Annotated in this window: 29 protein-coding genes (1 of these 29 only partly in view); 15 read left to right on the top strand and 14 right to left on the bottom strand. The window is 63.3% G+C overall.

Annotation, left to right across the window (positions count from 1 at the left end; genetic code table 11):
- Nucleotides 1-292: 292 nt before the first annotated feature.
- The 5 genes from Pla123a_RS09715 to Pla123a_RS09695 all read left to right on the top strand — a co-directional run bounded on the left by Pla123a_RS09715 (nucleotide 293) and on the right by Pla123a_RS09695 (nucleotide 24,513).
- Entirely contained in the window at nucleotides 293-21,199 is a 20,907-nt protein-coding gene (locus Pla123a_RS09715) for a choice-of-anchor Q domain-containing protein (protein ID WP_146586333.1), read from the top strand.
- A gap of 66 nt (nucleotides 21,200-21,265) precedes the next feature.
- A complete protein-coding gene (locus Pla123a_RS09710) occupies nucleotides 21,266-22,372 on the top strand; it encodes a polymorphic toxin-type HINT domain-containing protein (protein WP_146586331.1) in 1,107 nt (368 codons plus the stop codon).
- Nucleotides 22,369-23,076, top strand: a complete 708-nt coding sequence (locus Pla123a_RS09705) for a hypothetical protein (protein WP_146586329.1) — start codon at nucleotides 22,369-22,371, stop codon at nucleotides 23,074-23,076. The genes Pla123a_RS09710 and Pla123a_RS09705 overlap by 4 nt, the downstream gene beginning before the upstream one ends.
- Before the next feature lie 36 nt (nucleotides 23,077-23,112).
- Nucleotides 23,113-24,153, top strand: a complete 1,041-nt coding sequence (locus Pla123a_RS09700; RefSeq protein ID WP_146586327.1) for a polymorphic toxin-type HINT domain-containing protein — start codon at nucleotides 23,113-23,115, stop codon at nucleotides 24,151-24,153.
- Nucleotides 24,154-24,180: 27 nt separating this feature from the next.
- The gene (locus Pla123a_RS09695; protein WP_146586325.1) at nucleotides 24,181-24,513 is read left to right on the top strand and encodes a hypothetical protein; all 333 of its coding nucleotides are present in this window, start codon (nucleotides 24,181-24,183) and stop codon (nucleotides 24,511-24,513) included.
- Between the two features lie 372 nt (nucleotides 24,514-24,885).
- Here the strand turns inward: Pla123a_RS09695 and Pla123a_RS24555 are convergent, their stop codons facing one another.
- A complete protein-coding gene (locus Pla123a_RS24555) occupies nucleotides 24,886-25,194 on the bottom strand; it encodes a hypothetical protein (protein WP_197527835.1) in 309 nt (102 codons plus the stop codon).
- A 12-nt stretch (nucleotides 25,195-25,206) separates the two neighbouring features.
- On the opposite strand from Pla123a_RS24555, the gene Pla123a_RS09685 reads away from it, so the two are divergent.
- Both Pla123a_RS09685 and Pla123a_RS25265 read left to right on the top strand, forming a co-directional pair.
- Entirely contained in the window at nucleotides 25,207-27,015 is a 1,809-nt protein-coding gene (locus Pla123a_RS09685; protein ID WP_146586321.1) for a Hint domain-containing protein, read from the top strand.
- A gap of 19 nt (nucleotides 27,016-27,034) precedes the next feature.
- A complete protein-coding gene (locus tag Pla123a_RS25265) occupies nucleotides 27,035-27,610 on the top strand; it encodes an SMI1/KNR4 family protein (RefSeq protein ID WP_197527834.1) in 576 nt (191 codons plus the stop codon).
- Between the two features lie 599 nt (nucleotides 27,611-28,209).
- Here Pla123a_RS25265 and Pla123a_RS09675 read toward each other — a convergent pair.
- The 7 genes from Pla123a_RS09675 to Pla123a_RS09645 all read right to left on the bottom strand — a co-directional run bounded on the left by Pla123a_RS09675 (nucleotide 28,210) and on the right by Pla123a_RS09645 (nucleotide 39,868).
- Nucleotides 28,210-29,229 carry an integrase core domain-containing protein gene (locus tag Pla123a_RS09675; protein ID WP_146586319.1) on the bottom strand — a complete coding sequence of 340 codons (1,020 nt, stop codon included), beginning with the start codon at nucleotides 29,227-29,229 and terminating at the stop codon, nucleotides 28,210-28,212.
- 6 nt (nucleotides 29,230-29,235) lie between these two features.
- A complete protein-coding gene (locus tag Pla123a_RS09670) occupies nucleotides 29,236-29,736 on the bottom strand; it encodes a GNAT family N-acetyltransferase (RefSeq protein ID WP_146586317.1) in 501 nt (166 codons plus the stop codon).
- Nucleotides 29,733-30,017 (bottom strand): type II toxin-antitoxin system TacA family antitoxin, encoded by a 285-nt coding sequence (locus Pla123a_RS09665; RefSeq protein WP_197527833.1) that lies wholly within the window; start codon nucleotides 30,015-30,017, stop codon nucleotides 29,733-29,735. Before Pla123a_RS09665 ends, Pla123a_RS09670 begins: the two co-directional genes overlap by 4 nt.
- 358 nt (nucleotides 30,018-30,375) lie before the next feature.
- The gene (locus Pla123a_RS09660) at nucleotides 30,376-34,521 is read right to left on the bottom strand and encodes a sulfatase-like hydrolase/transferase (RefSeq protein WP_146586315.1); all 4,146 of its coding nucleotides are present in this window, start codon (nucleotides 34,519-34,521) and stop codon (nucleotides 30,376-30,378) included.
- A gap of 75 nt (nucleotides 34,522-34,596) precedes the next feature.
- Nucleotides 34,597-35,424 carry a PEP-CTERM sorting domain-containing protein gene (locus Pla123a_RS09655; protein ID WP_146586313.1) on the bottom strand — a complete coding sequence of 276 codons (828 nt, stop codon included), beginning with the start codon at nucleotides 35,422-35,424 and terminating at the stop codon, nucleotides 34,597-34,599.
- Between the two features lie 62 nt (nucleotides 35,425-35,486).
- The gene (locus Pla123a_RS09650; protein ID WP_146586312.1) at nucleotides 35,487-38,684 is read right to left on the bottom strand and encodes a beta strand repeat-containing protein; all 3,198 of its coding nucleotides are present in this window, start codon (nucleotides 38,682-38,684) and stop codon (nucleotides 35,487-35,489) included.
- A 125-nt stretch (nucleotides 38,685-38,809) separates the two neighbouring features.
- Nucleotides 38,810-39,868: a DUF1559 domain-containing protein gene (locus Pla123a_RS09645; RefSeq protein ID WP_146586840.1), complete on the bottom strand. Its 1,059-nt coding sequence runs from the start codon at nucleotides 39,866-39,868 to the stop codon at nucleotides 38,810-38,812.
- Between the two features lie 472 nt (nucleotides 39,869-40,340).
- Here Pla123a_RS09645 and Pla123a_RS09640 point away from each other — a divergent pair, with 472 nt between their 5' ends.
- Nucleotides 40,341-40,904 (top strand): sigma-70 family RNA polymerase sigma factor, encoded by a 564-nt coding sequence (locus Pla123a_RS09640; RefSeq protein ID WP_146586310.1) that lies wholly within the window; start codon nucleotides 40,341-40,343, stop codon nucleotides 40,902-40,904.
- Nucleotides 40,905-40,948: 44 nt separating this feature from the next.
- Entirely contained in the window at nucleotides 40,949-42,631 is a 1,683-nt protein-coding gene (locus Pla123a_RS09635; RefSeq protein WP_146586308.1) for a LamG-like jellyroll fold domain-containing protein, read from the top strand.
- 125 nt (nucleotides 42,632-42,756) lie between these two features.
- Here Pla123a_RS09635 and Pla123a_RS09630 read toward each other — a convergent pair whose 3' ends face one another.
- From Pla123a_RS09630 to Pla123a_RS09605, 6 genes are all read right to left on the bottom strand, one after another.
- Nucleotides 42,757-44,685 (bottom strand): M61 family metallopeptidase, encoded by a 1,929-nt coding sequence (locus Pla123a_RS09630; RefSeq protein ID WP_146586306.1) that lies wholly within the window; start codon nucleotides 44,683-44,685, stop codon nucleotides 42,757-42,759.
- Nucleotides 44,682-45,977, bottom strand: a complete 1,296-nt coding sequence (locus Pla123a_RS09625; protein WP_146586304.1) for a hypothetical protein — start codon at nucleotides 45,975-45,977, stop codon at nucleotides 44,682-44,684. Before Pla123a_RS09625 ends, Pla123a_RS09630 begins: the two co-directional genes overlap by 4 nt.
- 72 nt (nucleotides 45,978-46,049) lie before the next feature.
- Entirely contained in the window at nucleotides 46,050-46,412 is a 363-nt protein-coding gene (locus tag Pla123a_RS09620) for a hypothetical protein (RefSeq protein WP_146586302.1), read from the bottom strand.
- Entirely contained in the window at nucleotides 46,409-47,470 is a 1,062-nt protein-coding gene (locus Pla123a_RS09615) for a DUF1559 domain-containing protein (protein WP_146586838.1), read from the bottom strand. The genes Pla123a_RS09620 and Pla123a_RS09615 overlap by 4 nt, the downstream gene beginning before the upstream one ends.
- 4 nt (nucleotides 47,471-47,474) lie before the next feature.
- Nucleotides 47,475-48,896 (bottom strand): PEP-CTERM sorting domain-containing protein, encoded by a 1,422-nt coding sequence (locus tag Pla123a_RS09610; protein ID WP_197527832.1) that lies wholly within the window; start codon nucleotides 48,894-48,896, stop codon nucleotides 47,475-47,477.
- Nucleotides 48,897-49,020: 124 nt separating this feature from the next.
- Nucleotides 49,021-50,184, bottom strand: coding sequence for a hypothetical protein (locus Pla123a_RS09605; RefSeq protein WP_146586298.1), 1,164 nt, complete (start codon nucleotides 50,182-50,184; stop codon nucleotides 49,021-49,023).
- Nucleotides 50,185-50,584: 400 nt separating this feature from the next.
- On the opposite strand from Pla123a_RS09605, the gene Pla123a_RS09600 reads away from it, so the two are divergent.
- From Pla123a_RS09600 to Pla123a_RS09575, 6 genes are all read left to right on the top strand, one after another.
- Nucleotides 50,585-50,977 (top strand): BlaI/MecI/CopY family transcriptional regulator, encoded by a 393-nt coding sequence (locus Pla123a_RS09600; RefSeq protein WP_197527831.1) that lies wholly within the window; start codon nucleotides 50,585-50,587, stop codon nucleotides 50,975-50,977.
- 6 nt (nucleotides 50,978-50,983) lie between these two features.
- Complete coding sequence (locus Pla123a_RS09595; RefSeq protein ID WP_146586294.1) at nucleotides 50,984-52,561, top strand: M56 family metallopeptidase; 1,578 nt, start codon at nucleotides 50,984-50,986, stop codon at nucleotides 52,559-52,561.
- Between the two features lie 440 nt (nucleotides 52,562-53,001).
- A complete protein-coding gene (locus tag Pla123a_RS09590) occupies nucleotides 53,002-54,201 on the top strand; it encodes an ABC transporter substrate-binding protein (RefSeq protein WP_231956377.1) in 1,200 nt (399 codons plus the stop codon).
- Nucleotides 54,198-56,672, top strand: coding sequence for a PAS domain-containing sensor histidine kinase (locus Pla123a_RS09585; RefSeq protein ID WP_146586293.1), 2,475 nt, complete (start codon nucleotides 54,198-54,200; stop codon nucleotides 56,670-56,672). The genes Pla123a_RS09590 and Pla123a_RS09585 overlap by 4 nt, the downstream gene beginning before the upstream one ends.
- An 18-nt stretch (nucleotides 56,673-56,690) precedes the next feature.
- Nucleotides 56,691-57,077, top strand: coding sequence for a response regulator (locus Pla123a_RS09580; protein WP_146586291.1), 387 nt, complete (start codon nucleotides 56,691-56,693; stop codon nucleotides 57,075-57,077).
- A gap of 223 nt (nucleotides 57,078-57,300) precedes the next feature.
- On the top strand, nucleotides 57,301-57,671 hold the 5' portion of the coding sequence (locus Pla123a_RS09575; RefSeq protein ID WP_146586289.1) for a hypothetical protein. Its footprint extends 157 nt past the window's final position; 371 of the gene's 528 nt are visible here — the first part of the coding sequence; the start codon lies at nucleotides 57,301-57,303; its stop codon lies beyond the right edge, outside the window.

Genomic DNA, 57,671 nt, shown 5'->3' with positions numbered 1-57,671 from the left:
CACCTGTTATCTAAAGTCATTGGGGAAGTGACTCGCGCCCGAGGCCGGGTTCTCTAGGAGAATCCAATGCCGCGTGTCGTATTGGCCCAGCACGCAAGAGGTAATCGGTTCATCTACTGTGAGCCCTGTGAGGTACCGTCCCCATTCTTTACCCATCTTTTCAATTAGGACAATCTGCGCTGATTTACTAGAAGTTATTTGTTTTCTCGCGGGGCACCGCTATGGTGCGGTCTGCCACACCCCCTCCAAACTGGGGGACGCAGCTCATTCCTGACACCGCTGAGCAAGCACGATGCGCCGATTCCCCTCGTCGTGGACTACTACCCTCGCCACCCTCGGCTTTAAGCGGAAACACCGCAGCAAGAAGGACCTCCGCCACCGCCAATCGCGGATCGAGTCGCTTGAGGTCCGGGCGATGCTCTCGACAACGCCCTACGACCCGTATCCGGGTGTCTCAACACACCCGGACTACGTTGTCACGACTGACGACGCGCTGGCGCTCTCAGCGGTTCAGCTTCTACCAAAGTTCAGCTTTGCAGAAGAAGTTGATGAGTCGACGCGCGACATCTTCGAGCTGAGGACCCGATACGTGGATGGGCGCCAAGCCCAGGCTGTGGTGACGCTACGCGGCGATGAGGCGCCCGTTGACGCCAAGCTCTACGAGCTGCAGCTGGAGCTGAAGGTCGGCGATTGGGTGATGGAGCGGCACGAAGTGCTGATCGACATTGCTGACGAGCTGTTCATCGAGGACTTCTATTCTGAACGCGTGGTTGGCGTCGAGTCGGATGCGGTCGCAGAGCAGACGGCCGACGACTGGCTCCGAGGGGTCGACGCATCGGGACGGTTTGCGGACCTGTCCGGCAAGCGTTCTGAGATTGGAGAGGCCCAGTTCCAAAGGGAGTCTGTGGGCCGCTTGACGGCAATCGCTAAGCAGGCCGGCCTTGACGACGTAGACCCGGACGCACCGGGACTGCTCAGGTCGCCCACTGATCGGGCGCAGTACTACCGCGCGCTGAAAGCCTCGTCGAACGAATTGCGAGCGAGCCAATCGCTGAGCTCCCAGGACGCCCTGAATCTAAAGAAGAACCTGGGCGAGGCGGCCCTGGTAGCCGCGCGAGCGCTCAGGGACGACCTCAAAAGCCCCGATCCCAGTATGCAAGCAGCAGCGCGCGGGCTGCGCGACGAGTTGCTGGCGAGTGTCGACTCGTACTACACGCTCTTCACCGGCCTCGGCAAGAATCAGACCCTCCGCCAGGACCGTGACTGGTCCGGACGCGCCGCATCGACGCTCTCGACCGTTGAGGACACGACAATCACGCTGCACGACCGCGTGCAGGTCCATCTGCAGGGCCGTAGTGGAATGGTCGAGGTAAACTCGACCTGGGGGATCTCTGGATCGGGGGGTGGCTTCTCTCAGGGCGAGGCGGCCCACGCCCTTTTCCCCGCTGTTGACGATGCCTACGTCGATGAAGGCGACCAAAGCACAGTGTTCAACGGAACCTCACTTGAGGTCGGAAGCAATGGCTCTGGCGGCGGGCGCAAGACGTCGCTGCTCAATTTTGATCTCAGCCAGTATGGCTCCAATGTGCCGACCAACGCGGCGTTGACCGTAACAGCTTCCGGCTATCCGACCGATCCGACTAATCTCATCCTGTCAGCGCACAGCGACCTTTGGTCCCTGAACACCACCAGTTCATGGAACGAGTCGACGCTCACCTGGAGCGACTACACTTCGAACCTGCAGGCGGGCTTTGGAGCCGCGATCGGCCAAGAGCTCGTAGAGCAGGCCGGCCCGGTCACCTTTGACGTCACGGAGACGGTTCAGCGCGCGTTGGTGCTGGGCGACTCCAACCTAAGCGGCGGACTCGACTTCGTGGGCGTCAAAGGCGACATCGAGGCGTTCTACCTGGCGGCGGTCGACTTTGCTGAGTACACTTCGCGCTATGGCGCGCTCGAGCTGGCGGCCATGCCCAACGGGCTTCTCTACCGCAATGACGCGAACCTCGACAACGCCGTAACCTCCGCGGACGCGCCGCTGTTCTTTAAGCGGATGGGCGTCGAGCAGGGTGACTTCAACCTCGACGGCGTGACCGACATCCGCGACTACAGCGTGTGGGCGGACCACTACGGCGGTCCAGCCGACTCCTTCGGGGCCGGCGACGGCAACGTCGACGGCGTGGTTAACACGCTCGACTACCTGCTGTGGAGCGACTCGGAAGGCGAGGTTAACCAGGCGCCGACTTCTCCGGACGTGACGTTCCAGCTCAGCACCGACTCCGACGCCGAGGCCGCGTTCTACTCGTCCGAATCGGCGACGTCACCGCCCGAGCTCGCGGTGGACTTTGCACCGGCCATCAGCATCTCCGATTTCAGCGCTGAGGGCGGCGACCTGCAGATTACCTACGGTGTGGATTTCACCAATGCATCCGACGTGTCTGTTGACATCTACCAGGTGTCCAATGGCGTCGAGACTCTCCTCGCTTCGCAAGCCAGCCTGGCTGGAACAGCGGGCCCCGATCATTCCGTGTCGGTAGCCCCAACATTCACAATTGCGAATCCACAGAATCCATTCGAGCTGGTGGCAGAGGTCTCGAGCTCGAATGGGCTGAGTACGCGTCGTTCATTCGATGTGGGCGCCTTCCAAGATGCGGCGAACGCTTGGTATGTCTTCGGGGATGACCAGGGAGATACCCTTTACTACTCGGCCCCCTACATCTACCTGTCGTCGAATTCGTTACTCCTCGATCTCAGTACTTCGGGAGCGAGCAGCATCCACCTCTTCGGCGGCGATGGGATTGACAGCCTCAACCTGACGCCCGATGCGTCGGTGCCGGCGACCTTGTCTGGTGGTGGTGGTGATGACACCTTCGTTTTGAACACCTCTGCAGCCGTAGGGGCCAATGTGTCGATCGTCGACGAGTCAGGTATTGACTACCTCAACCTGGGCGCATGGGGCGACGGCTTATCCGTCGCGACGCCACTGGATCTCTCCTCGACCGCCCCCCAGCCGCTCTCTACGCAGGGTGGAGGAAGCCTCTCACTAGCCTTTGCGGGCCTACACTCAATTGACGTCGTGACCAACGCAGCGGGCGACTACATTTTGGGCCCTGGGTACAGCGAGCCGATCACGGTAACGACACTATACGACTTTGAGGACGGCGACCACAGCCGAGGACAGCTGAGCCTCCGCGAGGCGCTCGCTATCGCCAAGGCGATCACCAACTCGACCGAGGCCGAGACCATCGACTTCGATGACGAGCTTTTTGACTTCGGACCTGGGGTGATCGACCTCGCCGCGGCAGGCCCTGTATTGGGGCAAGGTCAGCTCGACATTGACATGAGCGTGTCAATCGTCGGACCCGGCGCTGATCGACTTACCATCAGCGCCGGGGGGGAATCCCGCGTCATGTACCCGCACGCTGGCTTCGAAGTGAATATCAGCGGAGTTACGCTCGCAGACGGCTACGTCGTAGGTAGCGGAGCCGGCATCGTAAACCGGGCCGACCTCACGCTCGACCGAGTCCATCTGCGCGACAACACAGCGGTTGAGGCGTCGAACTTTAACGGGGGTCAAGGCGGCGGGCTCCAGAACTACCAGGGCGATCTGACCGTTACCGATAGCACGGTAGAAGGGAACCGAGCACGCTTGGGAGCCGGATTTTGGCTCGACATGGGGCATGCCAACATCCAGGAAATCACGGTTTCTGGATCGGCCTTCCTTAACAATGAGAGCGTCGATCTCCGAGCCGGGTCAACCTACACGGTTGGCGGCGGGCTCGTCGCGCAGAACTCAGCGGGCGCTGTACTGGTCGCCAACAGCACGTTTAACGGGAACACGGCTGCATCGGGCGGCGCGCTGCGAGCGCACAACGGCGCGACCCTCGACATTGTCAACACAACGATCACCGACAACCACGCCTCCAATCAGGGAGGTGGGATCATTGGGGTCAACAGCTCCAAGGTCACTGTGCAGAACTCGATCGTGTACGGCAACACGGCGGTCAACGGGCACCACGACGTGTCATGGCAATCGGGAGTGCTGCAAACGGCGACGAGCACCAACAACTTCGTGGGGGTCAACACCTATGGATACTTCGACCCAGCAAGTAACACGATTGGAGTTGACCCCCTGCTTGCCCCGCTAGCAGACAACGGCGGCCCAACCCAGACGCACGCGCTGCTGCAAGGCAGCCCCGCCATTGACGGGGGCGATGACTCGCTCGCAGTCGGGGCGAAAGATCAGAGAGGCCACGTCCGGGTCATCGACCTCAACGACGACGGCTCCACCAGCAACATCGACATCGGCGCCTTCGAGGTACAGCCCCCGCCGATTGAGATCGTTGACTTCCGCACCGAGAACGAGCAGCTGGTGGTCGACTACATCGTTCACGGCGTGGGTGCGCGGCCGCTGGTGGTGAACCTGATCGCCGTGCAAACGGATGGCGATACGCCCCTGGAGACTGACCTGGAAATCACCGATCCGCTGATGTGGGCCGAAGGCGCCACACACTCCTTTGCCTTCACGCCCGACTTCTCCAGCTCGGACTTCGACGAGGACTATCACCTTGCGGTTGGCATCTCCTACACGGCAGACACGCTTACGAATTCGGACGCCGACATCCTTGAGCCGGGTTTATTCGTCGAACTTGATGGCACGATCCACTTGCACGGCACCGACGCGGAAGATGATGTCAGCGTGAACGCCACACAAGTCGCCGCCCCCGGCCTGCTGGCGACGCCGTTCGCCTACGCAGCGGGCGCCGCAGTCGAGGTGCGGACGCACGAAGGGAACGATACGCTCGCTATCCAGTCGATTGGCGCCGCATCGGCTAGAGCATTCGGCGGCGACGACGATGACACGCTTACGACTACACAGAGCTCTGCAGTGATGCTCGGCGGGGGCGGTGGCAACGACACCCTCACCGCAGACAGCACAGCTGAGCCTCTAGTCGGCGGCGACGGCGAGGACTCGATTATCGTAATTGCGGCAGGGGCTCAATCGCCCGTAACGATTAAGGGTAGCAATGGCAGCGACACGTACCGATTTGAAGGGGACGGCAACACCGAGTTCGGCTCTATTACCATCGAGGAGCCTCTAGTCTTCCTTGATGTCGCCGACGCGGGCCGATTTTCTGGAGTCGACACGCTTGACTTCTCGCAGCTCAACTACGGAAGCGGCGTCAATGTCAACCTAGGAAACACCACAGGTTCGCAACCTATCTTGGGAGGAAGCGGCAGCGCTGTTTACCTGAGCCTTTTCTTGAAAGGCGGTGGCGTCGAGAACGTCGTTGGAACAGTCTATTCGGATGTTCTCTTTGGGGATGCACGCGGTAACCGGCTGGATGGCCAGGGCAGCTACGACTGGCTCTACGGAGGAGGTGGCAACGACACCTACGTGTTCGATAACTCGCATGATCGCTCCGCGTATTACGATATAAGCGACTCGGATGGCTACACGTTCCTAGACTTTAGCGCATGGACGGGGGAACTCTTTGATTTCGTCTCTAATCCCTTCTTCGCTCAACTCGATTCGACCGGCAAGCAGCACATCATTCTGGACGATGATCTCGCGATGGAAGCGATCGTCGGTCTCGATAGGGTTGAGGTTGTAGGTTCCAACCCGGCGCTTGCCGGCTTTGGAGAGCATTTAATTGTCACATCATTGGATGATGGAACCGTCACGGCTCCGCAGGAAGCCGGACCGATCCTTGGAGTGGACTTGACGCTCAGGGAAGCAATCGAACTAGCCAACGCGGACGCTGGGCCGAATACGATTTCTTTTTCGCCGGATGCGATCAATGCAGTCGGTGGGGTGCTCGATCTTGATCACGGATCACTGGCCATCTACGGCGAAGACCTGTCGATTGACGGGCCGGGGGCTCAAGAGCTAACCGTCCGCAATGCAGCAGCTTCACGGGTGTTCGAATCTGCAGCCGGATTGGAGGCGACCATCTCCGGCTTGACGATAGCCGACGGGGTGGCGACCCAAGGCGGGAATGTGCTCGTTGCAGGCAGGCTAACCCTTGATCAGGTTGTGATTGAAGGAGGTCAAGCCACCGATGGCGGCGGCATCTACGCCGCTACCGGATCCGTTGTTTACGTTGCGGGCAGCGAGATCGAAGGAAACGCAGCCTCAGGTGAAGGCGGCGGTGTCTACGTCGTCGATGGGTCGGTCACGGTCGATCAGTCGACGCTCGTGGCAAACATCGCCGCCATGGGCGCAGCGATCAGCGTGCAGTCAACCTTCAGCCGACGTGAATACACAGGCGAACCTAAGGCGGACGCAAAGATCTACAATTCGACGATTTCAGGGAACACGGCGCTCATTGTCGCTGCGGTGCATGGAGATCAGTTCGCGGTATTTGACATCGTTAACAGCACCATCGTACGCAATGAGAACCAGGATCTCGGCGCGGCTGGGATCGACGCTGCCGCAGATTCGGTACTGATGTACAACTCCATTCTTGCCGAAAACCACCTGCGAATCGGGGAACAAGAGACTCCGCTCGACATCGCCAACGGAGCACTGAGCGTCCTAAGCGTTGGCAACCTAGTTGGTTTTGGATCCGCTTTCCTGGAGCCTGATGAAGCGGCGCATAATCTCTTGGGGGTCACAGCCGCCGAACTCGATCTGCTCCCCCTCAATTTCTACGGCGGGCCCACGAAGACGCACGCACTTGGATTGCAGAGTGTCGCAATCGACGCAGGTGATGCCGGATTCGCGGTGGACTCACAAGATCAGCGCGGGCATGCACGGCTAAGGCGCAACTCGATTGACGCGGGAGCCTACGAAACGGCGCTTTGGCGAGAGCTGGATGCGGACGGAGTAGACTCTCTTGTAGTCTTGGGAAGCAGCGATGACGACGAGATCGTCGTCACCCCAACGGCTCTCTACCTGCAGGGAGCCGACGGTGAAGGAATTCCCTTTGATTCCTTGGGACTCAGGGTTTACGTGCACGGTGGGAAGGGAAACGACACGATCACTCTGTTGCCGGGAATCCCAGATGTCCGTGTGCACGGCGATGAAGGAGACGACGTGCTTTTCGGTTCATCCGGAAGGGACATTCTCTACGGCGGCGCGGGTGATGACCGACTGTTTGGGCGGGGCGGCGACGACTCCCTCGACGGCGGCGCAGGCAATGACACGCTTCAGGGCGGGGATGGCGTCGACCTGCTAAGCGGCGGGGATGGAGCTGACAAGCTGTACGGCGGCAGCGGGACGGACACCTTGTGGGGCGATGACGGCGATGACGTTCTTGATGGCGGCGACGGAGGCGATTCGCTACGCGGCGGAGAGGGTAACGACACGCTTATCAGCGGCGAATCCGTCAATCTCGGGCAGGACGACTTGTACGGCGATGGCGGCAATGACACCTATTTGCTCTCACCTTCGCCTGGGGCCAAGGTGCTGCATGCCAACGTAGCCGATCCGGGAATCGATACGATCGACCTCTCCGCCTGGCCGGTCGGCGTGAACATCGACCTAGACGCGGCAGGCGGCGCTCAGCCACTCGATCTAGTTGGGCAGGCGAGCGCAGCCAGCGTCATCTTGCAGGGAAGTTTTTCACAGTTGATCGGCACTCAATTTAACGATCAGCTAAGCGGAAACTCATTGCCCAACATGCTCGACGGCCGTGGCGGAAGTGATGTGATTGTTGGTATCGGCCCTGATGACACGCTTCTCGGCGGGGCGGGGGAGGACGAATTATATATTGGCTACGGCGCGTCCATCGTAGACGGAGGTCAGGGAGACGACACGTTCTATATCACCGACTCGGAGCATCAAGATACGGAAGTCATCTTGCGTGACGCGGGCGGTAAGGACTGGCTCAAGACCTTCAACTGGAGTGGAGCATCGGGGATCACAGTCGATCTCGGGATCGCCGCCCCACAGGTCGTGGCAGACGAGTTTGCCACGATCTCGATTCAGATGCCGACGGGCGACACAATTGAGAACGTCACTGGGAGCCCGGTTGAAGACTACCTCAGAGGTAACGAGTCGCCCAATCGTATTGAGGGAGGGGGGGGCGATGATGTGATTCTGGGGGACGCCAATGACGTACTCCTCGGAGGAGGCGGGCTCGATAATATTGAGGCGCGCGGTGGCTCCGATGTGGCCCCTTTGGGCGGCGCAGCGATTGCGTTATCTCCCACGGTAAGCGGCTTCAACGGGGAGCAGAAGGTGCTCACGTCCGGCTCAGTAGAGTGGACGTTCACATCGCTCCCCGCAGGTGAATATCGACTGTACGCAACGTGGGATCCCGCGGGGCTTCCATCCACCGGTACGCCGCTGGCTAAATATGGGCTGTCTGTAGACGCGGGGACCACTCTGGTTTCCACCGAATCAGGAATCGATCAGTCGCTAGCTCCTGTAGGATCAGAGAACGCCGGCCGCAGCTGGATTCCACTGGGGAATTCGGTAAGGCTCGAGTCATCCGGTTCCGTGCAAGTCACTGCGGGAATTGACAGCGGTGGCACGCTCGCGCTGGTAGATGCCGTTCGAATCGAGAGGGTGGGCTACGCCATCGACGCCGAGGCGCAGATCAATGGCCAGCCCAGTAACGTCTGGGACGGTTCCGCACCGTTCGAGGTGGTGGCGCGGCGAAATGGTGAGATTGTGCCCCTACTTCAGCCCGTCGTAAGAGGTCCCCTAAAGGACCACATTAGTGTCACGTATAGCGGTGGCGATTGGAATGTCTCTACTCTTTCCACCTTGGAGGGGGTCGCCCCAGGGACCTATCCAATTGTCATTGAGGTGGCGGATGGAGTCGAAGGATCTGGTTCCAGTAACGAGCCATGGGGAGGCGTAGGCGCCGTGTCGGTGCTGCTGCACCACGGAGCCGCAAATGCCGCCCCGGAAATCGCCTATACATCCCAGCCTGTGAATGGAGTAGTTACCGGCTCGGAAGGACAGTTGTTGTCAGTTGGATTCACGGTGCAAGACGCTGACAGCAGCCACACCGAGCTGATGTTCAATCTCGTCGGAGACGTCCCACAGAGTCTTCTTGAGGCCTTCACTGACTCGCCAACCAACGTCTTCAAGTATGCGGGATCAGCGGCTGGACTGCACTCCTTCAACTTCGAATGGACGCCCCAGGAGGCAGACGACGGCGACCATGTGTTCTGGCTGGAGGTGACGGACCAAGGGGCCACTCCAATGCGGCACCGAAAGCAGATCGCGCTGAGCATCGCGGAAGTCGACAGCGTGCCCACCGTCGCAAACGGCGGCTCCGTTGCGTTCGTGTACAACGCGACCAACTCAGCCACGAGCGAACGGGTGGACCCAACGGTTCGTTTTACTGTCGAGAACGACGGAGCGTTCGAGGGCGTCCGAGTCGCTATCGACTGGACTTACGATGGCGCGACCTTTAATAGCAATCAGTACGTTTACGGAAAGGTCACGAGTGGAGCAGAAGGAGAGTGGGAGGTTACGGTAACGCCAGATTCCCACACCTATTTTGCGGAGTACCTCGCCACCACGAATCCCTCCCCGACATCGGTAGCGGTCCGCATTGAAGAACTGCAGCTCACCAACAGCTCGCCGGGGCCTAGCCTGCAGTACGTGCCTTCTTCCATCGCGACTTCACCTACCTATATGCCGATCGATGAGTTTGGCGGTCCTGGAGTTATCCCGCTAAACCTAGCGTTTTCCCAGTTCGAGTTGCTCGACGACAGCGGGATCCTCGGCGACAACGCGTCAACGGATCTGACGCTACGAGGAACTGTGACCAACCCAGACGGCCCGGTAGAAGGCCTAGAACTCAATTTCTTCCGTGTTGTGGGCGGGGGAAGCCCGGACGAGTGGCTAGGGGTGCGCGCGCTAGACGTCAACGGCGAGTTTGAGTTCGCGCCACGCGGCGCCGTCGACCTGGCGGACCTTACCGGGCCGCAATCAGGCATTATCATCCGCGCAGAGGTTTACGACCCGATACGGACAATTGCTAAGCTCCCACCGGGCAAAGCCGAGAATGTGCTCTCGACCCAGAAGACGCTCTCGCTCACCGTGCCGGAGGCGCCTGCGGTTTCTAACCTCGTCTACTCTGACGCGCCGGTGCTCAGTGGCCCAGCGTTCACCCGTCAGCCGATGGTTACTGGTCAACTTGTCCCTTCCCCCTCTCATGTGGAGATTGCTGGGGTCACGGTCCTCTTCGACCACGACGGCGACGGCGATGCGGATGGGGCCACGGTCACCGACGACGTGGGGGGATTTGTCTACTACCCGGCCGCTTCCACCGGCGGCGGCTATGTCGAGCTCGCTGGCAGCTACTCCGATTTCCGCGCATGGGCCGTCTATTGGGATCCATTCCGGCGACTGGAGGTTTCAGGCCAGTATGAGTCGGAGTTGTTTGAAACGTTGGCGTTCACTGTTGGAGGCTCTGCGGCGGCGGCTCCCGCCATCGCCGGCTTCGGTCTTCTCAACGGTTCGGGCGGACCCCTATTTGATCCGACTGTCATCGGCACGGTCCCGGGTCACGCAGGAGTCGTTGTCGAAGTATCTGTCGTCCGCGACGGCGACACGCCGTTTGCCCATATCGATGGGCTTGCGATTACTGATGGCGAGGGGAAGTTTGACTACACGCCCTACGACCTGGAGGTTGGCCAGACATATCAGATCCACGCGCGTGTGACGGGATGGGACCACGGGGCGACACCTGCTGGACCGGTCCACGGCGTCCCCGTTGGCACTCCCAGCTTCGTCTACGGCGGTTCACCGTCGGCTCCTGTCGTGGCAAGCCTTGCACCAGCCTACGACACGGGCCTCATTACCGACGATGGAGAAACTACCGATCCGACGGTCCTGGGGCAGGTTGTTTACGAGGGAGATATCTCCGATGTTGAAGTAGATATCGACGTCAATGGCGATGGCGTCGCCGACGAAACGGTTTTAACCGACAAGGATGGCTTCTTCACCTACACCCCCGAAGGATTGCAGGAAGGGGTACCTGTGAGCATCACGGCATGGGCGCGAGTGCCCGACTTTGACGTTGATTCCCACGGTCTGGATGCCGCTTTTATAGAACAGTTGAATCTCGGCGCCACAGTAGTCGCTGGTGAGCTGGTGTGGGAGGGCGCAGACGCAGGCGACTTCGCCGAGGACTCTGCTGAGGCATGGCTAGATGAGCTGTTTCGGGCGGACGAGACCTTCGGGGGCGATTGGTACGAGGCCGATTTCGAGCCCGACTGGAATGATGAATTGCAGTCGGACCCACTTTCGACGACGGTCACGCTTTCCTACGAGTCCGACCTGACCTACCTTGCTGAACGGATGTCGGTCGATGGACTGCAGCGGGTTTCTCCAACCGGGCTCGATCCCACGCTCGCTGGCGCGGTGACCAGCGACGCCGCCGTGGGTGGGCTGCTGTTGGAGTTCTACTTCCTGCATTCTGGAATAGAGGTCCTCGACGGTGAGGCGACGACTAAGGATGACGGAACCTTCTCATACACTCCAAAGCATCATTCTGTTGGCGTAAACGACCTTCGGATCAAGGTGCATGAGCCGGTGTACGGCAGCGACGCTACGGCGGTAACCGTGCTCGATTTCCCTGATGTCTACCAGGCAGCGCCGGTAGGCACCGACGTTTCGTTGGCTCCCCTTGTGCTGACCATAGACGACCCGAATGACACCGGAAGGCCGGTGTTTTCCGGCTCGCTATCGACCAGTAGCAACGCTAATGTTGCAGGTCGCCTAGTACAGTTTGACGTTAACGGGGACGAACGACCTGATGGTTTTACTTTTACTAATGGTCTCGGCGCCTTCGAGATCGTGTTTACCGAGTGGGCCGGAGCGGCCGCCGGTCTTCAGACGATTCGTGCCAGGGTGGTCGGCCAAGCGCTGAACCAAGAGACCAACACGCCCTACCTCACGCTTGGCGAATGGAGTTCGCTCGCTTGGGCGCCAACAGCCAACGTGAGCCCCTCGTTCGAGCGGTTCCAGCTCATGAACGACACGGGGTATTTCGACTTGGCTGGCGGAAGTGGCATCGACGCGGATGACTACCAGTACCGCATACTCGATCTCGTCACAACTGACCCCACCGTTACCGGTATTGTTGTGGACGCACCGCCCCACAGCGTCGTCGAATTCTCTCACAGAGGCGATGGGGTCGTTGATGGGACGGCCACGACGAATGCAGACGGCTCATTCGAGTACTTCCCGGTTGGACTCACCTATGGGCAGTGGGATCTGCAGGCTCGAGTGCGCGAACCGGATGCCCTGAACGGCGTCGAGCTTTCGACCGGATGGGCGTCACTCTCCGCGGACGGCGTTGCTGGTACCGGCTCGGGAGACGGCTTCACCCTCGTCCCGATCACGACGAGCGCTGTTCAACAGCTCGAGTACGCGTATCCCGCCGCTCCGAGCGAGCCTCAACGAGATATTCGACTGCGCGTCGTGGTCACCGACGTGGACTCAGTTGAGGGGGTCACAGTCGATTTCCATCTCGGACCGAACGGCGAGGCGGGCTACTTGGGGTCGGCCTCGGTTGGCCCTGATGGAGCCGCCATCTTCACTCCCGTTGGCCTGCCGTTGGGAGCGTCGTTCTGGGTGACGGCGACCCCAACGAAGTTTGACTCACTCAATCGGGAGCATGTTGCGGGCACTCCCATGAGTGTGCAGTTCGCCAGTCCGGTAGAGGCCACGGGGGCGAGCAGCTTCAGAGCGGTTGGAGTCAGCAGCTTGTACACCGACGGAGAGCTCGCGAAGATTGCCCCTACGGTGTTCGGTACGGTCGTCGTTCCTGTGACGACAATCGGATCCATCGACAGCGGTGCGGACCCTAACGCCTCAAACAAAACGGTTGAGACGATTCAACCAAGGTATGTCGAGCTCCGGATCACTCAATTGAAGAATGGAGTTGAATTCCAGAGCTACCATGACACTGCGCCAGTTGTGCTTGCCTCGCAGCCATCGGGCGACTCGCTGGCGGAGTTTTACGCCTTCTCCTACACGCCCGACCTGAGCAGCTGGCCAAACGGCCTCGAATCCGGCGTCACGGTCGAAATCGAGGCGAGGCCAGTGGGGGTGACGCTGGAAGGCGAGATGGTTGCAAATGACTGGGGGACCTCACCGATCTACCAGATTGCTGAAGCCGACTACAATCCCGCAAACCGGTCTGAGCTCAGTGTGTCGCTGACGCTAGGCGACCCGCTGGAACAGTCGGACGTCGGGACACTGCTGCCGGATTCTGAATTTGAGGCCGTGACACCGCGACTTGTCGGCCGGGTAAACGCGTCAATTATTGATGAGGTAGTCGGTCAAACGTGGCGGAATTCAATTCAGTTGACCGAGCGGTGGGTCGAGTTTGACTATTCAGTTGGCGGATACTTTGATGGCATTGCGGATCTCGTGGTGCGAATCGACGATCCAAATTTCTTCGAGGCCACCCTGGAGGGGCTCAGCTATGGAACGGTAAACGTACGTTCCCGACTGGTCGAAGAGGTCCGCGTCGATCACGAATTCATCACCGTCGATGGGAATGGCCAGCTCGACACGACCTACGCCTACAAGGACAGCCTCGAAGCACCCAACGCCGTGCGGATCTCCGGTGTTTGGAGTGACGTTCAATTCAAACTTCTCGATACTTCCCCGGCAATCGTCGCTCAAGGTCTCGCCCTAACACAATCTACCGAGAACCCGTCTGGACCGCCGACTACATTCGAACCGGAAGTCTCTGGCTTTGTTGAATCCCAGCTAACATCTGATCTGGGTGGGTTTAGTGTCGAATTCGACCACGACGGGGATGGCGTGGCGGACGGCAGCACGCTGACTCTCGGAGACGGCTCATTCTCCTATCGACCCAGCGGTCTGGCGCATGGCGAAGTCCCCCTCCAGATTCGGGCGGTTGATCCGTTCTCAACGAATGAACGGTTGGTTGGGCCCTGGACTGCTTTTGAGTTTAGGTTTGACCCAGCTCCCGCTCCGACCTTCACCCAAGCACCGCAGTTGGAATCGACTCAGGGGCTGGCGTACCCGAACCTTCCCAGAACGTTATCGCCGGTCCTGACCGGAACCGTGGCCGCACACGACTCGCTGAGTTCTGTGGAAGTCGAATTTGATTTCGATGGAAACGGCGTAGCCGACAGCGCAGTCTTTACGGACCCCAATGGCGCGTTCCGGCTAGATGCTTCCTTTGCCCCGTTTGGCAAGGTCAGCGTACGGGCGCGGACCGTGGCGGTTCATGGCGAGACCCGGATAGAGGGGGGGTGGGGCACGCCGCTGGAATTCTTCCACGCCAGCCAAGTCGCTCCAGCAATTACGATTCAACTCGACGACCCGGCTACCGGAGAATTCAGCGGAAGGGCGACCATTGGCGGATATGGGGCGTCGGTGTTGGTCGAAATCGTCGTCACCAACCCGGACGGAGGGCAATTCAGCAGCTACTCCCGTTCTGATCGCAACGGGCTGTTCGCCACTAGGCCAGTAGGGCTCAGCAACAACTCGGTGTCCCTGACGGCGCGGGGCATCGATGGCGCCAACGGATCCTACGTAGGCGAATGGAACCACATCTTGCTTGGCGAGCTCTCCATGGCCGCCCCCACACCGATCACGCTGTCGCCACTCGAGATTGCCGCACCTAGCACCGGCAACTCGTCTACCGGCTACGCCGACCCAACAATCTTCGGCATGGCGTCGCAGGGCGGAGGATCCGCTGTGGTTGAGTTTGACTACGACGGCAACGGCGTGCCGGATGCGGAGACGGCCGTTCGTTCGGATGGCAGCTTTGAGCATACCCCAGAGCTGCCGCCCAATACCCCGTACACAATTCGTGCTCGGTGGCGACAGTGGGATCCCACATCCGGCACATTTGTCTACAACACTACGGCCGGCGATAGTGGCTGGAGCGAGGTGGCCGGGCTCGCCCTTATTCACGATCCCGACGCAGTGGCAGCCCCGGCGGTCGTCTCGCTCGACCCGCTCCAGCCCAGCGCCTATCTCGGTGCAGTTGCAAGCACGACGTCTGCGATCTTCACTGGAGCTGTCAGCGGCGCCGGCAGGCTTGGGGGGCTGACGATACGCTTCGATCACAACGGCGATGGTGTCGCAAACGGATCCACCACGACGCGTGATGATGGCACGTTCGTTTACGTGGCTTCGGGCGTTGAACCGAGTAGCGAGTCGCAGTCGCTATCCGCTTGGGTCGAATCGCCGACGTACTTTACCGCGCCGGCCGCGGCGCCCTTCCAACGCCAATTCATCCTGGCGCCCGCCCCGACGGTCACCGACTTGGCGGTTGTGCAGCCAAATGGAGACCAAGTTACCGGCGCAGTCGAATGGACGAATTACGCAACCACTGTTGTCGAGTACCAGTTCGTCACGCGCACCGACATTAGCACTGCACCGGCTTCACCGATCTCCTACGACCTGGCTGCCCCGGCATCGGATTCCTACTTGTCGACTACTCCAGACGCTCAAGGCTTGTTCGCCATAGACGCGTCCGGGCTATCTCCTGGACAAGTCACTCTTTATGTACGGGCTCGAGCAGGGGGCGATATCGGCAAATGGGAGCGGCTGAGCTTCAGCGTTCCGAGCGTCGCGGGTGGGCCGAGTCCGCTTGCTCCCGCAATCCAGGGCGTCCAGCTGGCTCACGACACTGCCGCAAACGGCGTCAATAGCGATACGGACAATCTAACGAACGACCCCAGCTTGACGGGCAGAGTAGGTATTCCAGGGCAGGGGGCTTTTGCTGTCGTTGAGGTCAATTATTCGGGTGCAATGGAAAAAGGTCAGCCTATCGCCGAGGCTCGCACTACCGCTAACGCCTACGGTGACTTCAGCTTTACCCCTCCCACATCGCTGGGACAGAACAGCGTTCGCTTCCGTTCGGTGGCCTGGGACAGCGCGTCCAATCACGAAGTATTCTCGACCTGGACCGACCCGATCAACTTCACGTTATCTGCTGATGACAACCCTGCGGTCCTTGCCCTCCAATGGCAGGAGACCCCCGATGGGAGCAACCAGGTCTCGAGTCCGGTTGTCATCGGCAGCGTTACTGGCCTAGGCCGCAAGGCAGGGATCCGAGTTGAGTTCAACCACGGCGATGGACAAAGCGTCAACGGCTTTGCCTACACCGACGCCAACGGCAATTTCTCCTACACGCCGCTTGGACTCAGCGGCAGCCAGCCGACAAGCCTCACAGTCACGGCTAGGGCCGTCGCTTGGAACGAACAGGACCAAACCTACGAGCGGGCCGATTTCACGGACGGTTCGGCGGCTTCGGTCCAAACCGTCAGCGCGATTGTCACCGGTGGTTCACCGGCGGAAACTACGCTGAACGGCGAGAGCCTGCGAAACATCGGCGATGAAGACTTGGCGTTCGCTGGCTTCCAGGACGCGGTCTTCTCAATTGTCGCCGATGCGGGACTGGCGGGCGGGACGGCCAACAGCATTGATGTCGCGATCGGAAGCATGTCGCTGCTTCATCGAGGCGGCGGGGAAGACAACGATGAGTTCGTCGATGGCGTGTTCACGGCCGCCGCGAACCGTCCGGGGCCGCAGTTTTCGAGCGTTCCCATGACGACCGTTAGCGGTCTGCAGACGACGTCTGGCGGTGTCCTTGCCGGCTCGTTCGAAGTCGAGCTGAACGTGTCGAACAGCGGCAGTACGACACAGGTCAATGAATTCCTGATCCACTTAGTGATCGACAGCTATACGATCGATTCGACGCTGCTCAATACAGATGCAGCAGTCGGATCTGAGTCCGCGACGAAACTTGAGCTGGAGGGCGAGTACACCTTCCGGTTCGTCACTACCAACGGACACGCCCTGTACTCTGGGGATCAGCTGATCCAGGCAGAACATTTCGTCTACGAGGACGCCGACTACGACTACCTGGTGACTGAACTGATCACGCAAGCCGATTCCGAGACTCCCGGCGAATCTGTCGGACAGCCGCTGCTGTCGAGCTACGTCGCGTCAGGAGGCGTCGAGTTCGGTTACGACATCGGCAATGACGGAGCCAACGGCCAACCAATCGTACCGGCCGTCTACAGCAGCACCTCCGGATACACCGGCCCGATCACTCACTCGGAGACCGCCCGGATCGACGACTGGGGAGCGGCTGCCGGGGGAGCGTCAGAGCACCTCGCCCCGGATGCGGAGTCAACCGGATCGGACGCGGAAGCGGGCGGAAAGACGACTTACATCAAGACCGTCGAGAAGACTGGCGACTTCACCGATGCCTACACGGCGACCGGTACGGTAACCATCACTATCGACGAGACGTGGCAGGACGACTCCACCGATACCACGACCGTGACGACCGAATCCGAACGCAGCAGCGAGACCGTGCACGTGACGGACTGGGGGTCTCGCTACTACTTCGCCACTGCTACCTACACGAGCGGGGTTTCAGTGGTCGGTTCCGCTACCCTCAGCGAAACCCACAATGTGATTCGCAATCTCAGCGGCGGCGGGTCTTCGTCACTCAACGGACGAACCGAGACTTGGGCCTATCAAGGCGACTCAACCTTCTACAGCGACTTTTTCGTCGAGGGATCCTTCTTCCAATCGCTAGACGCCTCCAACCCGTCTGAAGAAGTCAACGCCTCAGGAACCTACAACGCAGAATACTCAGCCAACTGGGGTGGCAACGGCGACACCTATATCGACACCGTGGACGAGAGTGGCGAGTACGGCGGCGGGTTTGTCGTCATTACTTCCGGTGATGTCTCTGATGGATTTGAGCTCAGCCGCATTGACGGCGTTGACCACGTCACAGGCTCTCACACAATCAACTCCGACGCACTCGTCGTTGACTGGTCGGGAGGATCGATAGCCGAGGGCGCGCCGCCGGCCGGTCCTGTGGTCGCTCTGGCCGGAGACTACTCCAAAACTAAGTTCCGCTTCCGTTCGAGGGGGTCGGCCGATGCGTCTGTCACCACCGAGTACGAAATACTAGACGACCCGACCCGCGCTTACGCGTACGCTGAAACGGTCACTTTCGATGTTGAAGTTAGCGGACTAGCCCGGTCGGCGGTTCAAGTCGCCGGGTGGGAGACCCAAGACACCGGTGACGGAACCGAGGTCGTGTCGTTCTTTTCCCGCGAGGCGCTACGTGAAAGTGTGGGTGTTGACGCCGACGGCTCGATCAGCTCCGGGGCCGGGGAGATCAACGGCGTCGACGCAGAGCACGGCCGCGATGGGACAACTCAGACCCGACGGTCCGTAATCTGGAATTCTGTCGGATCTGTTCGGTCCCTCGACGGATCATCGACCCTCATTGAAAGCAGCATGGACGGGGTTTCACAGATCATCAGCTACGAAGGAGAGCAGGTTGATGGCGTCACAACCCGCGACAGCATTGCCAGCTCCCGGCAGATCAACGCGTTCGTGAAGGTGGTCGACGGCAGCGGCAGCGTCGAGCCGCTGCCGGTAGAGCCAACCGATGAAGAGTTCGAAGGCAGCTACCTGGGGGTGGCCACCGGCGCAATGAAAGTCCGCAGCAGCACAACCGCGTTTTCCGAGTCGGACAGCGGCCGCAGCCAAGATGGGTCATTCGATAACTCCGACGGCAGCAGTTCTTCACGCAAAGAGAGCTCCCGTGAATCAGACGGCCAGGGCAGCTCGAGCTCTTCTTACAAGTCGAGCACCAGCTCCTCGGTCGACAGCTCAGGCTCCTACTCATCCACTGCCGGAGGCGATTCGTCGACCGATTCGACGACCAACGCCAAGAGCACAGCCTCCACAAGGTCCACCGGCCGCCGCACCACCAACTCTGGAAACAGCCAGTCGAGCGGCCACGGCAGAACCCGGTCGTCGCTGAAGACCGAGGGGACCACAGAGCAGAACGGCGACACGGCGGAGACAAACTCGAGCACCAAGTCTACCGGGAGCTCCAAGTCCGGCGGATTCGGCAGTTCCACCACTAGCTCCGACGGCGTAGTCGTTTCGAGCAGCTCTTCGGGGAAGAGCAATTCTTCCGGAAACGCCACCAACACGCTTCAGCAAAAGAAGGCGCCGTTCGCCACAACACGGTTCGTCACTTCTGACGCCAAAGCTGGCGGCGGGCAATCGGGCTCCGGGCACTACAGTGTGATTGGAGCCGGCGCCGGGTACATTTTTGACAGTGCCAGCAAGGCCGGCGGCAACTCCAAAAGCAGCGGCAGCCAGTACTCCTCCGACGATGCAGACTTCAGGTCAACAGCGGAGTGGAAAGACGCTTCGGACAACAGCGACAATACGAGTTGGAGCTCCTGGTCAAGCAACGACAATTCGTACTCTTCCTCGTCCGGTTCGTCAAAAACCACCAGCGAAGTCAAAGGCGATGGCGAACGCGGCGAACAGGGGACAGACGCCTCCGCTCAAGACAAATCTACCGGCACGTCCAGCACGTCCGGGAGTCGCTTCACGTGGGATGACTCGAACGGCGTTAGCACAAGCACCGAAACCACCTTCTCCGAAGAAACTCACCTCACGACCAAACTCGGGGTGAGCGAGACGGGCGACCAGATTGTAATCACCGACGACTCGCGCGACAGCGGTGGGGACTCAAAGACCAACACCTTAACGAGGTCCAATACTCCCACCGGCTCTTCGTGGCGTGACGAGACCTACAGCGTCATTAGCAGCGACAAGGAAGGAACTTCCAACGACACTGAAATACGAGAATGGGAGGGGGGCTCCGCATCGAGCACGTATTTGGACGATGGCACGTGGCAGACTAACACTCAGTCCTCCTCATCATTTTCCGGGCGCCAGTCAGAGGCCCTGACTGAAAGCGAAGAGCGTTCCTCAGCGTCCAGCTACAGCAACTCGACGAACTATACGTCTCGTACAGTAGACGAATTCTACGCACTGTCCGACAGCAGCAGCGACACACGCACATTTGTATCTACGACAACGGAAAGCATGTCAGATGAGCTAGCTTCATACAGTTCGAACCACTCGCTAGGCCCCTACGGAGCAAAGGGCGGCAACTTCAACGCCACAAGTGGGCGACACACTGAGAGCACAGTCCGATCCACGCGAGATACGCAAGAATCGGGGGAAGCGAGAAATACGCCGGAAGGGGACTATGACTATGAGGGCAACAACAGCCGTTTTGAATTGAATGTTACCCAATCGGACGTAACTAGCAACGAGAGCGGCACCTACGAAGACACCTCCCGGGGCCGTGTCCAAGGTGGCACATTCCAGTCGAAAGACCTGTCACTTTCCTTAGAGACGACCATCGACCAGGGCTACGATCACTACGAATACCCAGACGGAACATTGATTACCACCTCGCATACGTTCCGTGAGGTGCACGATGATGCGAATGAGGAGACCACGGTCGACGGCAAGTATGACGAGCATTCATCTAGCTCGGAGAGGACCTACTCATCAGATCGAAAGTTTGACGACTACGCGTCGACGACTACCACAACAAACTACACATGGAACGAAGGCCACGATATTTCTGATCGTCGAACTATGAGGGATGGCGTACTCACGATAGACGTTAACGGGAGAGAGTGGTGGGATCCCATCGACGAAACTTGGGATCCTTACCACTTCAAGGGCGATCCTGCGGACGCCCCCGAAGGCCGCGGCGGAGCCCTGAAACCGAAGCCAGAAAGGCTGAGCGCCCCCTCCATCAGCGGCCCCGAAGGTCCCCCCGGCTTTTTCGACCTGTACGTACACTACCTGACCCACCCGTCCGAAATGGACACCGATCTCAAGATCGGCTTCTACGCCGCCTTGGGCACGGCGGCGACCGCCACTGGCGCGGCGATCGCACTCACGGTCGGCCCCGCCGTTGTCGCCAAGGAACTTGGTGACGCCGCCTTCGACGTCGCCTTTGAGGCGACAACCGGCGTTCCGGCGCCCCCAACTAGCATCAGCGATCTACTTGAGTCGGGCGCCAAGAGGACCCTCAAGAAGGCCGGTAAGGAGCTGGCGGAAGAGAGCGCCGAACGCGCCGTGCGCAAGGCAGGCCACGCCGGCACCGTTCGCACGGGCGTGGCCAAGGTGGACGGTGGCGGCTGCTTTGTTGCGGGCACCATGCCACTGGTGACCTCTCCCTTGGCCGCACCGCCTACCGCTCGCGAGCTGGTCTTCGAAGACGCCGCAACCAGCCCGAGCCTCAACAGTTCGACCCTGATTGGCGTCGGCCTGGCTGTCGCCGCCGGCGGCTACGCTCTCGAGTCTGCCCGGTCCGCCGGCCGCAAACGCCGTCACACGGCGCGCGACCAAGCGTTTGCCGCATTGGAAAACGAATGACGCGAGCAGCCCAACTCTGATAGACTGAACCCTCACCTTCTTGCGCAGCAAGCAGGAGCCCCTAGCATGCCAAGTCCATTTCGCGACCTCCTGATCGTCGCCACGCTGCTCACTGCGTCGGCGTTATTCTTGTGGCGAGGCTCCGCCCAACCGCCAAGCGCTGAGCGGGTGGTTTCAGTTACCCCCGCATCGCTCTCGTCCGAGCCGCAGTATGAGCCGGTCCCTCAGGCGATCGAGACGATCACGGTCGGCCAGCGGATGTGGATCGGCGAAAACCCGTCCGCCGAGCGGGACCACCGCGTGGGAGCGGACATCACGGACCCGTCCGGGTGGCGGCAGATGACGCTCCGCTGCCCGAAGCGGGACGGCACGCAGGCGGACGTGGTGATGCTGCGGCCAGTCAATTGGTTAGCGGAGCGTCAGGTGCGGCCGGGCGGCAAGGTACAGATTGACGTGCCCGAGTGCGGCATCAGCGGCCTGGCCGACGTGCTGGCGGTGGGCCCTTGCCCCGAGATCGCCCAGGGCCCCGGACGGGTGGTGACCGCCACGTTCCACCACCACGCGGCCAGCACCATTGATGTTGCGATTGAAGGCGTGGCCGAGCCGATCGGCACGACCCCCAACCACCCGTTCTGGAGCGAGAGCAAGCAGGCCTTCGTCCGCGCCGACCAGCTAGGCCCCGGCGACGAGGTCCGCACGCTAGACGGCACGGCGTGCGTGCTCAGCCTGGGCCCCAGAGGCCCGCCCGAGCCGGTTTACAACCTTGAGGTCCAGTTCGAGCATGTGTACCGCGTCGGCGAAGCGGGCGTGTTGGTGCATAATGGTGGGTTCATTCCCCTAACAGGGCTAGGGCACGGCACGTGCTTTACGCCGAACAACGCGTCGCGAAGGGACTTCGGCACTGCTACGCACCAAGATTTCCCGCAGTACCTAGAAGATAAGTTTCCTGGTTCAGAATTTGATACATATGTGGGTCCGGGGCAGACAGGACCTGATGCGATCTGGAGAGGTGGCAAAGACCCAGGCTTTGATGTTGCGGAGCTAAAACCTGGCACTGAATCTGGGTTCAAGGCCTTCGAAAACCAATCCGGAAGATGGGATTATGACCGCAACGGTTTCTTTCATTACGACCCGGCGACAGGTGACATATCTAACGGTGGAGTTTTCCATTGACATCTGAGGAAATTGCTGATGCACTGGTTTACCGTGACTATGAGCAGATTGTAATGCGCCTTACAGCCGAGGGCATCACAGATGAATGCGGGGATGATAAGAAGAAAGAGCTCCTAAATCGATCGCTAGGCCTGGCAGCATTGCGAATGGGCGATCTAGATTCAGCTCACCTTGCAATCGAAGCTTTGCTCGGCGACGACTCCGCTCCAAGCAGTCGCGACTACTGCGAACTAGCATCGCTGTATTGGATGCAGTCGAAAACAGACACAGCCACATCAACCCTTCAGAAAGCACTGAAATGCCATTACGGAGATGCGGCAGGTAATCTCATCCCAGCGCTCCTTTGCTACTATTTCGCATTGAGGCTGCAAGATGTAGAGCTTGGCAATTACGCCGAGGAGACAATACGGAACAAGCTTAGAGCAGGCATTTCAAAGAATTGGCCCGGTCCGATTGGCTGTTTCCTTGCTGACAAGTTGGATGAAGGTTCAGTAATGGAGCGCCTGGAGCAACTACACCCTATCAGGCAGCCTGACGAGAGGTGCCGATTTGACTTTTACCGCGGTGTTAAGGCCTTGGAAAGACAGGACTCGGTAGAAGCTAGTTGTCTGTTTGCGCAGGCAGTCGGCCACCTTGGGCAAAAGACCTGGACTGCGGAGTTTAATTTGGCTAAGCACGAATTGGTTGTTCTTGCTGCGAGTTAGAAGCAAGCAGCTATCATCTACTACGCAGTTTCGCCCATGCCAAGTCGAATTCGCGACCTCCTGATCGTCGCGTCGCTGCTCACAGCGTCGGCGTTATTCTTGTGGCGAGGCTCCGCCCAACCGCCAAGCGCTGAGCGGGTGGTTTCAGTTACCCCCGCATCACTCTCGTCGGAGCCGCAGTATGAGCCGGTCCCTCAGGCGATCGAGACGATCACGGTCGGCCAACGGATGTGGATCGGCGAGAACCCGTCCGCCGAGCGGGACCACCGCGTAGGCGCGGACATCACGGCCCCATCCGAGTGGCGGCAGATGACGCTCCGCTGCCCAAAGCGGGACGGCACGCTGGCCGACGTGGTGATGCTGCGGCCAGTCAATTGGCTGACAGAGCGTCAGGTGCGGCCGGGCGGCAAGGTACAGATTGACGTGCCCGAGTGCGGCATCAGCGGCCTGGCCGACGTGCTGGCGGTGGGCCCTTGCCCCGAGATCGCCCAGGGCCCCGGACGGGTGGTGACCGCCACGTTCCACCACCACGCGGCCAGCACCATTTATGTTGCGATTGAAGGCGTGGCCGAGCCGATCGGCACGACCCCCAACCACCCCTTCTGGAGCGAGGCCAAGCAGGCCTTCGTCCGCGCCGACCAGCTAAGCCCCGGCGACGAGGTCCGCACGCTAGACGGCACGGCGTGCGTGCTCAGCCTGGGCCCCAGAGGCCCGCCCGAGCCGGTCTACAACCTCGAGGTGCAGTTCGAGCACGTCTACCGCATCGGGGATGCGGGGGTGCTGGTTCATAATGGAACGCCAGAAAACTGCTTTGACTGGGCCAGGCGAAAGCAGAGCGAAATTGGCGGTTCTGTGGTGCGAATAGATTCACCTAACCCCACGAGAGGCAAAATACCTCTTCCGAAATACGATGCGGACCAATATGAGCACGCGGTCCTTGTCAAAGGTGGCAAGGCATACGACCCCTTGCACCCAGAAGGAATTCCAGCACGAGACTACTTCGACCAAGTGCGAAAGCTCAACGGATACCGGAGCCTTGGTGAAGCACGCAGAAATCTAGGAATTCGTAAAAACTAGGAGAAAGCAATCTCTTCGCTTCGATCCATGAAATCGACCCAAGAAATAACCGATTTCGTTGATGAGTTGATTGATCACGTACTAACAGCGCCATTTGTGTACGCCGCAAGCGTCAACGAGATAATTAGTATGCTTTTGGGGCTGGATGCGGTAAGGCGATTTATAAGAGAGGAAAAAGCGCCGATTCGAGGCTATGCTGACCGCCGAAAAGAATTAGGTATACCAGTTAGTCAGTCGCTTGAAGATTATTTGAGCAAGAAGCTAAAGGACCAGGGGAACAGTGATCCAACCGAAAGAGAAATCCTCTTGGAAGCTTGTAGATTTTGGAGAGCAGAGATTCACGGCCAGCGGTTAAATTAACACTTGAGGTTGACCACTCCGTTCCCGCGATCGAGGGCGTCGCCAAGCCAATCGGCGCGACCCCCAACACCCGTTCTGGAGCAAGGCCGAGCAGGACTTCGTCCGCGCCGACCAGCTAAGCCCGGGCGACGAGGTCCGCACGCTAGACGGCACGGCGTGCGTGCTCAGCCTGGCCCCCAGAGGCCCTGTCCCTCCCGAAAACTCAATCCGGCAAGCTGGACAAGGCAAAACGGAGTGATTGTGGAGTAAAGAGATCTGCAAAGCACACGACTGCCGGTCGTCTGAAAGCCCGTCAACGACCTCGATTGACGCAGCGTTTTCTTTCGGCGCACACGTTGAGCCAGCCCCCGCAGCGGGCAGCAGAAAAGAGTCTCAGGCCGCGCGGCGTGAGTAGCTGTGGTGCAGTCCGCCGAGCACCGGAGTGGCCACGACCGGGCCAAGCTCGGGTGGCTCCTTGTTGCGGCTCGCGGGCGCGTCGCCATCGAGACCTTGGTGCGCACGGCGCTCGTTGTAGTAAGCGAAGAACTCTTTGAAGCAGAAAACGGTTCCTGACACCTTTATTACCCCCAGAAAGCCAAGTACACGATCACCACGGCCACTAGCAACCAGGAGAAGGGAGACGAGCTGCGCAGGCAACACGACGAGACGTGGAGCAACGGAGATCTCAAGGAGATTGTCCACAATGTCGGCGTCTTGCGGGCGGGCGACTCCAAGACCGTCTCAGGTTCCTACGATACGGCGTCAGACACTGATAAGAGCAAAACAACGGAAGAAAAACATTGGTCTATCGATACGGATAGTTTCAAGAACATCGAATACAAAACCGGGCTCGACGACGAAGACAATCCATTTTCTTACTACGAAAGCTCAGACACCTTGACGGTTAAGACCATCGGTACGCCACCGAATAGCGGCGAGAAGGTCACGCCATACCGTGAAGTCATCTCGGGCAAGACCGATCACCCCAACCCCACCAGCATCGCCGATAACAGCCACCCGTACAACACTGAAGGGACCTACTTCGAGGTCGATGAGGTCGATCCCGCCACCGTCGCCAAGGAGCCGATCAGTTGGGAGTCGATCACGGGGGGAATTGAGAACCCCGGCTACTTCTCCCAAGTGGGCAACATCCTCAAGGCCGAAGTGCTGTTCGCGATCGACACGCTGTCTTTTGGTTACGCCGAAACCAGCGACGACGCGAGCGCCGCCCTCGACCAGGCCGGCATCCGCGACGCGGACCTGCGGGCGTTGCCGGAGGCGGCCGGCCGCTCGTTCGGCGCGGTCGCGCAGGGGGGCGCGGCGGGCAAGCTGATCGGCGGCGCCGCGAAGGTCGTCCAACGGGCGCCGAAGGCGATCACCTCGCTCGTCTCCAACCCGGCCGCCCAGCGGGCCGCGGGCCTGGCCGGCGAGGTGCTCGACAAGTCCGATCAGGCACAGTCGGCGCTCGATCTGGCTCGGTCGGCCTACCAGGGCGATATAGCTGGCGTGATCGAGAGCGCCGCCGACCTGGCGACCGGCCGCGCGGCCGATGGGCCCCGCAGCCACGCCGACGACGTGCCCAACGCAGAGAAGCTGCGGCGGGCGAATGATGAGATCAACGTCATTCAACCCGATGGCTACTGCTTCACGTCCGACACGCCGGTCGCGACCCCGAAGGGGCTGCGGCCGATCGGCGAGCTGCGCAAGGGCGACTTCGTGCTGGCGTTCGACCACGCCAGCGGGACGTGGTCGCCGCGGCGCGTGGAAGGCGTTCACGACAACGTGTACGAGGACTCGCTGGTCACGGTCACCACGACCGGCGGCGACTCGTTCCGCGCCACGGTGCACCACCCCGTTTGGGTGCTGAACGGCCGCGAACTAGAGGCGCGGCCGACCCCAGCCGAACTGAATGACCGCGAAGACCAGGGCCAGAGCCTGCCCGGCCGCTGGGTCAACTCCCACGACCTCCGCCCCGGCGACGTGCTGATCGACCGCCACGGTCAGCAGCAGTACGTGAGGCGGATCGAGCAAGAGTTCGTCACCAACACGCCGGTGTTCAACCTGACTGTCGAGCAGGATCATACCTACGCGGTTGGCAACGTCGGGCTGCTTGTGCATAATAGCTGTGCGGACCCGCAGAAGGCGTCGGCTGAGGTTGTTGCCCCAAAGGCGTCACCTGAACTAGCAAGGGAAATCGCCGATGTAGAGAAACCGCCCCTCAACGATCGGCGAACGGTAGCGATAACAGAGACGCGGGAAGGGGTCACCTTGGTGTCTGGTGGTGCGAGCGACCTATCTGAAGCCCAGAAAAGGCTAGCTAGAGAGAGGGGGCTCACACCTACAAATGACCTTCCTCGTGCAGATGCCGAGATCACGATGCTTGATCATGCTGGGCGAAACGGTTTAACGCCAACAAATGGGGTGACAACGAATGACATTTGCCCAACTTGCGCTGGCGATATTGAAGGGCTTGGTGGAGTTCTAACTGGACCAAGATCTTTTAGTTTTCCACTCGACCTTTGACAAAGATGAGGCCAACTCAGTGGATGAAGAGTTTCTAGTTTCTCAACTCTTGGTTAGGGCAAATGATGCCGAACATAGGCATGATTTCTCGCACAGGATCAGTTCAAGTCTGCCTCCACCAGCAAGTGCTGAGGAAATCGCGAGCGCTGAAGTCGCGTTGTCATTAAACATCCCCAGGCTTCTTAAGGCACTGTTAACCCAGATTGCCAACGGAGGATTCGGGCCGGGGTACGGACTGCTAGGTACTACCAATGGTCATAGCGACAGTGATGGCCGAACTCTACTCGAGTTACGCAACTTCCTTCGCTCTGCGGTCGAATCCACCGGCAGCGAGTGGAATCCCAACTTGCTTCCGATTTGCGGTTGGGGTTCCTCCGTGTGGTCTTGCGTAGACTGCTCTACCACTGTGAACAGCATTTTCACTCTAGATGAAGATGGGTTCACCCAAACCCCGTATGCACTGCATTCTTGGCTTGAAGATTGGTGCAAAGGCGTACGACTCTGGGACACCATGTTCGAGTTTGAAGAGGTAGAAATAATCAATCCATTTACAAGAGAGGTTGCCGTCACACGCAAACGATTGCGCGCGGTCTAACCGTGCCCTGTCCCTCCCGAAAACTCAATTCGAAAAGCTGGGCAAGTCGGAGCGGAGTGATTTTGGAGGAAGCGCCAGGGCAACACACACTACCTGTCCCTCCCGAAAACTCAATCCGGGAAGCTGGGCAAGGCGGAGCGGGGGGATTTAGGAGGATGTGCCCGAACGAAGCATGCGGCTGCCGTTCGCTAGAAAGCACGCCAGCGGCCTATTGTGACGCGTTTTTTGAAGGCGGCGCGCAGGTTGAGACAGCCCGTGTAGCGGGCGGCGGGGAAAAGAGCGTCACGCCGCTTGGCGTGAGTACGTGTGATGGAGCCCGCCGAGCACTGACGTGGCGACGACGGGGCCAAGCTCGGGCGGCTCTTTGTTGCGGCCCGCGGGCGCGTCGCCATCGAGACCTTGGTGCGCACGGCTGTCCCTCCCGAAAACTCAGAATGGCGGTCTGGGTAATGCCCGGCGGAGGGGATCCCGGTGCTTGAGCCGGTAACAGGCGGAGGCGGGGAGTCAACACAGACTGCGCCAACAGCCGAATCCCACACAGATTTCACGCTCGGCGCAGACGCCAAGACAGGCCGGGTGAAGTGGCCGCGAGCAGATGTTCACGCCGCGCGGCGCGAGTAGCAATGGTGCAGCCCGCCAAGAACGGGCGTGGCCACGACGTCGCCAAGCTCTGGCGGCTCTCGCTCGCGCCCCAACGGCGCATCTCCTTCGAGCCCTTGGTGCGCGCGGCTGCCGTTGTAGTAAGCGAAGAATTTCGATAGGACGCGACGCAGATGGTCCTTGCCCAGGACGATGACGTGGTCCAGGCACTCGCGGCGCACCGTGCCGACGAGTCGCTCCACGTAGGCGTTCTGCCAGGGACTGCCAGGCGTCGTGGGGCGGTCTTCGATCCCGAGTGCAGCGATCCGTTGCTGAAACACCTTGCCGTAGATCGCGTCATTGTCGCGTCGGAGATAGCGGGGAGCGGCATCGAACGGAAAGGCCTCGGTCAGCTGCTGGGCGGTCCACCGCGCGGTCGGGTTGGTCGTGACATTAAAATGCAGCACCCGCCGGCGGTCGTGCGAGAGGATCACGAAACAGTACAGCATCCGAAACGTGGCCGTGGGAACGACAAAGAAGTCGCACGCGGCGATCTCTTGCGAGTGGTTGGCGAGGAACGTCTTCCAGCCGGGCGAGGGATTCCCACGACGCCGCACCATGTACCGGGCGACGGTCGACTCGGCGATCTCGTAGCCCAAGAGCCGCAACTCGGCCCGGATCCGCGGCGCTCCCCACAGCGGGTTCTCTCGGGACATTCGTCGGATCAACGCCCGGAGTTCGGCGTCAATCAGTGGCCGTCCCTGCCGTCGTGACTTCCACCGCCAGAGAATCCGAAACCCCTGACGATGCCAGCGGCACACGGTGTCGGGCTGCACGATCACGAGCGATGACTTCCAGCCGCTCCAGAACTGCTTGAGCAGTACCCAGAACAGCCGGTCGGCTCCAGCGATCCTTGGCCGGCCTCGCTTCCGCTGGTAGCAAACCAGTTGCTGCCGCAATGCGGCGTTCTCAGCCACCAGACAAGCCCGCGGGACCAACGCCGCTCGGAAGAGCCAGTAGAACGCCTGAACGAAGATCATAGAAAGCTACGGGAGGTTAGCCAAACCGCTCGCCACCGGAAGAAAGAGAACCCGCGGCGCCGACTCGAAGCGAGTGAAGCCGTGGTGTTCATAGAACGTGGCGGCCGCTTCGTCTTTGGCGTCGACGATGACGGCGTACACTCCCACGTCAGTGGAAGCGGCCCGCTGGATCGCATCGACGAGCAAGACGCCGCCGAGCTTTTTCCCTTGGTAGCGCTGATCAACCGCCAAGCGACCGATCCGCACGACCGGGACGCTCGGGTAGCGCGGCAACTTCTTCGCCGTCGCTTGAGGAAGGTCGCCCAGCAGCACACTGCCGGCGGCAAGCGTGTAGTAGCCGGCCACCTCGCTTGTCGCGGCATCGACCAGCAAGTAGCAGGCTGCAAAGCGGCGGCGTTCGTCTTGCCCCGCTTGCTTATGGAGGTAGTCGTTGAGCGGGGGGATGCCGCAGTCGAAGCCGCTGCGATCTTGCTTGGCGAGCCGCTCGATGCGGAAGGGCTTCGTCACGACGGCTCAATCAAGTCCGAGTGCCGTTTCGCGGCCCGCTTCATAGCGGCCGTCGGCTTCTTCGGCTTGGCGAGCTGGGCGGCGAACTGTTTCTGGTCGGCGAGCGATAGCCGCAACACATCGTGGTCCGCGATTGCCCGTTCGGCTGCTTCCCGGGCCGAGCAGACAACGAAGTCCGACAGCGACCGTCCCTGCAGGTCGGCCGCTTGGCGCAAGAGCCCGAGCACCGACTCGGGGAGCCGGGCTTCGAGGCGGGCGGTTTTGGTTTCGGGTTGGAACATGGTTTCAATCTCCTCACTGCAAGTGTACGGCACGATACCGTACATGGTCAAGGAAAACCGTTGTTCCTCGGGAGAACTGGATCCGCGAAGGTGGGCAAGCCTCAGCGGAGCGGCTGTTGGAGGAAGAGGTTTGTCGATTGTCGCCTTCGCCTGCGGGATGGCCAAGCTACTGCGATTCCTCGTCAATCTGATCTCGTATAAGCTCCTTCAACGCCATGACTTGCGATGCCGTGAGGTCGACGAGCTTGCTCAGAAAAAGTTCAACTGGCGTCCAGTTGCCCCGATTTCTATTCTCCGGCTGTTCGCGGACAATTCGTTGCCATTCTGGCCGCGCCCATCTGTTTTCGTAGCCTGCGGCTCAGCTTTTCCGGACGGATCGCGAACAGGCGACGATCGCTGGCAGAATTAGCCAGGCGGCGGAAGGCTCCGGCACGGCGCCGGAATCGCCCTGGCTGTTGGCTAGCGACTGGCCGTAGTTGGCCCGCCACGCTTCGAGGTCGGCGGTTCCGATGGGTGCGCCCTCAAGGCCCGTGGCTCGGTTGACCAGGGCGTTGGGGCCGCCGCTGCGGTTGTCGCGCCAGAGGGTGTAGTCGGCGGCGTCGACGACGCCGTCGCTGTTGTAGTCGCCGACCAGGCCCGAGGTGAGCGTCAGCACGGCGTCGTTCCCATCGCCGCCGAGGTAAGAGAGGGTCACCACGCCGTTGTAGCCGGTGCCGATGATCTGCTCGCCTTCCTCGATCAGGTCTCCCGATTCGGCCGCCTCGAAGTAGCCGGCGATCGCGTGGCCGGTGAGGTTGTCGATGAGCGTGAGGGTGTGGGCGCCTGTCAGCGCGGAGAGGTCGAGCTCGAGCGCCGAGCCATCGCCCCGCAGGTCGCCGCCGCCGTTGGCGCCGGTGTTCGCGGCCAGCTCGCTCGGGCTTTGCAGCTGAACGTCGTCCGCGGAGCCGGAACCGGTGACTACCAGCGCCGTCACGCCTTCGGCATCGGCTTCCCAGCGGAGTGCCTCTGTCGCTCCCTGGCCCGCGTTCTCTAGGCGTCTGGTGCGGAAAGAGGCGTTGGCGCCGAGGAACTCGAGCCGCCCCGAAGTGCCCGTGGCGCCGTCAGCCAGGGCGACCGTGCCGTTGTGCACGACCGACGCGTCGCCGGACACTCGCATGGCGCCGCTGCCTCCGTTGGAGCCGACGAACACCGTGGCCGCGCCGTCGGCGCCGGTGATCAACTCGCCGCTGCTGATCTCGTAGACGCCGCTGGCGCCGACCCCCTCGCCGATGCTGAAGCGGCCGTCGCTCCGAAAGCGGCCGCCTTGCTGATGGACGGCGCCGCTGCTGCCGGCGTTGAGGCCGATGAACACGGGCGCGTCGTTGCCGGCGAGCAGGACCTCGCCGTCGGCCTCAATAGCGAGGGTCCCCGAGCCGCCGTCGTAGCCGATGTAGAGGTCGTCGCGTGTGCCGACAAACGCCGGCCCAGCGGCGCCTGCGCCGTCGCCGACTTCTAGCAGGCCGGTAGCTCCCGCGTAGCCGACCCGCAGGTGCCGCAGCTGGGGCCCATTGGCGCCGCCGCCGGGCAGCAGCTGGCCGTTCTCGAGGCGGTAGACGCCGTTGCTGCCGGCGCCGTTGCCGATTGCGAGGAACTTGAGGCTGCCGGCGACGTGGCCGGCCGACACGACTCCGTTGGTTTGCTCGAACACGCCGTCGCCCCCCTGGCCGACGCGCAGCCGGCCCTCGACATTGAGCGTGCCGGTGCTCTCCCAACGCAGCGTGCCAGCGAATCCATCTTGGCCGATGGTCAGGTCGCCTGTTTCGGGGTCGGCGCCGGGGGCGCTGCCCGAGCCGATTGTCAGATTCACTCCGTCGCGTGCGACGAGCGTCCCGTTGCCGGCCGAGTTGCTGACGATGAGCCCGCTCGTGGCGGTTCCAATCTGCATCTTGTTGATGCGTGGTTCGCCCGGCAGCGTGGTCGACGCGTCGTAGATCGCGGCGCCCCCGTTGCCGAGGTAGAGGTCGCTGCCGGTGGTCGCGAACGGGTGGGTGTTGCTGGCGGCGGGGTTGCCGGCGCCGTCGCCCGAGTTCCAGAACGAGCCGAAGTCTGCCTCGCCGCCGACCCACGCCAGACCGCTCACGTTGAACAGGTCCAGGTTTGTCTGGTAGGCGAAGGGCAGCCCGTACTCGGAGCTGAGGTAGTTGGCGACAAGGTTCATCTGGCCGAGGTCGAGCTGCTCGTTGAACACCAGCAGCTCGGCGAGCTGGCCGGTGTAGTTGTCGGTCGACAGCAGGCCGCCCCCACCGGACCGGCCCGTGCCGAGGATCAGCTCGAGGTCCGAACCGCTGAAGCCGGCGACGCCCGCCGGTGTGGTGCTGCTGCCTGAGAAGGTGTTGGCGGGTAGCGTGCCGTCGACGAACAGCGTCGCCTCGCTGTAGGTTCTTGCCGGGTCGACCTGCCACGCGACGATGTGGAAGTCGTCGGCGTCGAGCGGCGTGTCGTAGAGCGAGGCCCCGTCATTGAACCGGAATCCGGCCCCGCCGTTGCTGGTGGACGTGCCGCTTGTCGAGGCATCCAGGCCGACAATCTGCCCGCCACCGCCGCCGCTGGAGCCCAGCTGGGCGAGCCGCTCTGCCGGGTCGCCGGATCCGTCCCCCTTGGCGACGGCAAACACCGTGACGCCTGCCTCTGGGGAGGGCAGCGAGTTGCTGGTGCTCGACAGCAGGGAGTCGTCGCCATCGAATTGGACGACCGCCTTGCCGTTGAGCGCGCCGATCACAACGGTTGGCTGGGCCGACGCGTTGGATTGGTTGACTGTGCCGTTGAACGAGTCGCCGCCAGCGGCGTCGGACCACGACGAGACCGACGCGCCCGACCCGAGCTCGGCGAGGTCCTCGGCTTTAAGCTGGACAATCGCGTCGACCGCGTCCGGCAGCGTCCGCGACGGGGTCGAGTAGCGGATGGCGAGCGCCTGGGCCGCGAGGCCACTTGTCCGCGACGCCTCGGCGGTGGCCAGGTTGGTGGTCTCGCCCGGGTCTTGAGCGATATTGTAGAGTTCGGGCGACGAGCCGCGGGCGTTGAGGATCAGCTTCCAGTCGCCCGACCGGATCGCGAGCACCTCCTGGCCGCCGGCCCCCGCGCCGCTGGCGTCGGGGTTGTTGTGGCGGTCTTCTGTTCCGCGGTTCATGTTCCAGAACAGCGGCGTGGTGCGGGCCTGAGTGGCCTGTCCGAGCAGGGCGGTGCTCATGTCCTCGCCATCGAACGCGGCGTTGGGCGGCGGGCTGACGCCGGCGATCGCGGTGAGGGTCGGGAACAGGTCGGTCTGCCACATGACGGTCTGGTCGTCGACTCGGTTGGCGGCGACATTGCCGGTCCAGCGAGCGATCAGCGGCTCACGGTAGCCGCCTTCGAACAGGTCCCCTTTGCTCCCCCGCAGCGACGGTCCCGCGGAGCCGATGTTGTTCACATTGACCCCGGTGGCGCCGTTGTCGGCGGTGACGAGGATGAGCGTTTCGTTGCCAAGGCCCTGCTGGTCGACGTAGTCGATGAGCTTGCCAACCTGGGCGTCGGTCGCTTCCAGCACCGCCAGGTAGTTGCGGGACTCTGCCGGGAGATTGGGGTAGAGGGCGTCGTACTTGGCTCTGAGCGCCGGCGGCGGGTCGTGCGGGGTGTGCACCTCGTCGAGCCAGACGTTCATAAAGACCGGCTTGCTCGGGTCGGCCTGCTTCGACTGGCCGAGGAACTCGATCGCCCGGTCGACCATGAAGTTGGCGTTGAATTCTCGCTCGAGGTAGACGATCTGGTCTTGTCCGCCGTTGGTCCCGAGGTTGTCGGTCGCCTGATTCAGCCCGTTGTAGTAGGCGCTCGGACGGGTGCTGACGCCGGCCGCGTCGCCGCCGTAGTCCACGACGTTGACGATCCGGTTGCCGAGCCCCTCGAACTGCGTCCAGGCGACGTCGTACCCGTACTCTACGATCCGCGGCGCCGACAGGTTGGTCGACGGGGTCGGGTTGTCCGCGTAGCCCACGTCACGCCCGCCGCCCAGGTGCCACTTGCCGAAGTGGCCGGTGGCGTAGCCGGCCTGCTGGAAGGCCCCTGCCATGGAGGGCGCCTGCAGCGACAGGTTGTTGGCGTTGTCGCGGTTGAGGTTGCTTGTCGAGTTGTCGAGGAACGAGTTGATGCCCGACCTGGCCGCGTACTGCCCGGTGAACAACGCCGCGCGCGACGGCGAGCAGATCGGCGCCCCCGCGTAGAAGTTGGTGAACCGCGTCCCCTCGGAGGCGAGTCGGTCGATGTTGGGGGTTGAGGAGTACTGGCTGCCGTAGACGCTGAAGTCGCCTGCCCCCATGTCGTCGATGTTGACGACGATTACGTTGGGCGCCGCGGCGCCGGGCTGGGCCGCGCAGCGCAGCGGAGGCACGCTCAGAGCGATCGCGCCGAGCGTCAGGGGAAGGGATCGCCGTGCCGCCACGCGCACGAATTGGAAGATGGTCCGCCGGACGCTCATCGTTGAGGGCCTGTTCAAGGTGTCGATCGGTGAAGCAAGAGCCGCCCTGAACCGATGAGGGTCCAGGGCGGCGGTCTCAGTCAGCCTGCCCGCTTAGTGAGAAACGCTCGCTCGGCGACGCCGGAACGCCGACGCGGCTGCGAACGCTGTGAGCCACAACGCCGAGGGCTCGGGGACGGCAAACGCGGCCCGCAGTCCCGAACCAAAGCCTTGTTGGAAGGTCCGGTTGTTCGGGTCCGAGGCGTAGTCCGCCAGGCTCAGGAAGCCCTCGAGCTGGCCGTTGCCGGCGATCTGGAAGTAGTTGGCCCCGGGGGTGTCGTTCGGTGCGTCCCGGTTGCTGGGCGCGTCCTCATCGGGGTAGTAGAAGTTCAGCAGGTTGCCGCCGTACGGAGCGGCCAGATTGGCCCCCGTATCCGTGAGCAGATCGGCGAGGCTGGCGTACTGGCGGACGTCGCCGTCGGTGTCGTCATCTGCCTCGAGGGTCACGTAGAAGCCGCCGGTCCCGCCGTCGTAGCTGAGGCCGTGGATCGTGCCCGCACCGCCGCCCGCAGCGGCGCCGTTGCCGTTGGTCTTGTCGGCGAAGACGTCGGCGGCCAGCACGGCAGGGGTGGCGTTGGCCAGCCAGTCAGCAATGCCCGACCACTGCACGACGTCGCCGCCCGGGTTCACGCCCAGCACGCCGCCGCCGGGCGCGAAGGTCATCCCCTGGTACTCGCCGTAGCCCGGGATCGTGGCGACCAGCACGCCCGAACCGCCGCCAAAGGAGCCGTCGGTAACGGGGTTGGCGCCGCTGGCGATGCCGGAGAACCGCTTGACCAGGCCGATGTCGTTCACGGCGTAGATTGTCGCCGCCGAGCACTGCGCGGCGAGCGCCGCCGCGAGCACGCCGGCCGCGATGGCTGTCAGACTGGTGGACCTCATGAGGACTCCTCTCAAAGTTGCAGAACTAGAATTAAGGACAAGTTGAGTTGAAAACGCTGCGACTACGAACGGCATCGCGCCAGAGCAGTCGTTGGCCGCCGGGTGAAGCTAGCAAGGGCCACGCCGAACGCTAGTGCGGCGAGCAGCGCGCCGCGCGGCTCGGGCGCAGCGGTCGCCGAAGGCGAACCAGAGGTGCGGCCGTAGTTGTCCCGCCACACCAGGTAGTCCGAGTCGGTGATTCCGCCGCCGTCGCCGTTGTTCATGATGGCCGACTCGTCCGCGTCGCCCTTGTTGTCACGCCACTGCGTGTAGTCGGCGGCGTCTACGACGCCATCGCCGTTGTAGTCGCCGGGCAGGCCGGCCGCGGCTACCAGCGATAGGACAACGTCATTGCCCGTGCCGCCGAGGTAAGAGATGGTAACCTGACCACCGAAGCCGGTGCCGAGGATCGACTCGCCCTCTTCGTACAGGTTCATGGTGGCGCCATTCTCGAAGTACCCGAGGATTGCCTCGGCGCTCTGGTTGTCGATCAGCGTCAGGGACTGACTCCCCGACAACGCCGACAGGTCGAGCGACAACGCGATGCCGTCGCCCATCAGGTCGCCGCTGCCGTCGGTACCGGTGTTGGCCGCCAGCTCGACCGGGTCTTGGATCTGCACGACCTCGGTCTCGGATAGGCCGGTGACGACGATCGGCGTGACGCCGGACGTGTCGGCGACCCAGCGGATCGTCTCGTCGTTGCCGGCGCCGGGGCCGGCCGTGCCGGGCGCGTTCTCGAGCTTGTTGATGGTGAAGCCGGCCTGGCTGCCGGTAATCTCAAGCAGGCCAACCGTGCCCTGACCGCCGGCCTCGGCGATGAACAGGCGGCCCTGCGAGCTGAAGTCGCCCGTGCCGGAGACCCTGAGCGTCCCGGTTCCGCCGCCGCCGCCGATGCGGACGTCGCCGCCGCCGTCATTGGCGGCGAGTACGGAGCCGCCGCTCAGCAGGTACTCGCCGACCGAGTCTTCGCCCTGGCCGATGGTCAGCAGGTTGTCGACTTGCAGCAGCCCGCCCTCCTGATTGACCGAGCCAATTCCGCCGGTTCCGTTGTTGCGGTAGCCGACAAACATCGGCGCGTTTTCGCCAACTAGGCGGAGCACGCCGTCGGCTTGGATCTCAATCGCGCCCGTGCCGCCAGCGGAACCAATCCACAGGTCGTCCTCGCTCTCGAAGACAGCCGTTTCCGCGGCTCCGGCGCCGTCGCCTACGCGTAGTGTGCCGGCGGCGCCGTTGTGGCCGACGCGGAACTGGCGGAGCGGCGCCCCGGCGCCCTGCCCATCGGGGTACAGGGCTCCGCCGTAGAGGTTGTAGGTCCCCTGGCTGCCGGTTCCGTCGCCGATGCCCAAGTACTTGCCTCCGCCGCCAGTGGTTCCGCCCTGGACGACGCCGGCGGTTTGATTGACCACGCCGGTCCCGCCGTCACGCCCTACCCGAAACTGCCCCTGGGCGTCGAGCGTGCCGGCGCTGTTCCAGTTCACGGTTCCCGTGAAGCCCTGTTCGCCTACGGTGAAGAAGCCCTCGGCGCCTGCGGCGGCGGAGTCGTCCACGGTGAGGTTCTGCGAACCATTGACCGTGAGGGTCCCGTTGCCGTTGCGTCCCGCCACGACCGCGCCGGCCTTGTTGGTGCCAACGAACACGTTGTTCACTGTGGTCCCCGCCGAGGTGTTCGACGCGCCGTCGAACGTCGCGTGGCCGTTGTTGCCGAGGTACAGATTTTGCAGACCCGAGAACGGGTCGACCCCCGTCGCGGCGACGCCGAACGAGCCGTCGCCGGAAGCCCAGCCAGAGTCGAAGTTCGCTGCTCCGGCGTTCCAGACCAGGCCGTTGGTGCTGCTGCTCGGCAGCGAGCTCTGCAGCACAACATCGTTCCCGTTGCCGCCGAACAGGTTCAGGTAGAAGTCGGCCCCGCCGGCGTTCTGGCCGACAACCTGGCCCTGAGTGTAGTTCCCGAACGTACCGGTCAGCGAAGCCGAGGGGTCGAGCTGGTCGAACAACACGATGTCCGCCAGCGACGCGTAGCTGCCGAGCCCCGAGATGTTCAGCGTGGGGCTGCTGAGCGTCATCGAGTTCCCGGCGTCGACATCGCCGGCGGTGTTGGTGTTGCCCTCCACGTTGATGGTGGTGGCCCCGCCCGCGTCGAGGTTGAAGTTCAGCTCCACCGACTGGAAGGCCTCAAAGGCCCGCACGTTCACCGAGCCTGCAGAGCCGTTGAGTGTGTAGGCCGCCTGGCCGGTGTTGAAGCCGAGGCTCATGAGGCCGTCGGTCGCCACGCTGCCGCCCGTCTGCACGATCGAACCGGTCGAGCCGCCCTGGTTTCCGATCTGGATCCGCGAGGAGCTGGCCAGCCCCGGGGCGTAGTTAACGGTCAAGGCGCCGTCGCTAAACAGGTTGAGGACGCCCGTGCCGCCCGCGCCGCCGATTGTTACGTTGCCCCACGTTTCCATCGAGGCGGAGCCCGCGGAACCGCTGCCGTCGCCGAGATTGAACACGCCCGAAGAGGATCCGCCTTCGACGCCGATGCCGACCGTGACGGTCTTTTCCAGCCCGCCATCGCCGCCGTCGGAAGAGCCGATCTGCAGGCTGCCTGCATTCAGGTAGTAGGTTCCGGTCCCGCCGCCGCTGCCGACGCGGGTGGGGTCCGCGGGGCCGGAAACGGCTGAGATCTCTACCGCTCCGCCGTTCTGATTGAAGACGCCGACCCCGCCCTGGCCGACACGCAGTTGGTTGTTGGCGGCCAGGGTTTCACTTGAATTCCAGTTGACCGTTCCCGAGATTCCGCTGGCGCCGCCGACGATAAGGTTGCCAGATCCTACGCCGTCGTTGAACAGCAGGAGGTCGACGCCGTCGACGGTCAGGGTTCCGTCTCCCCGGTGGTCGGCGCCCCCCGCAACGCCCGAAAGGTCGGCGGCGCCGGCGAGCGTGCCGACCCGCAATTCGTAGAAAGAGTTGTCCGAGTAGGGGCCCTGGCCGGCCGAGCTGAGGGTAACCTCCCCGCCGCCGCCGATGAGCACGACGTTCTCACCGCCTACGCCGCCCGGTACACCGATGTGATTGAACGGGTTGTCGGTCGTGGCGACCACCCCGGCGTTGTCGTACGACCAGGTCTGGCTGCCGACAAATGCGCCGGTCCCATTGTTCCAGACAAGCGTGTCGGCATTGACGGCGGCGGCGCACGTTAGGGCCAGCGATAGCGAGAAGAGCTTCGCGACTTTGCTATGCATGAGATGAGTTCCTGTGTTGCTGATCTGGCGCCGGCGAATCGACTGACTAAGTCAAAAACACGACGGCACATTGAGTGACAAGTGAGAACGCGCCGCTGGGGTTCTCAGGCGGCCCGGTGCTCGCGTTACTGCTCGCTCGGGATCTCCTCGCCCGCGCGGCTGGCCAGCGCCCGCCACACGGGCAGGTCGATCGCCTGGCTGACGAAGTGCACCGAGGCGTCACAGCGCACGACGTTGATCCCCCCGGTGTGGTTGCTACGCCCGCCGAGGGTGTAGGCGTCGGCCGCGTTGCCGCGGTCGCAGTGCAGCCCGAGATCAGGCCGGTCGATGCAGAAGCCGCGGTCCTTGCCGCAGCCGGTCTTCGGGTCGACCGTCACCGACCCGCCGCCGCGTCCGCCGCCAGCCTGCTGACAAGGCGTGCTATTGGGAGACAGGAGCGTTGAGATCTGGTGCGTCGCGGACCCCGGGATCCAGAGCCGGCCGCGGCGATCGATGCCGGCGACCCCTTCGTCGGGGCCTCCTGTGGGCGCCGCGATAATCTCAATCAGCAGCAGCGTGTTGCTGACGCCGTCGGTCAGGCGTTGCAGCTTGATAGTCTTGGCTGGCTCGAAGGGGCCTGGCCTGCCGGGCTGGTTTGAGAGGGACGTAAAGTCCCAGACGGCGCGGGACTGGTCGAAGTAGCCGGTCCCCCAGTTGATCCCGTAGTTCCCCTTGTAGTCGTAGGCGGTGTCGCCGACCCCGGCGTTGGCGGCGTCGAACCCCTGGGCGAAGAGCACCTGCACTGGTTCGTCCGACGGGCACAGCATCGAGGGGTCGGGGTTGCTGAAGACATTGCGGAGCTGCTTCCGCGGCTGCACGTTGGGGTCGTACAGGTCGGCTAGCACCGAGGCCTCGATATACGGCAGGATGTGGATGTAGTAGGTGCTGCCATCGAGGCCCCCCGCGGGCGCTGGCGGCAGGGTGCCCCGCGCGCTCTCGTAGTTCTGTGTGGCGATTCCCAGCTGGCGAAGCTTGTTCTGGCACGAGTTACGCCTTGCCGCCTCGCGGGCCGCCTGCACCGCGGGCAGCAGCAGGGCGATCAAGACTCCGATAATCGCAATCACGACCAGCAACTCGACCAACGTGAAGCCGGGCCGTCGGCGGCGGTGTCCCACGGCCGTTTGCCTTGGTGGGTTGGGTTCCATCGACGAGTCCTGTCTACGGTGTGCGGCTGGCCGCGGCGGTAGCGTACGAAACGCGAGGAGCACGGCGGCGAACACGGTAACGTGTTGGCAGAGCGGACGTTCCGACGACCGCTCGGGCGACGACGAGTCTTGCGATGAGTTAGGGAGGCCATGAGCAGGGCCCCGCACCCTCTAAGTTGCCGCTGGTCCTTGCAGGTTGCGCCGAAAACAGAAAAATTTCCAATCCCGAGTTTTCACCTACTTCGTTTGAAACCAAACGGCGCCAGCGGCAACTTAGTAAAGAGGGAAGGCAGGTTAGTGCGACTCGTTCTGCCCTCAACGAAGAACCGCTGGACATTGCGCAGGCGATGGCTCCAAGCCGACCAGCGGCAGGTCGTACCGGTGTTCGGAAGCTCCCAGCCAGGGCTTCTTTGCCGCGTAGACATTCGCAATCTCGTACGCGAACTCCTCAACTCACTGCATTCAACGGGCGATGGAAAACCCAGACAAGCTTGCGTCGCATGGCTCAGATCCACCGGATCGGCCCGAGAGCGAACTCGGGCTCGCTGCGCTTTGGGAGAACGCCAGGCACGCGGTCTTCGCCCAACTGATTGCGTCGGTGGGCTCGATCCACGACGCCGAGGACCTGTTGCAGGAAGTAGCGGTGGCGGTCGCCAAGAACTACCACAAGCACGATCAGGGCCGGCCGTTTGTCGCGTGGGCATTGGGCATCGCCCGCAACCAGGCTTTGATGTACTTCCGCAAACAGCGGCGGGACCGACTGGCATTCGGCGAAGACATGATGCGGGTTGTCGCCACTCACCTTGAGGCGACGCCCACTATCGGCGACGACCGTCGCCGGGACGCTCTGCACGAGTGCCTGGCGGCGATGTCGGGCGAGCGGCGGTCGCTGCTGTCCATGCGGTACGGGCGGGACATGAACCTGACCGAGATTGCGAGGTCGCTCGGGAAGTCCGTTCCCGCGATCAAAGGTAAGTTATTCAGGGTCCGCAAAATCCTCGGCGACTGCGTGCACCACCGTCTGGCGGCAAGGTAGCCAACCGACCCGGATCCGAGCCCGCAGAAACAAACAACAACTCAATGTCGATACCTGAACACATCTTTGGTCATCTGGAAGACTACGCCGATGGTGCGCTCAGCCAGGACGGGCTCGAGGAGGTGCAGGCGTGGTTCCATGAGTCCGAAGAGAACCAGCGGCTGTTTGCCGAATGGTTTGTCGCCCAGGCCGAACTGCGTGACGCCGAGCGTCTTGCCGACGCCCGGGAGGTCTTCCCGGACTCGCGCCTGCAGCAATCGACCTACCCGTCTAGGCAAGCCCACCCCCAGATTGGCGACTGGCGGTGGGCGTCCCTTGCAGCGGGCCTGCTGCTGGCCATTGGGATAGCCGCCTGGTTTTCTGGAGCGGAGCGACAGCCGCAAGCAATCGCCAACGCCCGTCAGGCCGCCGAAGAAACTGCTTCTGAAGGGGCGGTGACGAGCGTCGCCTACGTCGGCCGAGCAATCGGCGGCGTCTGGAAGGACGCGTCATTGCGAGAGGGAACCCCGCTCGCGCCGGGAACGCACCTGAGACTCGAGAGTGGCCGCGCCGAGCTCGTGTTCGGTTCGGGCGCCCAGGTCACTGTCCGTGGTCCTTGCGAACTGGCTATCGAAACCGATTCTTCGTTTGGTCTGCTCGTGGGTGACGTTTCGGTAGAAGCCACGTTCGGGTTCAAGGTGACCACGCCGAGCGGCGTCGTGATCGACCTCGGCACCGCATTCGGAGTGTCGGTCGACAACGAGGGGGGCTCCGAGGTCCACGTCTTCGAGGGTGAGGTCGCCTTCCAGCCTGCGAACAGCGACCGGCAGAAAACCAAGTCGATCGTGCTCTCGAAGGACCAGGCCTGCCGCTACTCGGTCGCCGGCGTCACCCTCGATCAGTTCCAGGCCAACGAGGCGAAGTTCGCCTGGCGCCGGCGCCAGCTGCTGGGCAGCAGCGACGTCCCAGCGCTGCCGGTGCGGGACGAGTTGGTGCTGTGGCTGGCGGCCGACCGGTTCGTGGAAACGGATCCGCAGGGCAGGGTGGAGTGCTGGCGAGACCTCGTGATCGACGCCAACACCTACCCCGACGACGCCCTGCAGCCGGCGCCGCAGTACCGGCCGCTGCTGACGGCCAACGGCCTCAACGGCCGGCCGTCGATACGCTTCGGCGAGCCGGGGTGCTTCCTGCTGACACCGCCGCTCTACACGACCGACGAGCAGACGGCGGTGGTCGTTTGCAGCCTGAACGCGACTAGCCCGGCGTTCCAGCAGATTCTCAACTACAACGGCCCGCCCCAACGCCAGGTCGGCCCGCTCGGCGGAGCCATCACCCCGTCGGTATTTCAGATCTTCCTCGACGACGAAAACCGAGACGGGCGTTTCTCGGCTAAGGGTCACCTGTTCGCGGGCCTGACCGAGGGACGCCGTGAAACTGTTTTCGCCGAGGTGATTGCTCGCGACCGCGTCGACAAGGGGCGGCCGCTGGTGATCGCCTTCCGCCACAGCCTGAAAGAACGGCAGATGGCCCTCTTCATCGACGGGGCTCAAGAGGCAGAATCTCCGTCCGATCAGCCGATCGCGATCACCTCACGGAAGCTGATTGGCCGCCACCCGATTTTTGATAGCGAGGTTGGCGTGTTCGAGGGCGACATTGGCGAGCTGCTCATCTACAACCGCGCACTGACCGACGACGAGATCGCCAGCGTGTCGCAGTATCTTGGCCGCCGGTATGACCTCCCCAAATAACGGCTGCCTTGCGGTCTCAATACCAGGCGATCCAGCCAGGCGAGGCTCCCGCGACGGTTGGCGAGCCAACTGAACCACGCCTGCAGCGTGGCGGATCGGCCGGAGTCCGGGACGCCCTCGAAAACCTAGAAGAGCTTGTCGAACCCCTCGGACGCCTCGCCTGCAACCGGCTGACGCTGCTGGGGGGACGCCGGCAGCGGTGTCAGGATTACACGAAGCAGGTCGGGCCGCGCGGGATCGCGTTCGAGGGTGGGGAAGCGAGCCCCACCGGTATAGTCAATCTGTCGGGCGGCGTAGCCGCGGCCGTCCTTCACGATTAGCTCGATCGGCTGGTCGGAGTCGCTGGCCGCGATTGCCTTGTGCAGGCGGCTCCGCGAGTAGTCACGCCCGTTGACGGCGACCACTTGGCTCTTGAGGGTAAGCCCCGCGTCGTCGGCGGCGCCGCCACGGAGCAGGTGTTTTATGGTTCCATGCTTGTCGGCAATCAGTCCGATCGATCGCTCTGCCGACGCAAAGCCCCAGACCGCTTCGTACGCGTCTAGGTGGCTAGGTTTGACGGGAGTGGTTGCGAGTCGGTAGCCGGCCATTTCTAGCACGGCGAGGTCGAGCGTCCCCTGCGGTTGGTAAATCAGCCGGTTGATGAGACCCCGCCAGGGGCCCGGGCTGAGCGAGTCGAGCGTGGCGACAATCTCGTCGACATCGAACCCGCGGGGCCCACGTTCTGAGCCGACACGGAAGAACGCTCTGCAGAAGTCGTCGAGCGAGGCCTCGCCGTTGGTGGAGTCCCGCAGCGCGCAATCGACCCGCAGCCAGAACAGGGCGCCCTCATCGTAGTAGTCCTGAGCGCGACGCAGGTCGCGATACTCGTGGTCCTGGCCGCGGAGCGTCCGGGCCGCGATGGCTGTGTCGGCGAGCGAACGCCAGACGCGGCCCTCCCGCCGGGCCTGATCCGCCACGCGGTCCGCCAGGTACCCGAGATGGTGCCGGAAGTCGACCTGGCCCGAGCGGACCGCGATCAGCTGCATCAGGTACTGTGTCAGCCCCTCGTAGACCCACAGCAGTTCCGTATCGAACGGCGAGTGGAAGTCGTCCGAGAGCATCCCCTCGGGGGTTCTGAGCTTGCCGCACCAGGCGTGCGCCAGCTCGTGCGGGAGCAGGTAGGCCGGGCGGTAGCTGAAGAGCTGGTTGTCGACCAGCGCCTCGGGCCGGAGGGTCATCAGCGAGCACTCGCGGTGCTCGAGGCCGAACCGCGGCGTCTGGTCGGTGCAGACGACAAGAAACATGTAGGAGGGGAACGGCGCCCCACCAAACAGCCGCTCGGCTTGAGGAAGGATCCGGCCGAGTTGCCGCTCGCGGCTGGCGCCGATGGCGGTTCCGTCCGCGGAGTCGCTGAACAAGCAGACCCGCGCGGCAGGGGCGGCGTCGCTGGTGAAGGTCAGCTCCTTAAAGTGGCTGCCGGCGACAAGAGGGGAGTCGATAAGCCTTTGGAGCGGCGTGCGTTGAAAGTCGAGGCTGCCCGCCTCATTCTTTTCTGCTCTCAGGGCACAGGCGTGCTGTAGTCCGTTGGGCAGGCCTAGGTGGAGCCGGTAGTCGAGGTCGCCGGGGTGGGGGACGTCTGGGTAGAGCAGGCAGCAGTTGAAGTTCAGCACCAGCAGGCTCTCCGACCCGTAGCAGTCTACCGCCGACGAGAGCCTGTCGGGGTGGTTCATGACGTACTGCATCCGGGCGCGCACCGAATCGGCGCCCGCCGGGACCGTGACACAGAACAGATTGGCCCGCTTGGGGTCGCGGCGCCAGGGCAGCCGCTCGCCCGAGGCGTCTTCGAATACGAGCCCGACGACGTTGCTGATCTGCTCGGTGGCGCCGCTGACGCCGGGCAGCCAGTTGGGGTGCCAAAAGTAATTCTCACCCGGCTTGGCGGGCAGCACTACCTCGCTGGCCAGCAGACCCTGCGGCGCCCGGGTGGCGTCGATCGAGAGCTCGATCTCGGCGCTGGCGTGGCCGACGTCCAGCAGCAGAACGAGCGTGGCGAGTGTCGCCAGGCGGCTGTTCATCGTACCCTCCCTGCGTAAGCAAGCGCTAGCGCACCAAGCGCCATCAGCCAACCTGCGGCAGGAGCGGGGACCGCCGCCGATGACGCAGTGCCGGAGGCGGCTCCGTAACGCCCGCTCCAGAAGTCGTAGTCGAGACGGTCGACCTCGCCGTCCCCATTGCCGTCCGCGGCCAGCAGGCCGGTTCCGGTTTGATCTCGCCAGAGGGTGTAGTCGGCGGCGTTGACGAGCCCGTCCAGGTTGTAGTCGCCTGCCAGGCCGGCCGGCGCAAACGTATCGAGCACGTCGTAGCCGAGGTCCTTGAGCAGCGCGGCGTCGACGGCGGTGAGGTACTTGCGGACTCCAGAAGTCGAGTTGGGATCGAGCAACGCCTCGGAGACAATGCCGTCCGAACCCCACACCACGGACTGCAGGTTCTGCTCGAAGTGGCCGCCGTCGCCGGGGACGGGTCCGCCGTGCTCCTGCACGAGGTTCGAGCCAACGAAATCACCGCCGCTGTCGACGCCCACATACTGTTCGATCGGGCTTGAAGTTGCGCCCAAGGCGTGGAGCAGCTCGTGCAACGCGGTCCCGTAGAGGTCGGTCTTGCCCGAGGCGTTGGCGTCCACCGAGCGCAGGTCAAAGCCCTTCCAGGAGTCGGAGCTCGTCGACCAGTCCCAGTTGTCGCTGCTGCTGTCCTGCGTGGGGTTCTTGCTGCTGTCTTGAATGCCGTAGTTGTCGGTGGGGTCGGCGCCGGGGTTCTGGCCGAGGTACCAGGTCTTGTTGGTGTTGAAGTAAACCCGGCCGCCCCAAGAGTTGAACGCCTGGCCCGCGGCGCCCGCGGGGTTGCGGTCTCCCCCGAACCAGCCCCCTTTGGCGCTGGCCGTCGCCCCGGCGTCGAAGGCGAACGCACCGACGTACACGACATACTCGTTGGCGGCCGCCGCGGTGCGGTTGGAGGTCGGGACCCCACTCGCTCCCGAGTAGCTGTAGCCCGCGCCGTCGGTTTCAGCGACGCCGGCGATCGGCTGCCCGTCAACGCCGTACAGGACGCCGGCCGCGATGTCGGTAAACGTCAGAGGGGCCGACCCGGTCGCCGCCGCGGTCCAGTCGTCGGTGACGATGATGTCCGAGAGGAACTGAGCAGCGGACTCGACCAGGCCCCGCCGCACCTGCCCGATCGGCGATAGCGGGTCAAACCAGTTCTCGTTCTGGGCGTCGATGGAGAAATCGAGGGTGATCTGCAGCGCCACGCACCGCTTGCCGCCGACGCCGCACGCCACGGCTAGCAGCAGGCAGGCAGCGAGACTCCTCAATCGACGATGGCGGTGTTCGCGGTTCAACGGTCGTTCACTCGGTATCACCAGGGGAGGGGCGGCGGATGGCGCTCAGGACGCGCCGCGTGAAAAGACCCCGAAGCAGCCGACCGCCGCGAGCACGCCGCCGCAGACCTTCATCCAGAACGCGCCCGAACCGCCCGACGACCGGGCCTCAACCGCCTGCTCGCGGGCCTGGCGGTACTGGTCCCGGACCTCCGCCATCCGACGGGTACGCTCTTCCTTCGATTTCGCCGAGGCGGCCTGTTCCATCGCGTGGGACGCCTCGAGGAACTCGGCGGCCTTCGACTTGGCGTCATCCGTAGGCGCGCCTCCCAGCCGCGGAATGATGAAGCCGGCCGCTAGCAGCAGCGTCCCCAGCACGAGGCAGCCGATCCATGCGGCGGCCGATTGGCTCTCTGAGTTTCTGCTCAAGGCTGCTCCAGGGTCGTTTGGCCGTCGCGGATGTAGACCTGGTAGGCCATGACGATCGGGTCGATGTCGTCGGCCGCGAAGCCGACGTGCCCGTCGAGGAATGCTGTGTTGACGCCGCCGATGTGGTTCGATCGGGGCGCCGCGGAGCGGAACGAGCCGGAGCCTTCGCGTCCGTCGCCGGAGCAGGGCATGCCCTCGAAGAAGGCCGCTTCTTGGTCGGCGCACTTGTCGATCGAGTCGTAGATGGCGGCGTTCGGGGTGCGGGCCAGACCATCGGTCGCCCAATCAGGGATCGGCTCGAAGCCGTCGATGTTGCTGGGACCCTGTTCGCTGTGCATGTCGAACGCCAGCACCGACGCGCCCGACCACGGCAGCGCCCAGGCGCCGCGGACGTCGGTTGTCAGGTCGCGTGTCCGTACCTCGGAGACCAGCAGCGTGGAGGAGAGCCCGTCGGTCACCTGTCGGAGCTTCTGCCCGAACAGCGGCAGGGCGCCGGGGAAACCGAGTTTGTTGGAGTGGTACACACTGACGTACGCGGCGTAGTTGCCCTTTCCGAACCGCGACGGCTCGCCGTCGGGGGCCTTGATCAGCCGGTGTTCGTAGTACTTTCCGTCGGATCCCGCCGACGGGCACAGCAGCGACGCCGGCTGGGCGGCGGCCGGCGATCCAGGCGTCAACGCGACGTTCACCGACTTGATGTCGAACTGGTCGTAGATCGCCCGCTCCTCTATCTCGTTGAGGATGAGCACGACCCAGCTGTGGTTCAGTCCGGAAATCTCGTTGACGGACGCCGTCTTCGAGGCGGGCTTGGGTCCGAACGACCCTGCCGGCGGGAGCTCGCTTCGCGACGACTCGTAGTTCAGCACCGCCAACGCCAGCTGGCGGAGGTTGTTGGTGCACTGCGACCGCCGCGCCGCCTCGCGGGCGGACTGCACCGCGGGCAGCAGCAGGGCGACCAGCACCCCGATGATCGCGATCACGACCAGCAGTTCCACCAACGTAAAACCACGCCGGCCGCCCGACCCGAATTGGGTGGGACGCTTACCATTCCATTTCACTTGGTCAGCTCCTGTCGCGGTGCAGAGACTCGACTTGGTTTCCGGATTGGCTACGCCGCGTCGCGGTCGCGCCGGCCGCGATCAGGAGGATCGCGAGTGTTGTCGGCTCGGGGGCGGACGCGAGTGACGCGCTGGCCGCGGCGGCGTTTGGGCCACCGTAGTTCTGGGACCAAAGCGTGTAGTCGCCGGCGTCGACGACCTCGTTCCCATCGCCATCGGCGCGGAGGTCCGTCGTCGAGTCGAGGGTGTCACGCCAAACGGTGTAGTCGGCCGCGTCGACGAGGCCGTCGGCGTTGTAGTCGCCGGGGATCGCCTCGTAGAGTGGGTTGTCGACCAGGTAGATCTCGTAGGCTTCGTTCACCTCGCCGTCGGCAAGGTACAGCACTTGGCGGCTGTCGGGCGTCCACACCAGCGAGCGGCCGAGCGGCTCACGCAGCACGTCGCTGTCGATGACCCCGTCCGAGATATCGGGCACCCCGTCGCCAGTGATGTCAAGGTCGATCGCCTCGGCGGTGAACTCGTTGTTGATCTTGATCGCCTCACCCCCTGCGATCGGCACAACGAACACCTCGAAAACGCCGATAGTCTCCAGGTCGGCCGTGAAGGCAATTGTTTTGCCGTCGGGTGAGATGACGAAATCGTCGATATCCGAACCAGACGGGAAATCGTCGACAACAATCTCTGTGGGCATCCCGCCGCTGAGGGGGAGCCGGAGTAGCCGGTTCTCGCCGTTGACGGAGTAGTCGGCCTTGAAGACGACGTTGGTCCCGTCGAACGCGACGGTGTCGATATCGAAGTTGCTCAGCCGATCGGCCGGTATCGTCAGCGGTATCGAGGTCGGAACGCCGCCCGCGACCGGCACGTAGAACAAGGCCGTCTCATTCGCCGAATCGAGCGCGTTGTCGGTCGCGAAGTACACGGTCGACCCATCGGGGCTGAGGTTGAAGGTCTCGGTGTCGGCGTCGCCCTGACCATTAACCGTGGAAAGGGTGGTCACCGAGCCGCCGGCAAGCGGAAACGACCGCAGCACGTCGTCGACGCCGTCGCGGGTCAGCGCTACGACCGTCTGGCCATTGGAGCCGAGGCGGAAGCCGAAGCTCACGACGAGGTCGTTGACCACAGTCCCGACGCCGCCCGATGTCGGAGCGCGATGCACCTTGTCGACCCCGCCGTCGGAATCGACATACACAATCGTTTGACCGTCTGGCGTGAACGCGGGGATGTCGTCGACCTCCGAACTGGTCGCGACCTGGTTGATCACGCCGCCAGCCAGCGTAGTCGTGTAGAGGCGGTCGGTTTCTAGACCCGGCTGAAGGTTGGCCACAAACGCGATCGTGACGCCATCGGGGCTGATCGCAATTGCGTCGACTCCGTTGACGGGGATATCCCCCTCGGCCTGGCTCACGCCAGGGATTGGAATCTTCACTGCGAGGGCCGCGGCCGGCGCCAGCGCAACCGCCAGCCCGGCCGCAAGCCGACTGAAACACCGAAGAACTCGTAGCATTGGCGGAGGCCCTGCAGGAAGGGTTTTCACTTCGTGACGATCGAGCCTAACCAGCGCGACGGCGTCCGGCGGCCGCCAGGCCCAGGCCGCCGAGGATCGCCAGCACCGCCGATCCCGGCTCCGGCACCAGCCGCAGCGTCACGGCCGAAACGCCGTCCCAGTCGTTCGGAGAGAACCCGCTCGGGTCGAGGGCGTAGGTCGTCGGCGCCAGGCCGTTGAAGATCCGTGACCGTGTGTCGGCCGTCTGGTCGTTGGCGAAGGTCAACGACGCGCCGGTCGAGTCGAGACGCACCAGCGCGTTGTCGGTGAGCCAAGAGTCGCCGTCGGCGTCGTCGAGGTCGTCGGTGAAAGTGGCCGTGGAGTTGCCGCCGAGAAACAGTGCGATGCCACTTTGCAACTGATCGGCGACCAGCCGCGAATCACCGAGCAGCGAAAATTGGTGCACGCCGCCGTTGGACGAAGCAAAGATGTTCTCCACGTCGCCGTCGAACTCAAAGATCGAGTCGGTAGCTTCAAAGAGCGTTGTCGTGCCCACGCCGTCGGTGAGTACACCGAACCGCCCGCCGCGGAACGTAGAACCAAAGACCGCGTCTGTGGAGGTGCGGAAGTAGATCACCTGATCGAAGCCGCCGCCCGACCCGGTGCTCGAGGCGAGGAAGTCGCTGTCGTTGATCGACACGACCATCGCGCTGCTCTGGAATTCAATATCATCGCCGGTGCTCTCGATCATCGAGCCGGCGATCGTCAGTTCGCCGCGGAAGAAGATGTCGTCGCTCGCGGTGACGCTCGATCCGCTCAGCGAAATCGACGATCCGCCGTTGAAAGCAATCTGCCCAGAACCGCCCGCGTCGACCGCAAGGCTCGCCTGGTCCATGATGAAGCTGCTGCCAGAACCGAACACCAACCCGCCGCTGCCGACGCCCAGCGAGGCGCCCGGACCCAGCGTCAACGACCCCATGCCGAAGTCGACATCGGCGCCGGCGCTGACGGTGTCGCCGTCGACGATGAACGCGAGCTCGATCGCACCAGTGCCGCCGTCGATGACGGGCGTGGCGAGGAACGCGCCCAGCCCGTCGGCGGAGTCGTTCCAGTTGGCTTGGTCAAAGAAGTCGCCGCCCGCGGGGCCGACATAATAGAAGGGCTGTGCCGAGAGCACGGCGGGGATCGCGGCCATTACGCAGGCCGCAAGGAGGATCAGGGTGCGATTCATTGGGTCATTACCTCGGAGTGGTAGCAGGGGTTGCCGATAGGACGCCCTGATTTGCCTGTTGCGCACGAGAAGGCGCGAGCAGGATAGATCAGGCGACCGCGCGGTGCGGAACGAAAGGGATCAAACGCCGCGTCGGCGCGGCATGGCCCGGTGAGGGATTACATAGAAACTACCAATACTCTGCGCGCCGTGGTTGGGGCGCGCCGCCTTGCTCCTCTCGCCTGTGCCCCGATGGTAGCCAACCCGGCAGAGAATGAAATACGGAAATGCACAAAAATGTGCAAATAAAATGGCCGTGTTACTTGCAACCAGGCAGGACGGACGGTTAGAAAATCAGGAGGAATCTGCGACCTGCCGCGGGTCGACCATGCCGACAACATCGCGCCGAGCAGCTGGGGACATGAGCAAGACGCTAGTGAATCAACTCTCTCGACGAGAACGGGAGGTTCTCTACGCTGTGTTCGAGCTTGGCGAGGCGTCGGTCGCCGACGTTCGAGAGCACCTGGCCGATCCTTCCTACAACGCGGTTAGACGGCAGCTCGACGCGCTCGCCAAGAAGGATCTGATCACGCCCCGCAAGGCCGGCAGACGCTTCCTCTACGCGCCGACGGGTCCCAAAATGGAGCAGGGGGTCGCCGCGCTCAAGGAAGTCCTCAAGGCGTTTTTCGAAGGGTCGCCGGCGCTGGGGTTCACCAGCGTGTTGCGGAGCAAGGACCAGCCGCTGCAAGAGCAAGAAATTGAGCAGGTCCGCAAGCTGCTGGCAGAGGACCGCAGCGAGGACCCGCCCGGGTAAATAGTCATGTCCAACGGTCAACTCGCCTACTACGCCTGGCTGTTTGATTGCGGGCTCGATGCGGCCTTGTTCCTAGCCTCGCTGCACCTCCTGTACGGGGTTGCTCTGAAGGGCGTCTCGGCTCGGGATCGTCACTTTGTGCTGCTGGTAGGATTCGCCGCGTTGCTCGGACTACCGCTGGTCAGCGGAGGCGCTCTGACGGGAGTTTCGATTAAGGACGCGATGCCTGCGATCGGCGTCGCGGTGCTGAAGACGCTGACCACGGTCTGGATGATAGGGGCGGCCTTGCTGCTGTTGCAGCACGCGCTGCGGATCTTCCGCATGGAGCTGCAGACCCACCGGCTCGTCCGGGATCGGACGCCTTGGAGCCCAGGCTTCTACCAGGCGCTCGCCGCCCAGTTCGGCATCGCACGGCCGCCGGTGCTGATCGTTGACAGCGAGGCCTCTTCGGCCTCGATCCAGGGCGTCCGGCGGCAGGTAATCCGGGTAGGGGGCGATGTCGCGGAGCTCCCGGTAGAGCAGCAGATGCAGATCGTCCTGCACGAGCTGCAGCACTTCAAACGCCGCGACCTGCAGACCACCATCCTCGCCCGGCTGGCCGTGGCGGTCTACTGGCCGATCCCGATGGTCTGGTGGTTAGCGGGCCGGCTGGCGCTCGAGAGCGAGCGGGCCTGCGACGACGCGGTGCTGGCGGCGGGCTACGCACCGCGTGACTACGCCGAGACGCTGATCTCGGCGTTTGAGAGACAGCCGCTAGGCGACCAGCGGGGGCTGCTCGCCCTGTCGGCGACCCCGTCGCGGCGCCCCGTGGACACGCCCGGGCGTCGGTCGGGCCGCTCGCTGTGGCGGCCCGAGTCGACGCTCCACAGTCGTCTGATCTCGATCATCAGCCCCCGCCGCCAGAGGCGGTCGTACGCCTCGTGCCGGGCGGCGGGCGCCGGCGCGGTCGCGCTGGCGGCGGTTGTCTGCGCAGACGCCAATCTGCTGGCTCGTTCGCTCACCCCGTCCGAGCCGGTCCTGATCCGGCAGGCAGTCGCCACCACGAGCGACGACGCCGAAGAGAACGTGGCCACCGGCGAAGTGATGGTGGCGAGCCGCGACCTCGACTTCAGCTACGACAAGCAGCAAGAGATGCACCCGCTGGTCGGCATCCGCTTCTGCGATCTGCCGATCCCCCGCGGCGCCCGCATCCGCTCGGCGCGGATTGTGTTTGTCGGCGATGAGCTGCCGGCCGGTTCCCCCGAGCTCTCGATCGCGTGTCAGCAGGACCCCGAGGCCCGCACCTTCCTGAAGCTGCCGCACGACATCTCGCGCCGCTTTACTGGCGACGAGGCCCGCATCGGTTGGCGGCCTGGCTCGGACTGGTACGAGAACTCCCGCACCAGCGATTCAGTGACTCCCGAGCTGCGTGATCTGGTGCAGGAGCTGGTGGACCATCCCCGCTGGCGCGAGAAGGGGACGATTGTGTTTGGCATCTCATCGCGGACCAGCAGCCCGGACACCTACCGCGAGACCGCCTCGTTCGAACACGAGCTAGGCCCCGAGGTCGCCCCTGTACTCGAGGTCGAGTTTCAGGCCTTCTAGTTCGTCGCCCGGCGCCGGACCTACGCGGCACCCTGCCTTGCGGTCTTTCTCGGCGTCATTTTCGGCGCCAACGGCGCCGTGTTCGGGGACATGCTCAGAGCGAACGGCGCGGAGATGTGCCTACCGGCTCGGCCGATCGATCCGGCGGGTCGTCGGTTCGGTCACTAGGGGTGAGCGGGGATGCCGCGGTCTGCCGGGTCGGGATCCCGAATCATTGGAGCGATCGGCGGGGCTGCGATGGGCCGATCCTGCGCGGTCGGCATGTGGGAAGCCACGAAGCAGCGGGCCAGCAGGCGAGCGGGGCGATCGGGGCGATCGGGCGCCCTAGGGTTTCTTGTCGAAACGTGTAGGCGGATCGACCGGAACTACAGGCTGGCGGGGCGTGCCCCGTCCAAGGCGTCTTGTTCGCCACGCCAGGCCATGCCCTTTAAGGCAAGTCGATGTCATCCCCGATACCCGCGTCTCGCAGCTTGCTGCTGGCGCTCCTCATCACGTGCTGGCCCGCCAATGCGGCGTCTGGCGAGGGGGAGCTCCTGTTCGGGATGAGCACGGCGACTACCGGACCGGCCGCGGAGCTCGGCAAGAACATGCGGGACGGCGTGCTGGCCGCGTTCAACGAGGCGAACCTCAACGGTGGCGTCCACGGGCGGGAGGTCAAGCTCGCCGTGCTGGACGACGGGTACGAGCCGGCGCTGACCGCGCCGAACATGCGAATGCTGATTGATCAGCAGCGGGTGCTCGGCATCATCGGCAATGTCGGCACGCCCACGGCAGTTGTCGCGGCGCCGGTCGCTATCGAGAAAAAGACGCTGTTCTTTGGCGCCTACACCGGCGCGGGAGTGCTGCGCAAGACGCCCCCGGACCGCTGCGTCATCAACTACCGCGCGAGCTACGCCGAAGAGACGTCCGCCATGGTTGAAGCGCTCATCGAGCACCTCGGCGTCGCGCCGAACGAGTTCGGGTTCTTTACTCAGCGGGACGCCTACGGCGACGCCGGCTACTTCGGCGGCGTCGAGACCCTCCGCCGCCACGGCCTGGCCGAGGAGAACGCGGTCACGCACTCGCGCTACGACCGCAACACAGTCGACGTCGAGACCGCCGTGGCGGACCTGCTGATGGCGGAACCGCCGGTCCGGGCAGTGATCATGGTAGGGGCCTACCAGCCGTGCGCCGCGTTCATCCGCCTGGCGAAGGACGCGGGCCTCGATCCGCTCTTCCTCAACGTCTCGTTCGTGGGCGCCAACCCGCTGATGCGGTCCCTCGGACCCGTTGGAGATGGCGTGATCATCACCCAGGTGGTTCCGCACTACGGCGCCGAGCTGAGTGCGGTCGACGAGTACCTCCGGGCAATCAATGCCCTGGATAAAAGCATCGAACCGTCGTTCGGGTCGTTGGAGGGGTACCTGGCCGCCCGGATTCTGCTCCGCGCGCTGGCAGGCATCGACGGGCCCATCGATCGGGAGTCGGTCGTGGACTCTCTCGTGGCGTTGGGCCGGTTTGACCTGGGGATCGGCGAAGAGCTCTGCCTGACGCCCAACGACCATCAGGCGTGCCACCGCGTCTGGCCCACCGAGATCCGATCCGGCGAAGTCCGGCCATTGGAGTGGGCAACCCTACGAGATCGTGAGGTGCGAGAGTGAGCGCAGCTGGGGCAGAAGAGGCGACCTCCAAGGTCCCGCGGTTGGTGCTGCTGGTCGCGTTGTTTGGCGTTGCCGCCGGCGGCGCCGTGCTGGCGGCGGTCGGGGCACGGTTGCGGGCGGTCGAGAGCCACTACGAGCAGTTCAACCAGGCCAGGGCCGGCGTGGCGGATACCCTGCGTGACCTCCGCAACTACCGACTTGACCTGATGCAGGGGCTATCTGACCTGCGTCTGCGGTCGTCGCTGCCGGGCGCTGCGAACGCCGGGACCGTTCCGCCACGGCCGTTCGATCAGGTCCGTGTCGATCAGGGCGCCGACCGGTTGCGTGACTGCCTCAGCCGGTTTGCCGTCGACGACGCCGGCGAGGACGCGGCGATTGCAAGCCTGCAAAGCGGGCTGCGTGAGACACACCGCGCGCTCTCCGACGCGTGGGACGCCAGCACCCTCGCCGCCACGATCGAGACGCGCTGCGCCCAGCTGCAGGACGCGGCGCGGGCAGAGCTTGCTACGCTCGCGCGTCTTGTCCAGAAGGAAGTTGGGCGGCACCGGCTGCAAGTCGCGAAGCAGCTGATCCGGGCGCGGGGCGACGAAGCCGTTGTCGATGCCGCCGCGCTGGATGACTACACCGAGACCTACCGCACGGGGCGGAGCCTGTACCAGCTAAGAGACGACCTCCACGAACTCGTGGTTGACGTCGAGAAGATGTTTGGACTCCGCGACGCGGACAACCTCCGCAGCCACAAAGACAACCGGCTGCGACTGACGCTCGGCAGGCTTCGTCAGAACAGCTACCGCCTGCGTGGAAACGCCGATGAGTTTCGCACGCGGCTCCAGCAGCTTGAGGAGAGCCTGTTCGGCTCTGGCGTGCGGGACGATCTCGCGCACCAGATGCTCGTGACTTCGGACGACGGGCTGTACGTGCAGGAGCTCCGTCAGATTGCTCAGGCCGAAACCCTGCGCGAGACGCAGCGTCAGGCGGAGCAGATCTCCAGGAGCTGCCGCAACGCCGAGGAGCGGGTCGGCGCCACGGTCTCGAGGCTGCACGCCCAGGCGTCGGAGATGGACGCGGTGATGATCCGCGGTGTGTCGCACACGCTGATCGGGTTTGCGGCTGTGGCGTCGGTGCTGTTTGGAGTCGCCTCGGCGTGGGTCTACGCCCTGGTGAAACGGAGCATCCAGCAGTCGACCGAAACCCAACGCGAGGCGCTCGAGCTGGCCCGCATTATCCGCGAGTCTCCCACCGAGATCTACGTGTGCGACCGCGGGTCGCTGCGGTACCTGCAGGTCAGCGAGGGCGCCCGCACCAACCTCGGCTACCGCCAGGAAGAGCTGCTCGGCCTCAGCCCGGGCGACCTCAGCCCCGACCTCGCCCCCGAGGCGATGCCGGCGCTGCTCGGTCCGCTGTACGACGGGACCGCCAGGCGGGTGGAGCTGCGGACCGAGCACCGCCGCAGCGATGGTTCGACCTACCCGGTCCAGGTGGCGGTATCGCTCGCGACCTTCAAGGAGCAGTCGGTCTACGTGCTGTTCGCAACCGACCTCACCGAGATGCGGCGGCTGGAAGAGCAGCTGGGCCGCTCGCAGAAGCTCGAGTCGCTGGGTCAGCTCTCGGCCGGCATCGCCCACGAGATCAACACGCCGATGCAGTTTGTGTCGAGCAATGCCGAGTTTCTCGAGATGGCGATGGAGCGGTTGTTTGCGGTCTACGACTGCTTCACCGAACTGCTGCTCAACGACCAGCCGCTCGACTGGCAGACGCGCCGCGACCAGCTCGAGGAGATCAAGAAGCGGCACCGGGTTGATCGCATCCTCAACCAGATCCCCGCCGCGCTGGAGGAGAGCCGCGAGGGCATCGGCCGGGTCGTCGGGATCCTCAACGCCATGAAGAGCTTCTCCCACCCCGGGGGGCAGCAACGCAAGCCGATCAACCTCAACGAGGCGGTCGAGAGCACGATCACCATCACGCGGAACCGTTGGAAGTACACGGCGGAGCTCGAGACCGAACTCGACCCGGAGCTGCCGGCGGCGCCGGCGTTCGCGGCAGAATTGAATCAGGTGCTGCTGAACCTGGTCGTCAACGCGTCGGACGCGGTTCGCGAGCGGTTCGGCGAGACCACCCTGGGCAAGATCACCGTCCGCACCCGTCGCGCCGGTGACATGGTGGAGGTCGAGGTCGAGGACAACGGCTGCGGGATCCCCGAGGCGATCCGCCGCCGCGTGTTCGACCCGTTCTTCACGACCAAAGAAGTCGGCAAGGGAACGGGGCAGGGGCTGGCGATCACCCACAACGTGGTGGTGAACATGCACGGCGGGCGGGTGAACGTCAAGTCGGCGCCCGAACAGGGCGCGGTCTTCACGGTCAGCCTGCCGATCGAGCCCAACGACGCGCCCGGGTTTGAGCACGACACGAATCCCGTCGAGCTGGCCGCCGCCGGTGAGGCGGCGAACGAAACAACGACCACCGCAACCTAAAAATGGGGACGAACTGACATGGACTTCAAGCTGCTATTTGTTGACGACGAGCGCGCCATCTTGAACGGGATCGAGCGCCTGCTCGGCTTCGACTACGATCTCGACACGGCCGAGTCCGGCAAGGAAGCGCTCGAGACGATCGCCAACAATGGCCCCTACGATATCATCTTTACCGACATGCGGATGCCGGCGATGGACGGGCTGCAGTTCGTCGCCGAGGCGCGGAAGATCGCGCCGGCCTCGACCTTCATCATGCTGACCGGCAACACGGATAAAGAGACCTTCGTCAAAGCGATGCACGAGGCGCGGGTCTTCCGGTTCCTCAACAAGCCGTGCGACGCGGGGACCCTGCAGCTTGCCATCGCCGACGCCGCGGAGCAGGGCGGGCAGGCCACCCCCTCGTAGCCGCACTCTGTAAGCGACTATTGATCGCTGCGCTGCCAATGGACCGAGGCCGACGGCCTCGGTCCGTTGGCGGCGCAGGGAGTAATAAGGTTGAACCCGTCACGCACCGACCAGGCGTCGATGTCGGATCTACGCCGACCTCGGCGACTGCGATAACCTGCTCGAGCTGACCGGCGGGATCGTCGAGTCGCTCGTCTACCGCGGGGGGGACGGCGCCGACTCGGTGGCGATCGATTCGACGATCGGATCGCGGGCGTCGGTGTGGCTGGGCGGTGGAGCCAACGAGCTCGCCGTCAGCGGCGAAGTCGGCTCGCTCTCGGTGCGGGGCTCCGACGGCGCGGACCTGATCTCGATCGCCGAGGGCGCGGTGGTTGCTGGGGGAGTCTCAGTGCGTTTGGGGGGCGACAACTCAGTCGACATCGCCGGCGCGGTCGACCGCCACCTTATGACCGCCGCGCGCAACGGCGCCATCGACGGCAACGTCAGTGTCATGAGCACCAGCGAGAACGACTCCATCACCCTTGCCGAGAACACGGCCGTTGGTGGACCGCTCGAGCTTGGACTGGGCGAGAAGACCGCCCGCCACGGCCGCGA

It is taken from the genome of Posidoniimonas polymericola (assembly GCF_007859935.1).
In the GTDB taxonomy this organism is placed as follows: domain Bacteria; phylum Planctomycetota; class Planctomycetia; order Pirellulales; family Lacipirellulaceae; genus Posidoniimonas; species Posidoniimonas polymericola.
This window is presented reverse-complemented; position numbering and strand designations above follow the sequence as displayed.

Coding starts and splice junctions, on each gene's coding strand:
- Pla123a_RS09635 (WP_146586308.1), top strand. CDS start 40,949: ATGTCGATACCTGAACACATCTTTGGTCATCTGGAAGACTACGCCGAT.
- Pla123a_RS09640 (WP_146586310.1), top strand. CDS start 40,341: ATGGAAAACCCAGACAAGCTTGCGTCGCATGGCTCAGATCCACCGGAT.
- Pla123a_RS09710 (WP_146586331.1), top strand. CDS start 21,266: ATGCCAAGTCCATTTCGCGACCTCCTGATCGTCGCCACGCTGCTCACT.
- Pla123a_RS09580 (WP_146586291.1), top strand. CDS start 56,691: ATGGACTTCAAGCTGCTATTTGTTGACGACGAGCGCGCCATCTTGAAC.
- Pla123a_RS09650 (WP_146586312.1), bottom strand. CDS start 38,684: ATGCATAGCAAAGTCGCGAAGCTCTTCTCGCTATCGCTGGCCCTAACG.
- Pla123a_RS09655 (WP_146586313.1), bottom strand. CDS start 35,424: ATGAGGTCCACCAGTCTGACAGCCATCGCGGCCGGCGTGCTCGCGGCG.
- Pla123a_RS09630 (WP_146586306.1), bottom strand. CDS start 44,685: ATGAACAGCCGCCTGGCGACACTCGCCACGCTCGTTCTGCTGCTGGAC.
- Pla123a_RS09605 (WP_146586298.1), bottom strand. CDS start 50,184: ATGAATCGCACCCTGATCCTCCTTGCGGCCTGCGTAATGGCCGCGATC.
- Pla123a_RS09715 (WP_146586333.1), top strand. CDS start 293: ATGCGCCGATTCCCCTCGTCGTGGACTACTACCCTCGCCACCCTCGGC.
- Pla123a_RS09590 (WP_231956377.1), top strand. CDS start 53,002: ATGTCATCCCCGATACCCGCGTCTCGCAGCTTGCTGCTGGCGCTCCTC.
- Pla123a_RS09595 (WP_146586294.1), top strand. CDS start 50,984: ATGTCCAACGGTCAACTCGCCTACTACGCCTGGCTGTTTGATTGCGGG.
- Pla123a_RS09675 (WP_146586319.1), bottom strand. CDS start 29,229: ATGATCTTCGTTCAGGCGTTCTACTGGCTCTTCCGAGCGGCGTTGGTC.
- Pla123a_RS09700 (WP_146586327.1), top strand. CDS start 23,113: ATGCCAAGTCGAATTCGCGACCTCCTGATCGTCGCGTCGCTGCTCACA.
- Pla123a_RS09645 (WP_146586840.1), bottom strand. CDS start 39,868: ATGGAACCCAACCCACCAAGGCAAACGGCCGTGGGACACCGCCGCCGA.
- Pla123a_RS09665 (WP_197527833.1), bottom strand. CDS start 30,017: ATGTTCCAACCCGAAACCAAAACCGCCCGCCTCGAAGCCCGGCTCCCC.
- Pla123a_RS09695 (WP_146586325.1), top strand. CDS start 24,181: ATGAAATCGACCCAAGAAATAACCGATTTCGTTGATGAGTTGATTGAT.
- Pla123a_RS09600 (WP_197527831.1), top strand. CDS start 50,585: ATGAGCAAGACGCTAGTGAATCAACTCTCTCGACGAGAACGGGAGGTT.